Here is a 57,671-nt window from a genome sequence, read left to right on the forward strand (position 1 = left end):
TTGCTTAACGCCCATTTCATTTAAGCTATCTTGTAATACGCCGCCCATACTTTGTTGCACTAATTGGCGGCCATCTTTCTCTACCTGATCAATAGCTTGATGGTGGAAGGTCAAACCATCACTGCGTTTTTCAATGATACGGCTCATCTGTTGTTTAAGCTGATCATTCAGGGTAGTTAGGCGGTTACGCACATTACTGTTGCTGCCAAGCTCCTTAACAATCACTTTGTCTAAGGAGACGCGTGCTTTTTCCAAACGCTGTTGTGCACCTTGATCTATCCAAGGTAAGTCTTTACGCAACGCTGTTTGATAGCGGAATGCCTGCTGGCGCTGCGCATCGGTCAGCGTCAATGTTTTGCCGTTACGAATAACATCGCCGTCAGGTGAAATCTGCAAATTGCCGCTGGCCCCAACAATTTGCACGGATTGCGGGCTGATAATCACATCATCCTGTGGCTTTACGTTGCACTGGTATTCAGCCTGCACTTGTCCAGCCGTTAGCATTAATATTGCCAAACCTGCCGTTCGTAATGCTTTCATTTTATGTAACATAAGACTCCCGATAAACGGTTTAAAAAATGGAGCGGCCAATCCGCTGTGCCAGTAACTCTAAGGCAGCCGTTCCGGCAAGAGAGTTCCCTGCGTTGTCTAATTCAGGTGACCAAACAGCAATGCACAGCTCATCGGGTACGATGGCAATAATGCCGCCACCCACTCCGGACTTGCCTGGCATACCGACGCGAAAAGCAAATTCACCTGCTCCATCATACATGCCACTGGTAATCATCAGTGCATTGATTTGCCGTGCCTGCATCGGCGTAATTAATGGGTCTTGTCCACTGATACTACGGCCCTGATTCGCCAGATAGACAAAACAGCGAGCCAGCTCAGTACAGCTCATCCGCATAGCGCAATAGTGGAAATAGGTCTGAAGCACCGTCAATACATCGTTATCGAAATTACCAAAAGACTTCATCAGGTAAGCAATGGCAGCATTACGATCTGAATGTTCAAACTCGGAGCGGGCGACGCGGGGATCATAGCTAATACTATCGTCGCTGACCAACTGGCGCACCACCTCTAGCATCCGTTGTTTCGGCGCACTCAGTCGACTTTGCAACATATCGCACACCACCAGCGCGCCTGGATTGATAAATGGATTACGCGGTTTACCCTTTTCCAATTCTAATTGGACCAATGAATTAAAGGGCTGGCCAGAGGGCTCTTTGCCGACTCGCCGCCATACATCTTGTTCACCGTAACGCGATAACGCCAGCGTTAGGCTTAATACTTTCGATATCGATTGAATTGAGAATCGCTCATTCGCGTCTCCGGCCTGAAATACTTTGCCGTCCAATGTACAGACAGCAATACCCAGTTTGTCCGCCGAGACTTCGGCCAATGCGGGAATATAATCGGCCACTTTCCCTTGGCCAATCAGAGGGCGAACCTGCTGTAATATATCCGCTAGCAACGCATTATCTAACACTGTTGCTACCTCCAGAACATTTGCCAACACGATGCTCCAATATAATCTCGATAACAGTTTCCGCTAATTACAGCCCATAAAAACAAAGGCGCCTGCTTTAGGCGCCCTTATCAATTATCTGCCGTTAAAACGGAAGATCAATCCCACCAGATATCAAACAGTTCACTGGTTTCTACATTTTTCAATTTACGCGCTTCCAGCCATTTTGTGACCAATGCACGATGATCATCGGTGCAATGGCCAATCTCTTGCAGGCAAATCAACCCTTCCCACTGCAAATAGCCGCTACCATCAAATGCCAAGCCGTTTGCTTCAATGACTTCATCGATAAAAGCATCGACAGTTTCATCAATGACATCGACACCCGTACCTTCAGGGAAGGTCCATTTCACGGAGAAACCTAATTCTTGGAACTCGTCGATATGCATTTTCTTACGTAAGCGACGACTACGATTCTTAGCCATTATTCTTTCCTCTCAAACATCAGATCCCAAACGCCATGTCCCAGACGTTGGCCACGTAATTCAAATTTTGTCAGCGGACGCGAGTCCGGCCGAGGTACATAATCATTTTGTTCTGAAAGGTTACGGAATTCGTTCACACCTGACATCACTTCCAGCATATGTTCCGCGTAATGTTGCCAGTCGGTGGCCATATGGAAGACACCACCCACTTTTAATTTGCTTCTGACCAGTTCAACAAAAGGTGTTTGAACGATACGACGTTTATTATGGCGCGCTTTGTGCCATGGGTCAGGGAAAAAGAGCTGAACCATATCCAGCGAAGCATCTGGGATCATGTTCTCCAGAACTTCAACGGCGTCATGACACATAACCCGTAGGTTACTTAGGCCCGCTTCATGCGCGGATCCTAGGCAAGCCCCCACGCCAGGAGAGTGAACTTCTATCCCCAAAAAATTCTGCTGTGGGTTGCTGGCTGCCATTGCCACTAACGAGGTGCCCATACCGAAGCCAATTTCCAACACCACTGGCGCTTCGCGGCCAAATAAGGCGTTTAAGTCAACCGGCGCGACCTGATATTCCACGCCCATCACCGGCCAGTAGCTATCCAGTGCCAGTTGTTGACCCTTGGTGAGGCGCCCCTGACGGCGGACAAAACTACGAATACGGCGCATCGGGCGGCCGTTTTCATCAAACTCCGGGGATATGACGTCATTTATCATGGTGCTTTCTGTCTGCTGGTTACTAATATGAATGCGCATTATGCAAAGATACGCCAGTTTATCAACTCTGGAGGCCATAAGCACAAAATTAAGCTGTAAATATCCTCTATATACTTAATTACGTCACGATTTCGGGTACACGAGCGCAGCTAACACCGCTGTTGCTTCAAGGTTGAAGGCCCTCAAAGTCATTGGAGCGACAGCAAGGCAGCCAGTGAGCAAATCCCGATGAGCTGACTCAAGTCAGTGATTCGGGTGCGCGAGTGCAGCTAACACCGCTGTCATTTCGGGTACGAAGGCCCCCAAAGTCATTGGAGCGACAGCAAGGCAGCCAGTGAGCAAATCCCGATGAGCTGACTCAAGTCAGTGATTCGGGCGCGCGAGTGCAGCTAACACCGCTGTCGTTTCAAGGACGAAGGGGGTTTACAGCGCATGAACTCTATGCTGCAATCCAGCCCTAAATTCTCAGCTAGATATTGATACCTGCTTATGATGCAAGCGCAACAATTCGCGCACGCGGTACTTGATTGGTACGAACGCTTTGGCCGCAAAACACTGCCATGGCAGTTGGATAAAACACCTTATCAAGTTTGGTTATCCGAGGTGATGTTGCAACAGACGCAGGTTGCGACTGTTATTCCCTATTTTCAACGCTTTATGCTGCGCTTCCCTGATATTCGTGCGCTGGCAGCAGCCCCGCTGGATGAAGTTCTGCATTTATGGACCGGGTTAGGTTATTACGCTCGCGCCAGAAATTTGCATAAGGCGGCCCAAGCCGTTGTCGAGCGACATCAAGGTGAATTCCCAACGACTTTTGACGAAATTCTCGCTTTGCCGGGTATTGGGCGTTCGACTGCGGGTGCAATATTGTCACTCGCACTAGGCCAGCATTTTCCTATTTTAGATGGTAACGTCAAACGTGTTCTGGCTCGTTGCTATGCTGTTGAAGGATGGCCCGGTAAAAAGGATGTCGAGGGGCGATTGTGGCAAATCAGTGAAGATGTTACCCCCGCAAAAGGCGTCGGTAAGTTTAACCAAGCCATGATGGATTTAGGGGCTATTGTTTGCACAAGATCCAAACCTAAATGCGAACTTTGCCCGTTGAATATGGGTTGCATGGCATATGCGAATCATAGCTGGTCACGCTACCCTGGGAAAAAACCCAAACAAACGATACCGGAAAAAACAGCCTATTTTCTGTTGATGCAGAATGATGCACAAGTCTGGCTCGAACAACGCCCACCTGTCGGTTTATGGGGAGGGTTGTTTTGCTTTCCACAATTTGCTGAACAAGAAGAACTTGAGCACTGGTTGCAGCAGCGTGGTGTTGCCACCAACGGTTTACAGCAACTCACTGCCTTTCGCCATACCTTCAGCCATTTCCATCTCGATATTGTTCCGATGTGGCTGAATGTGACGTCAGCCCGAGGATGCATGGATGATGGTGCGGGTCTCTGGTATAACTTAGCACAGCCACCTTCGGTAGGACTGGCTACCCCTGTTGAACGCTTACTGCATATGTTGGCAAAAACGGAGTTAGCAGGACAATAACAGGCAACACTGCCGCCTACCCAAACTGCTTTATTTGACGATAGTCATACACGAGGATTTAGCATGAGCAGAACGATTTTTTGTACATTTTTACAGAAGGATGCTGAGGGGCAAGATTTTCAGTTGTATCCAGGTGAAATAGGCAAACGTATTTATAACGAAATCTCAAAAGAAGCCTGGTCACAATGGATAGCCAAACAAACCATGCTCATCAATGAGAAAAAATTGAGCATGATGAATGTTGAAGATCGCAAACTGTTGGAGCAAGAGATGGTCAACTTCTTGTTCGAGGGGCAGGACGTTCATATTGAAGGTTATACTCCGCCGAGTAAATAACCATGGGGGGCCAAGCACTGGCCCCGCTGTTATCCCTGAAATCATTCGAGTGGCAGGTAAGCGGAACACAGCGAATCACCGAACGCTTATCTCTATAAGTGGCTGAGGTGAGCGAATACGGCCAATGGACGGGCGACTTGAAGTGTAACGGGGATATTCCTCATCAAGATATGGCTTTTAAGATGAAGAAAATTTTAGCTTTGCTGGTCATTGCACCATTGTTAGTTTCTTGTTCAGGCAATAAAAATCAAACAGACAACGACGCCTTTGTTAAAGATACTAACGGTTTTGATATTTTAATGGGGCAATTTGCCCACAACATCGAAAATATTTGGGGTTTAAAAGAAGTCTTAATCGCAGGTCCGAAAGATTATGTTAAATATACGGACCAATATCAAACCCGCAGCCATATCAACTTTGATGCCGGTACTATTACGGTTGAAACGATTGCGACGACGGATCCCGCCGCTCATTTGCGTCAAGCCATCATCACCACCTTATTGATGGGTGATGATCCTGGCTCTATCGATCTCTATTCTGATGCTAACGATATTCAGATCAGTAAAGAACCCTTCCTCTATGGGCAAGTACTGGATAACAATGGTGAACCGATACGCTGGGAATGGCGAGCGGCTCATTTTGCTGATTATTTACTGCAAACCAGAATGCAAAAACGCACCTCAGGCTTGCATGTTATCTGGTCAGTCACGTTGCAATTAGTGCCTAACCATTTGGATAAACGTGCTCATAAATATCTGCCACTGGTACGGCAATCTTCTGAACGATACGGTGTAGAAGAATCACTCATACTCGCGATTATGCAAACAGAGTCGAGCTTCAACCCCTATGCCGTTAGCCGCTCTGATGCATTAGGTCTGATGCAAGTGGTTCAGCATACAGCTGGGCGAGATGTGTTCAAGCTGAAAGGGAAAGGCGGCCAGCCAAGTCGTAGTTATCTCTTTGACCCTGCAAATAATATTGATGCTGGGACAGCCTATCTGTCGATTTTGCAAAATACCTATCTAGGTGGTATTCAAAATACAACCTCACGGCGTTATGCCGTTATCACCTCTTATAATGGTGGTGCGGGGAGCGTATTACGGGTGTTCCACAGTGATAAAAATCAGGCGGTAAACATTATCAACAGTATGGCGCCAGGTGATGTATTCCAAACACTCACCACCAAACATCCATCGAGTGAATCTCGCCGGTACCTGGTGAAAGTAAACAGTGCGCAAAAGAACTATCGACGTAATTAGCGTTGATTCGTTCTTGTCCGAGTAAGAAAACTAAAATGGCACAGTACTCTGTGCCATTTTTTATTACTGAGTAATGACGTAACCAAAGATTCGCCGCCACTCTACATCACCTTTTTCGATATAAACGCCCTGCAATTCTGGGGAAAAGCCCGGCAGTAAATTAATCCCTTCTTCGAGAGCCAAGAAGTAACGCTGTACCGCCCCACCCCATACTTCCCCCGGAACGACACACAGCACGCCCGGCGGATAAGGTAGTGCCCCTTCCGCAGCAATGCGCCCTTCTGCTTCAGCGATTGGAATTAGCTCGATATTATCGCGGATAAACTGGATATTGGCATCTTGCGGGTTCATGACAACCTGCGGGAAGCTGGCTTTACGGAACATATCCTTTTGTAGCTGCTTAACATCAAAACTGACGTACAAATCATGCATCTCTTGGCATAGCTGGCGCAAAGTATAGCCGCGATAGCGCTCTTCATTTTTGCGATATATCGTCGGTAAAACATCACACAGTAATGCATCTTGCTCAATATAACGTTCAAATTCTGCCAACATCCCGACCAAATGGGCCATTTTTGCGGGGTTTTCTGCGGGTGTTAACAAAAATAGGATCGAATTCAGATCGCATTTTTCCGGCACAATGCCATTTTCACGTAAGAACGTCGCTAATATCGCGGCAGGCACACCAAACTCAGTATATTGGCCCGTGCTGGCATCAATTCCTGGCGTCGTCAGTAATAACTTACAAGGATCCACCAAGTACTGATCTTGGTTATATCCTTCAAACCCATGCCAACGTTCGTTAGGGACAAAGTTAAAGAAACGAGTGTCATTGGCAATAATCTCAGTGTCGTAATCTTGCCAATTCTTACCATCGACCATCAGTGGAATAAAAGGCCGCAGCATTGAGCAGCGTTCTAATAGTGATTTGCGGGTTTCAATGCCCAGCTTAACGCAATCCATCCACATACGGCGGCCGCTGTCACCAGCGTGTATTTTGGCATTCACATCCAGTGCGGCGAATAATGGGTAAAACGGGCTGGTCGATGCATGTAACATAAACGCATTATTAAAACGCTTATGATTGCAGTGACGTTTTTGCCCTTTAATGTGGTTATCTTTTTTATGCACCTGAGAGGTCTGGGAAAAGCCTGCCTGCTGCTTGTGCACCGATTGAGTCACAATAATCCCAGGGTCATTTTCCGTTAATTCCAGTAATAATGGCGAGAAATCTTTCATCATTGGAATAAATTGTTCGTAACCTACCCACGCAGAATCAAATAAAATGTAATCACATAAATGACCAATACTATCAATCACCTGCCTTGCGTTATAGACCGTGCCGTCATATGTGCCTAACTGAATAATGGCGAGTCTAAATGGCCGAACGTCTTCCGCACGCTCGGGTGCAACTTCCCGTAATTGCTGGCGTAAATAACGCTCATCAAAACAGTGGGCATCAATGCCACCAATAAAACCAAATGGATTACGAGCTGTTTCCAAATAGACCGGTGTCGCCCCCGCTTGAATCAATGCACCATGATGATTGGATTTATGATTATTGCGGTCAAACAAGACCAAGTCGCCACGGGTCAATAAAGCATTCGTGACCACTTTGTTTGCTGCTGAGGTCCCATTCAGCACGAAATAGGTTTTATCGGCATTAAAGACTTTGGCTGCATATTTTTGGGCGTCTTTTGCCGCGCCTTCATGGATAAGTAAGTCACCCAATTTGACATCGGCATTGCACATATCTGAACGAAAGATCGTCTCACCATAGAATTCAAAAAATTGACGCCCTGCGGGATGTTTCCGGAAAAACTCGCCCCCCTGATGCCCTGGGCACGCAAAGGTTGAGTTTTTCATTTCAACGTATTTTTTTAACGTCGAGAAAAAAGGCGGAAGTAGGTTTTTTTGATATTCGCTCGCAGCCGCTTCTATTTGTGCGTTATAGAACCCTTTATTGGCTTCCCCAAGCGTGATCACTCCCTTAATCAGCGGCAAGTAATCCGCCGAAACCGTCTGTTCTGACATCACAGCAATAAAAGTAGGAATAGCAAAACCAAGCTCATGCAGTGCTGACAAGATACCGGCGTTCGCGTCTTCTACCGACATCACTACGGCGGCAACATCCGTAAAATCAGTTTGATTGAGGTATACCACTCCACGCTGAGTTTCTAGATAAGAAGCAAGACGGGCACTTGTTGCTATTTTTAATAATGTCATATCACTTACTCTCAAACGGTCAGGTATGAGGCTGCCATGTGGCCTATACATGACATCGCATGGTGGTGGTCACTGATGCAATGCCGGCAAATTGACGTTTTTACGCGCACAGTTCCCTAACGGAAATGTCAGCTTGAATGATAGGTGAACTGATTTCAGCACCAACCAATAAACATCATTAAAATCAGAGAGTTTTCTCTATTTTTAATCATGCCTAACAGTGGGCAACAGATGGCCTTACCGCATGGACGGAATAAGACGCTTAACAGAAGGAAGAGAGAAAAAATGACGTTTGAGACGGTCAATATGCATTGGGGGGGTTAATAGTGCCATGATCGCCTCCTGTGTGATTGATTGAAATGCTGCGGGCTATAAGCATGAATACTAATGCTAAAATTTGCGCAATAGTTGCATGTTTTATCCATTGATTCAACCCTTGAAGCTCAATAAAAATGCATATTTAGTGAATATCTAAGCTATTGTTATTTAATAGGCTTAAAAATAAAAATCGATAAATCAATTAGATAAAACATTTTCTCGCAGGATTAAAAGTGAGTTAATTGATACCTTTCTAACAACTTTTGCGTGAAAATAGAGCAACCGATCGCCTTTACATCAGAAACTCATTGACGAGTTGGTGCCAATACGGTTTAATGCGCCCCGTTGCCCGGATAGCTCAGTCGGTAGAGCAGGGGATTGAAAATCCCCGTGTCCTTGGTTCGATTCCGAGTCCGGGCACCATTTTTAAAGAAACCAGCTTAATAGCTGGTTTTTTGCTTTCTAGCATTTGGACTCTTCATCAAACAAGGTTCGATTATTCGCCCTGCAAGCAGGTCTCACCCCTTCGGGGCCGTCGCAAGCGACGTTCAACACCGCTGCGCGGGTTGTCCGAGTCCGGGCACCATTTTTAAAGAAACCAGCTTAATAGCTGGTTTTTTGCTTTCTGGCATTTGGACTCTTCATCAAACAAGGTTCGATTATTCGCTCTGCAAGCTCGCCGACACCCACGTGTTTCCATTCATTGGCTCGCGAGATATCACTTCACTGAAAACTCCCGATCTTTTGGTTCCTGTTAAAGCGACTGAAGCAAAAGAGATTTACGAAATTGCCTCCCGCCTGCAACAATGTATCTCCGCCATTATGCGGTATGCGGCACAGTCAGGTATTAAATGAGCCACCAAAAACGTAACGGTGTTCGGGCAGCGTACATTCACAAAGCCGAGTTTCTGGATGAGCGTAGGCTCATGCTGCACTGGTGGGCTAACTTTCTAGAGGCAAACAGGGAGGAGGCAGTGAGTCCATTTGACTTTGCAAAACTTAAGTCAGGATAGTTGTCGAACCAAAAGTTATCAGGAAGGGTCAGTACTTCAAACTTCGTGGGTCACGATGCTACTAAACCATATGGATAGGCCCTAAAAGGAAATGAATATGGCTATTAAAGAAATTATTGAAGTACCAGATGACAGACTTCGAGTCACCTACCAAGCCGTTAAAAACGTTGAAGCCATACAAGACTTAATTGATGACATGTTGGATACCTTGTATTCAACCGACAATGGTATTGGGCTAGCAGCCGCACAAATTGGCCGTAATGAAGCGGTTGCCATCATCGATTTGTCCGAAACACGGGATCAACCTCTGATCATGATTAACCCTTGCATTATCGAACAGGAAGGGAGTATCGACAGTGAAGAGGGATGTTTATCGGTGCCAGGAATTTACGCCCAAATAAAGCGTTATCAAAAAGTCAAAATTCACGCTCTAGACCGTAAAGGCGAAGCCTTCACCATTGAAGATAGTGGTTACCCTGCCATCGTTATGCAACATGAAATCGATCATCTGCATGGTAAGATATTTATTGACTACTTATCACCATTGAAACGAAAAATGGCAATAAAGAAAATTAAAAAAATTCAGAAATCAAAAATCTCAGCGGCCTGAGAGTAATCATGATGACACAAGAATTATGCTTCATCGTAAGCGTTAAGTGAGTGCCGTATTGACGATTGTTTACCGCGGGAACTATGTCCCACGGCAGGATCCCCCATGTCCCAGTGCAATGGCAACCCATTATTTTATCTGGCTTTTGCTGATTCAGAAACTGTCTAACCTGCCAAAGTAAACGCGGCGCACGTCGTCAGAGTTTTTTGTACACGGCAAGCCCGCCAGCAAGCAACAGCATGAAGGCCGCACAAAAACGATTGATGTTACGCAGACCTGCTGCAGTCAACAATCGAGCAGCCTGCAAACCACCGAGGGCGTAGCACAACATGATAACGATATCAATCGTCGCCGTGACCAGCGCGAAGGCCACATATTGCCTCAACTGAGGTTCGTCAATGATAATAAATTGGGGAAGGAAAGCTGAAAAGAAGAGAACCCCCTTAGGGTTGGACAGGGCAACAAGCAGACTACGCATGAAAGCCTGTGAGCCAGAGAGCTGAGGGGCCCTTTTTGTCCCGCTAAGCGATAGCCCGGAGGGTGACCGCCAGAGTTGAAGCGCCAGCCAAAAAAGATAGCCAACCCCAATCCATTTGACCACAGAAAAGAGTATCTCAGAGGCGGCCAGCAATGACCCAAGCCCGACAGCAACCAAACCGATAAGAAGCAGGTCAGAAAAAATGGCCCCAGCAATACCCAACCCGATAACACTGCTGTTTTTCGTCAAACCATTTGTCAGGGCCAATAACATCGTCGGCCCCGGGATCACCGTGATCACTAGCGACGCCATAGCGTACATCATCAAGGTACTCAACACTTCCTCCCCATAAACTCATCCTTTCTCATTTGTGAGACAAAGAGTGAGAGTAACGTATTCACCCATATAACCACAGTCATTATATGGAATACTGCCATGACGATTTTTCATACAATGGACTGCGGACAAATTGAAATATCCCGTTCACAAAGGGTCTTTTGCCATCAGTGTGTTGTTTCTTTCACAGGGAAAAGTTGGGGTGGATCTTTAATACTGCTACGTTCACCAATGAAATGAACGGAGGATTATTCATTATTTAGGCGATGGAGATCGCCATATATCGCATCACGTATTTCTCTGGGAAATTCCCCTGACATTCCCTCGATCGCCGTATTAGTGAAGACGACAACGGCAAGGTCATGCAATGGATCAAAGAACCAGTTGTGGCCATAGACACCGCCCCATTGAATGGTACCCTTGCCCTGTGGCGTATTGCCAAGTTTTGGATCAGCAAGCACCGACCATCCGTAGCCAAAACCCCAGCCGGGTCCCTGTGTCTGCGCCTGCAGCCCAACGTGGTCATTCATCATCAGCGCAACAGTTTCGGGTGCCAGAATTCGAGACTGGCTGCTAGGCCTCAAGCTCAGCAAAAATTTCATGAAGTCTGGTGCCGAGCCCAACATCCCAGCCCCACCGGACGGATAGGCCTCAACATCCCACACCCTGTCGGGGTTAAAACGGATCTGACCGTCTCCAAAAGAGACGTCCGTTTGCTGTTCCATTCGGACAGGCCCCCCTATTCCGTCCTGATAGGGCGTAACCAAACGAGTAACATCTGTAACACTGAATCCTGTATCTGCCATGCCGAGTGGGGCTGTAACTTGCTGTCGTATGATCTCAGGCAGATCGAGGCCTGTCGCGGCGCTCACCACACCGCCCAGTACGTCCAACGCCACCGAATAGCGCCACCCCGCCCCCGGCGCATAAACCAACGGTACACCAGCTATACGATGCAGATTATTCTCCAGCGTGATGCCGGAATCCAGCCCATCAGAGATGCCTGCCCGACGATAGGGACCCGTTACCGGTTCCAAAAAACCGTAGCTGAGACCTGCTGTATGTGTAAGCAACTGGTGGTTCGTGATCGTCACTCTACGGCCATCCAGCAGGCTGGGTTGAAAATCCGGCAACCACTGAGTCACAGGGGCCCGCAACTCTAGGAGCCCCTGTTCAACTAGGCGCAACGCGGCAGCAGACACCATAGGCTTGGTCACCGACGACAAGCGGAAAATGGCATCTTCACACATTGGCCGTTCCTGCTCGCGGTCTGCAAAACCTGCAGCACGCCGATAGACGACTTCCCCCTTATGCGCAACGAGAACAACGGTACCGACGATGCGCCGGTCTTCAATGGCGCTGTCGATAGCCATATCTAGCGCAGCAAATGTCAACAACTGCGCGTGTGCAAGCGGGGCCATAATCGCAAGAAAAACCGCAACAAAAAGCGGATTTGGCATGTTTCTCATCCTATCGAAATAGAGGCTAATGGTAACTGGTCAGCAGTGGCGACATTCTGTACAATAACAACAATGACCATTCCACAAATCTATATTAGCTAGGATTTATTTTCAATAGTGACCACTGTGATAAATAAGAAATGCCAGCCACGCCGCCGCGGGCGACCTCCGAGTTTCGACCGGAAAACCGTGCTTAACCAAGCCATGCTGACATTCTGGAAGCTGGGCTACGAAGGCGCGTCTATCACCGATCTCACCGTCGCAATGGGTATCACGCCACAGAGCCTGTATACTGCTTTCGGCTCGAAATCGGTGCTGTATCACGAAGCTCTTAACCACTACCAGCAAACCATAGGCGCCTTCTCGACATACGTTCTGGAAGAGGAAACCTCCGCTTTAACTGGGTTCGAACAGATGCTTAAGATATCGGCTGCCGAGTTCTGCAAATCTGGACGACCACGCGGCTGCATGGTCTCGATGGCCACCCTAGCCTGCGCGGCCGAGAATCAGGACGAAGTCAAATACGTCGCGCAACTACGCAAGACCGCAGTGGCAACATTCAGATCCCGGATTGATCGCGCTATCGACGCAGGCGAATTCAAACCTGATACTGATAGCGAGGCTTTGGCACAGTATCTGGGCTGCATCATCCAAGGCATGTCCATTCAGGCACGGGATGGGGCAACAAAACAGGAACTGATGGCCATTGTGGATATGGCTATCCAGACACTTAAACACGCCGTTGGAAACACGACTGACAAAACACATTGAACAGAAAGGCAGGTCTATGAGCCCCCTCGCGGTCCAGTGGACTGACCCGCGAACAATATGCGATCTTTACGGTACTCCTTTCAAATCACTGCGACGGTGGCCATAGGATGCAGCAAAGGGAGAACAGCGCGCAAAAACGTCAGAGGTTATTCCGAGTAGTATTGCGACAGCATCGATGAGTATCGGATGTGCTGAGCGGTTGGCGCTCCTAACGACAACCGCTGACTAGATCAGATGGCGACAACATTACCGTTTTCATCTAGCTTATATAGCTGATCTTTTTCAATCCCGTTTTCCCCCTCATAAACCACTGTGACACGGGCTCGAATACCATCGTGCCAAGCAATAGCAGCAACACCCTGCTCATTGAGGGTAAAATAACGCGGATTTTTTGCCGCGAAAATAATCACACCGTTTCCACCATCGGCGTAAATAGCGCTATCAGTCCCCCCCGAGAAAAGCACGTTGTTGTGACCACGATCGGTAATTTGGCTTTCATCCCCTGCCGCGATTAAAATCGAGTCCGTTACATAAGCGGCGGTGGTAATAGCACCATTAGTTCCCGCAGTACTGGCAATCGCTTGGCTTAATGTCAGTTGCTCGGCATTAGTGAAGTTATATTCAAGCAGGATAGAAGAAGAGTAACCGAGTGAGGAGGTCCGTGATGCGTCGCCCCCCTGGATATGCGAATTCTCGCCCGTTGTGGCGATTCTCCCTCCAGAGTTGGGAAAATCCACGTCGCCAGTAGCAGAAACAACATCGTCATAGACCATTACGTTATTGCCACAATGAACGATATGAACCGGGGTGGATTTGCCAACGATGTTTTGGTTCTCTTGAGAAAAAGCAACCCCACCATACAGGGTGCCTGCGATCATGGTGGTGCCTTCGATAGGTGAATTAACACTAGACATAGTATTTCCCTTTTGCTGTTGGTGATTTTGGCATTCTTACTGCGTGGCTATTGGTCGAGTTGAATGATAAAGCCGTCGCTATGGCTGACAAAAGCATCAGTGGGAATTTCAGAGCTTAAACAAACGATTGTTACTGCCGAAAAGGCCGCCATTAATGCAGTCACCAAATCGAACTTTCATCGCGAGTTTCTCCGTATTAGCGGTATGACCCCGACTGATTACTGCCGGACTGCGGTTGAAAATCTAGAACCTGATTGAGGAAGGTACTGATATCCCAGACGAGTTACCGATGAATAGCGGCCCGGCTACGGGTGCCTCCATCCCGGCAGACAATCTCTTCGCCCGGCTCTTTTTCCTCGATGAATGTTTGATGGGTCTACCAACCACCACCGCCACCACCACCGGCCCCTCCACCTGACGAACCTCTGCCAGAAGATCCTGAGCCACTCGAACTGGAGCTATAACTTGAACTGGAGCTTGAGCGGCTGACTGGACTGGGTGCCGACATCGATGATGTTCGGCACGATTGACCGAAATTATTTATCTTATACCAATCAACATCATCGAAAACTTCAGACATAACGTTATGGTTAATAAGATATTGCGTAAAGGTATTCGCCCAAGTTTTACCGACATCTAATGCCAAAGCATAGGGCAGCATACTTTCAAAATGAGCCACCAACTTGTCCGGTGGATAAAGTGTTTCATAACGGTGCTCTTCCGCAGCACTGAGATACCTCTTCAGCCCGTTGACTATCGCCAAGCTATTCAGCCCTTTTTGGCTATAGCGTGGGACTTTGATAGCAAACAGCAAACATAGCAGCGCACAACCCAATAGTGCCCCTGGGTATCCTGCTGGGATCACCTGTGACGAATGTAGCGAGAATAGAGCAAAGCCGCACATAAGAGTGATAGGTGTGCCCACCAGCAGTGCAAAAAAGATAGCGAAGCCATTCCAGCGATTTAAAGCGGCTCTTGGATTAAACAAAAATCTTAGTGGGAAAGAGAGCAATATGACGCCAAGCCAAAGAAATAGCAGGATAAATATTGTCACTATTGCCATTCCAACATCGAAAAACACGCCACAAAGTACCGGTGTCAGCAGTGTAATGAACAAACCTAACCAAAGGGTTTTCCCCCTGTTGCAAAACAGGGCGGCCTGTTGCTTCACACAACGATTCTCCAGTTCCCTGCGCGCATTTTGCATCGGTTTCTGGTGAGCTTTACTGAGATTAATTTTTCCATTCTTACCGGGAAACAGCAAACTCAGTATTTTTCTATCATCGACAGTCAATGATTGAGAGGCATTTTCGGGCAGACGAGTGAGACATTGCTCTACCACCGAAGTACGGTTGAATAATCCGCGCGGCTTGGTTTGACTCACTTTTTGCGTAATTGCCATTCCTCGTTTGGCAATTAAATCCAACAGATCGCTAGTAAAACCAGCATCATCATAATTACGCTGATTAACATAGCGGGCATAACCTGGCGAGAATCCCTTAGGAATTGCGTACAACGGCACCACTGTCGGCATCTTTAATTGAGGAGTGATAACATTTTTCCGCCACCAAGAAAGATAATAGAAAGCGAGCAATAACAATGGGATCCACAATACGCAGGTTTGCATCGTTGGCAGGAGCATATGACGCCATGGAGAAACTGCTTGTGGTGCTGGGGCCGCGGCCAGTATGTCTCGTGGCCAGGTATAGGCAACGGTAAGCCCTTCTCCTTTGCCCATTGGTTGTATCGTCTCGACACTGCCATCGGCCAGAACCCGAGCATTATCCCCTTTCCAACCCACGGGTCCGGTATACACATCGATTGATTTCAAGCGACTATCTTTACCGGTAGAGGTCAGAAATTTTGCTTGCTCAGGTAACTGCAAGCTAAAACGTATTTTATCAATTGGGTAATCCCACCCATTACCCGTGACATTCCAATACAATTCATCCCAATTAGGAAAGCGACTGAAATGGTTACGGACTTTATATTGAATTTTATAGTGATAGATACCGGGCGAGAGAAGATGGTCAGCACTGCCAATCTGTAATTTAAGCCGCTTACTATTTTTATCGACGATGAAAGGCTCAGAGACGCCGTCGCGTAGCACCTGCTTTATCTGATAGTCAACATTGAAAATCTTCTCATCAGGCCGTTGCCAACTCAGTGGTAACGTCCGGAAAATTCCGCGTTTAATTTGCTCCCCAGTTGATAAAACCTGAATATTTTCATCAACCAGCATTGTGCCATCTTCAGCAAAATAAACTTGTGAATCAAACAGTAAAATATGCTCACCCACACTCGGTGCCACCCACGGATCTTGAGGAAAATCAGGTTCAACCTCGTGCCCCCCTGCGGGTGCCACACTGACTTCACTCACCGAGATATTTTGTGTTTCAGCGAGTGATAAGGGGCTCCCCAGTATCAGAAGTAACCACCAACCTCGACGAATCACTGCAAGCAACGTTGCCATAACCTCACTCCATCCGTGGTAACTTAGCATCCTCAGGATCCTCTAGCTCAAAGAATGCACCTGCCTTAAAACCAAACAGTTTTGCTATCAATAAGCTGGGGAAGGACTCCACTGAAATAGTTAAATCTCGTACAGTTCCGTTGTAATAGCGGCGAGCCATCTGCAACTGCTCTTCAATATCCGCAAGTGATTGCTGCAAAGAAAGGAAGTTTTCATTGGCTTTCAGCTCTGGATAAGCTTCTGCCAAAGCAAAGACGCGGCCCAGAATGCCTGAATACGCGCGTTCATTTTGAGCTATTTGGCTGGTACTGCCTTGCATATGGCTACGTTGACGGGAGATCTCTTCCAACAATTCTTTTTCATGCTGCGCATAGCGCTCAACAAGACTTAGCAGGTTGGGGGCCAAATCGTGGCGACGTTTTAATTGTACTGCAATCCCGCTCCAGGCTTCATCTTTATAGCGGCGCAGAGCAATAAAACGGTTGTAAGTGATAATAGCCCAGATAACAACTAAGCTCACCAGAGCTAAACCAAGATAAATTTCCATTTCAAATTGTCTCTCCATAGCGAAATAGGGATAAAAAATACCTTTTTATTTATATGGATATTATCGCACTCTGTTACTTCGGTAAATTAGATAGGGTATACTCGACATTGCACACCAGACTGCCACTCTGGCGATACAGGTAAAACAGTTTGCCTGGTTTGATTCTGAGTTCGGGCACCCTATTTAAAGAAACCAGCTTAAAAGCTGGTTTTTTGCTTTCTGGCGTGGGCTCTTCATCTTAATCCATCGGTGGGTATTCACCGCTTTGCGGCTGTGATGGCAAATTGGATTGTGGAGCGGCTCTGTCGCATTATCTCTTCAGAGGTAACTAAACTTGAAATGTGTCGTTGCCGTATAATCACCGGGTTGCAATGCGTGGTCTGCTATTTTCTCAATACGGGCAAGAAATGGGATTGTATTACCGCCAATCGTTAATGGGAGCCAATCTGAGGCGCTGTTAATAGCAAGCATATTATTACCATAGTAAATGCCTAAAGCCACACCTTTAGCCCCTGAGCTGCTGTCCAGAGCTAGGCGACCTGGAAGTCGCGTTTCTTCCGTACCTAAAAACTGAACGGATACATTCTGGAATGTATCCGTGTTGCACTCTGACAGGTTTAGATTGAATGAATGCCAACGCCCATATTGTTGGGTTTGCAATTCTCGAGTTGATGTCTCGCCCATCTCAACGATAATGTTTTTATCGTCACCCAGAATGTTGCAAGCGGCACTTACCACTTGGACGTGGAACGTGACTGCCGTATCCGAGATTATCGTACCTTCCGCCCGTCCATTCCCTGACGCCAAAACAGCGATACAGAACGCAGATAAACGCACTAAGTAGGAAAAATCTATTTTCATTTTGTGTCTCTTCATAAAACGTAGTGGTAAATGCGTGCAGTGGGTTAGTTGTAGTTAAAGCGCAAAATGATATTTTTCTCAGTATCACCAAGTACCGCCGGGCCTGAAGCATATAAACGTGCCGTATAAACTCGTTCAACAATACCGCTCAAAGGGGTCAGTTGATCGATAAAAGGGGCAAACTCATTAAAGTTCACACTGTTTGCAAAATCATCTTCTATTTTTAACGTTGAACCATTGCCCATATCCATTCCATCAAGGCCGAGCAGCGTATTTCCTGATGCTGCGGCATCGAAATTAATATTTAAATCAAATCCTCTATCGCAATCATCTCCACCGTCCGTTGAAGCGTTAACGTGAAATGTTGACTCAGCCACAACGCCCGCACTGGCATCGTTCCAAGACTTTACTGGGCCAAATTCGACATAATTGTTGTGTGAAACCGTAATGATCGCTGAGCACTGCATCACCTCAATATTATGTAAACCCGAAAGCGTTAAACCATAGTTACTATTCGGTATGCTGTTAACTCCACCCACGCCATCAATCTGAAACACTCTTAGTGAGTCAACACCTACGATACCCCCAGTAATATCGCCCGTCTTTTCCAGATAAAGTTGTACCGTGATGTTCAGCAAGGTGGGTTTTGCGGGAGGGGCGATGCCACTTGGCCCTGGATTGACCCAGGAACCCGTACTAACACGTGAAGCGGTTGTACCACCATTAGCTATAACGCCTAAATCGAGGCCGTTATAAATAATCCCGATCCCGATACCTTCCCCAATAACACCGCCTGCTGGGTTAGGGTAAAAATAAGACATTTCACCGCTAGATTCGACGCTTTTATAAGCCCAGCAGGCTAGAGTACGGGTGAAGCTTTTGGAGGTCCACAACCGACTCCCCACCGGCAAAGTAGTGGGTATTTTTAGCGCGCCGATATCTTCATAATCATTCACTGTGCCAGTCACCGTACCCAGATGGCATTCCAGAGCCAGGGCATCGAACGACAACAGGCTACCAAGTAACAGGCCAGCGCCAGAAATAATGGCTCGTAGCCCCTCCGTGGGTAGAAAAAGCATAGGGCATTCCTTTATTTTTTGACTGAAACGAACATAGATAGCCTCAGAAAAAAACTGAAACTACAGGGTATCCATACCTGCATCACAAAAGGGAGGGCTGGCAGAGATTTTGTGTGCAAGTAAAAGGTAACTCCGTGTGACCACCGAAATCATTAACGTAATACAGATAAAATTTATCCGTCCTGCCGTTAGTTACATCCACATTGATATTCCCCTGCGGGGGGACCATGAAAGCGTTGCCCTCTAACAGGCGTACCGGATTTGGGGTCGTATTCTTGGCTTGGCGCAAAATATTGCTCACCGTGACGTAATAAGGCGTTGGGTTTTCAATCCTGAATTGTTTGCCGGACTTTATAATTTTCAACCTGTGCTGCCAAACTTCACCCTTCGCGGGTGTAATAGGTTGTGGTCGGTAAAAGACTTTAATTTCAGACTGAATGGCAATTTGTAATACATTGGCTTTATCCGGTTTCGGTGGGATTTCCCGCACATTTAAATAAAACAGTGACTCTCTGTCCTGTGGTAAATGTGCCAATTGCCCTGTTTTTACCAAACTGATCAAACTGTGCCCTTTGGGTTCAATACGCTGCAGCGCTGGAAGTGCCATCAAGGGCATTGATATTTTATTGCGGTTTTCATCCGTTAACCAAGATTGCGCAAGGAACGGGCTTTCAGCATTTTGATTCGATAACATCACCGTTATAGATTGTTCATTGTCATTAAAAATGACGCGGGTACGATCGAGGTTGATAGCGCTGTTGGCATCAGCTAATACCAACAGGCTGCCAACCAATAAACTCACAGGGAGTAATGGTAAAGGGATCTTCATATTTATTCTCCAGGTACTGCGTGATGCTGCACTTGTTTTATTTACAAGGTAATAATAATTGTTCTAAATAACCGACAGAGGCAGGTAGTGTGACTTGACACTGTGGCTTTCCGTCCCAGATAACAGATAATGTTTCGTTGCCAGAAATGCCGGTGATGTAGGCCACTCCTTGATCAGCAACCATCGCCACATCATGACCTTGACTATTTCTTACACGAGCGGAAAAAGGGGGTGATTGGCCGTTTTCAAGGGTAATGGTCGCGAGAACTTTTTCCCCACTGACCACGTTGAACTTTCTATAACCAATAGCCCCCTCCGTCAGCGTCCCCTGCAATACAGTGGTGGTTGCCTCGAAATTTTTGGGCAGTTTTTGGAGGTCTATCCGCGTAGAAACATCATAATAGCTGCTTGTATTGGCAATAACGGCCAACCCTGACTGATTGGTAATGACGCGACTTTGGGAAAAAGATACGCCAGGCTGCCCATCAGTATCGACCATGATACGGGTTCCACCGTAACGTCCTGGTGGATGAGCGGCCACGCCGTGCTCCGTGGCTGTTATTCCACCGCGTAATGAGCCACTCAAGAATGTGTAACGACTTTGTTGCCAAGCCATACTGATACTGGCATCCGTGGTAGATGCTTGATGATTGTAATTGCCGCTGAGATAGCTGTTTTCTTCGCTGTTATAGCGAGTGGCCAAGCTCCAATTAGCGTCAGGCCCACGATTATTCGAGTAAGTGAGCGTTTGATTAACATTATTGTTGAAGCTGCTTGCGCTGTAGCTCACTCGTTCTCTATCTCGCAGTGGAATAGAGAGACCCAAATAAACGCTGTCATCAGTACGCTGGTTATACGTTGTCTTATAGGCGGAAAGGTTAGCGGTAACGCCTCTGATTTCCCCGAGATCAAAATATTTGTTTAAAGAGAGCCCGTAGCGATCCTGTTTAGCCACATTCCAAAATGTGCTGTGGGTATAGGTCAGGTGAGTAGACATCCCGCTCAGCAGCGTGTTGTTTCCCTGCGAGGCAAAGTTTTTGGACACCGTTATGGTATAGCGCTCTTTTTCATTTTGTTGGGAATAGTCGTGATTCAGCGCCGACAGAAACTGAGGCATGCTCATAAATGTCTTTTCAGAAAAACGGTACCCTGCAAAATTGACCTGGCTATCAATACTTTCAAAGAGTTTGGACCAGTTGAGAGAAAAAGAATGTCCCAGCAGTGTTGATGACTCTTGTGGCAACGAGGCACGAGACTGTGTGACATCAGCGGACAAGGCTCCGAGTAAATAAAGGTTTTTTCCTACCCCTGTCGCCCAGGACTGATAACTTTCGGACAGTAACGACCCCCCATAGACTGACCATGAGTCACTGAGCCCCCAAGAAGCCTCGGCAGAAGAAAATACCGGTCCCTGAAAATGATGATCGGTATTCGATGGACGCCCGACTGACAGTTTGTACTGGACATGCCCAGGGCGTGTCAGGAAGGGAAGATTAGCCGCTTCCGTTTGAAAACGTGAAACGGAACCATCTTCTTCGGTGACGGCGACATCCAGAGTGCCGCTAATCCCACTTCTGAGATCCTGGATCGCGAAGGGGCCAGCCGGCACAGTCGTTTCACGTATCACGCGCCCGTTTTGGGTTATGGTTACTCTGGCATTCGATTGTGCAATGCCCCGCACTTCCGGTGCATAGCCCCGTAAGGAAGGAGGTAACATATTGTCATTATTTTCTAACGTAATCCCTGTAAAACGATAGCTATCAAACAGGTTACTGCCGGAAAACATTTCGCCCAATCGCAGGTCTGCAGACATCATCGGCAGTGGACGATAGGCATAGTATTGCTCCCAAGAGAACTGGTCCCGCTGAGTTGAACGGGATTGTTGCCGATAATACCGATAATCGGCACGATAACGCCAAGCACCGAGATTAAAGCCCGTCGTGCCATTGCTACTAAGGTAACGTTCTGATCCCATGTTATTGGCATTATGTCGTACCGTACCGACCAAGTTATAGTCCAGAAGGATACCCTTGATCCCCGAATCCCATTGTTCAGGCGGGGTCCAATTTTCATCGCTATAGCGCAGCCAAGCTTGAGGAACCGTAATATCCAAATTCCCCATACCGATACGGTTAGAAATCTTCACGCCAGGGATGAAGGTGATATCGGCACATTCATTGTTATTCCACAGAACAATTTGGCTGCTAGCTTCTTTTTTTAATGCCAATTTGTCGGCAATATCAGGCGTAATGCAGACTGTCGACTTGTTATTATCGGGTCCCGAAGGCAGAAATCGCACCTTACGTTGCTGAATTTCTCGCGTGTTGACCCTGATAGACAACAGATACTCGCCTGGGGAAACATAATCAGGATCAGTAAAGTGACTTAGGTCAATTTGTTGGCGTTCATTTACATCCAGAACATTAATATTAAATTCTGTTGCATACAGCGTTGAAACACCCAGCGGAAAATAAGAAACGCTGAAATACAATAAGATCCACTTTTTTCTGCTGAACAGTAATTTCAACATAATAATGGCACCAAAATTTAAATTATGTACACATAATATTATTGATAGGGAATGGCGAAATTTATAAATCAATAAAAAACTCTAATAAATCACCTAAATCTTTCATCATAAAAAATGAGTTCATTCTTCTCTCCATAATTATTTCAGGGGCGTCCGTGCCATTAGGTTCCTGTTTATATTTTATATATAGGAAATAACAAAATTGGCGGTAGTTGAAAACTCACCGACATTGATAGCAGTGGCACTTGGGAGTTTTTCTACATAGGTAGTGAAAGTGAAGTTATTATCCCCATTTGCCAGTACTGATTGATCGACAGCAGGTGTTTCGCCATCAAACTTAATTTTACTGCCTGCATATTCAACAGCAATGCCCGCACCGGTCGCGCCCCCGTTCAAAGCCAATCGATCATTCGTACCGGTAGCGGTACCACCGTTGAAAACAATCGTTGTCGTCGTGCTAACATCAAAGGTGCAATTCTTTAGTGTGATATCGAATGTTCGAATATTTGACGTTTCGCCACTTTCAAGAACGGCCTTGCTGATTTCACCGAACTCCACCGTTTGTTGTAAATCGTTTTGAGAAACAGAACATGGGGTCTCAAGAATTCTTCCGTTAAAAGTGACAGTACCATTATGTGTACCATAATCAGCAGCATTAGTATTAAGAGCAAAAGCCATAGTGATGGCCGATGCCAGTATAATTTTTGATAGTTTCATAATTTATTCCGTATCTGTTTTAATTTAAACATGTGCTTCTTAAACACACTTAACAAGGCTCTCTTTGCAAAGCCTAATATCGCTCAATTAGAATTTCGTCCATGAATAAAACCTCCATTCCGAATATAAAAACATTGACTTATGACAGGCTTTATCCATGCCGCCCATTATCCCGAAATACAGAAACTATTCAATACAAACGTCTGGCTAACTAATGTTTTTCGATATAACACTTCAATCATTCAAATTTAATTAGACCAATGAACTTTGTAATTTGTAATTTGCGACCATTATGATTTTCATTGTTCGTAAATTTAGAGTAATCCACCGAACGTTAATCGGATAATTCTCATGATGAATTGCGCAAACGGGATAACATGAAAAACGGAACGGTTTTAAGATGAGATATCTGCATTAATTTATTGTTATAAAATCACTTTATAGATATTCAACTTTGGTTGTTCGAGCACCAAAAGATGGTGTGTGAATATAAGCCAATCCGAAAGCCACTCTCCTTGGCTTCGAGTTCGCTGGCTGCATCTACCATTACCACGCATCCTGAATATACTGAAAATCAGCCTTATCGGAAATTACGGCGACGACGACGTAGAACCCCATTATCACTGGTGTGACAGGGGTGGCTAATATTCATTCTTATTACCCTAATTTAATTGAAATTCCGTTACTTCAAGATCCTGTTTACATATGAAATTATCATGATTGATTTTTTAATATGCGATCACTTTTTTTGTCAAACCAGTTTTTATTAAGAACAGGATTGAAAAATAGAATTTTTTAGAGGCAGTTCTATATCACACAAAAATAAAAAAATATAATACGCCAATTTGACCGAAAAACCTGAAGCATTAATTTAAAAACCAATTCATATGCGACCTAAAATACCAATAAAAAATTACATCCGCGACTATTTGTATCGTAAAATTATTTACAGATGGTGTTAAAGGCTGAATAAAATAATTTATTCGGAATTTTAGATCGTGTATAGTCTCAACTCTGGCTGCTTTGATTGTGTTGCTGGTTTATGATTTTAGCTTAACTTCATCATTGTTTCGTGACAAAAATGACTCTACATGAGGGGGCATTTAATTAGTTAATGGGAATAATCCAGTACAGGCTATTTTGATGGCAGAGTTGACACCCCTATTTTTAGCTTCTCAGCCTCGCCTAAGAAATAATAAGGTTATTACAATGGGGCGTTATTTTGCGTCAGAGATGTAGATGCAATCAAGATAGTCTTAGCACCCTTCTCTCATATTATCGCAGGCCAGCTAAAAAATAATTGCCGCTCTTTCACTCAAATCACTTGATTTTAATGTGACAGAATTTTCGTTCCTCTTTTCTAGATTGTGATTGACATGAAAAATAATGCCAGAGAATTACAGATGCTAATTCAACTACAGAAGCTATGTTTGGCCCGTATGGAGGCAACAGGCATACTACACGCCCCTCCTCCTGAACAGTGGCCAAAGACACGAGAACTGGCTGATTTGTGTGATGAAAATATTTATGCCGCTCGTATCTTGTTGTTAAAACTACAGAAAGAGGGGGTTGTTCATTGTACACCTCGCTCTATCGATAATTCTCTTCGGTGGTTTATTAGTTTCAAGTAGACGTTAATTTCTATTGCAACAGGCCCTTATTATTTCTTAGCATGGAAATAATACATTTTTTTATCGATAATCTTAGTACGTAAGCTCTGCCGAAGTGGTGCTCAACGAGTCCTTATCCTAACGCTCTTTTTTCTCATAAAGGCCAGTAAAACAAAAAATCGTTATACATTTTCAATGGTGATAAAGCGTATGAAAATCAATATTGCTCAGGCTTTAGTCATGTTGTTGGAAAGTTGTCGAGTAAGGCTGCGTTTGGGGTGTCAGGCGGTTTTATTGTACCAATATGGCAAGCTCTTGAAGCTTCAACAACGATAGATACTTACCATTGTCGCCACGAATCCGGCGGTGTTTTTTCAGCGTCCGAATTTAGCCTATGTGAAGATGTCCCAGCCGTGGCATTTGCGACCGCAGGGCCAGGTATTACGAATGCTCTCACAGGATTGAAAGCCGCGAATATTGATGGTTCAACTTTAGAAACGGGCTCATTTAATTACGCAAAATCAGCGGAGTACGACAATAGCGAGAATGTCCTCGTGATTAAAGACATGCCTAAGATAGTGTCACAGTATCAGGAGCATTTCGCTTCCCGATGGGCAATATCTGAACCCTTCAAGTTAAAAAAGCGGGCTAGTCGCTCTCCACGATAATGGCCTTTTCACCCGCTTCTCGCTCATAGGCGCTTTGATTACCTTCATAAGCGCCCCATCACTTCATTACACTCAACACAAAAATGAATTAATAATAGTTGATCAAAAATACAACTTTGCCATCTGCCCTACCCGGCATGGCGCTCGCTTTTGTTTGAATAAAACGCGCTACCAGCGGAACTCGTATCGTAGAACTCCCGTCTTTTGGTAACGTCACCCTTTGTTCTGCCGAAAAGTTAAAGGGTGTCGGCGTTTGGCTGCTACTTCCCGAAGCAATCTGTATACCCACGCCCGATGCCGCACCAGATACCGACGAATCGATAGCCATAATCCCATTCGCGGCATCGATCACTTCTGTTGTGGGCGTCAAACGTACACCAATGCTGTTATTTATGGAGGAGGAAATCGTACCCGCTCCCGTATCAAAGTTCATCATCTGTGTGGTATTAGTCTGATTATAAAAACCGTGGAACGTGGGGCAATTAATCAGCGAAATTGAGGCATCAATCCAAGGCGTGCTCGAATTTATCCCACGAAAATTGTCACGTATATCATAGGATCCCAAGTTGACATTAACATCGGGAGTCGTACAGGTCTGCGTCGAGATGGTCAGATTCCCTTGGAACGTGACGCGGTTTAATGCAATGGGTAACCCTAAAAGTGATGGACGAGAGCTCGTGGGAGAATTCACCATATTATCGCTAGCTACTGGTAGACTTGCTGCCGAAAGAGAATAATTACCTGGCGTCAATGAGCCTATTTTAATCAATGAGATATAGCGCGAGGCTTGTTCGAAAACAACCCCCCCGCTATCTTCAGAAACCACATCTTCATCACGATACCCGAAGTTGGTAAGCGTCGCTGGCGCATGATTGTTGTAACGTGATATGGCCACCCCAATCCCAGGGATGTTGGTTTGATAGATTGCCCCAGCAAAAGGCCCTGAATTCCACCCGCTGAGAGGAAGTGGTGCTTGTTCAATCCCGACCGCCCAGTTGAATACAATACCCGGTGCATTACACGCCACTTGTACAGATGGCGCATTCCTCCATACGCCTTGATAGATAATCGTTCCTAACGGCATATCAGCACCTGCAGAGATCACCGGCGGACTTAACGGCACAGTCAGTGATGTCGAACTTGAACCTGATGCGTATCCACAGGATATTTCCGCCCAACCATTGTGACTAACCGCAGCCAACAGCACGCCCCCCAGCAAAACCACTATCTTATTGATCGAGAACTTCATTGGTCATTCCCCATTTTTTACTCACGTTGTATGGCTGTCGCCCTGTGCTCTTCAACTTAGTTCTGAGGCACACATGTCGAGGTAAAACGCATCATTTCACTGACTTTACCGTTAGCAGTTTGCGGCGGCAGAATATAGTTGAGGTAACATTGTTGGCCTGTGTCCTCACCCCAACTGACTTGCAAGCGACCCCGTTCTTCGCTGACCCGCGCATAAATCTGCCCACCCTGACCGACAGAACCCACCACCTGATTTTTCGCGTCTAAAACTTGTGCTCCAAAAGGCACCGGTTCGCCATCTGACTGAGTGGCATTCACTAATATTGGGTACCCTTTGGTGCTTTTATATTTCACCATCACCACCGCACCAGCATTCGGGGCCACTTTCTGACTTGTCGACTCCAGCTCTACGTCATAAGAGGTGCCTTTCGGATCGATGGTAATCTCATTCATCTGGTACGCCGTCAGATACGGCACCACGGCATAGCCCCGTGAATCAATTTTCACGCCGGAGTAGCCGGATACTTCCGCGCCTTCAGCCCCTTTGGCTTCCACCACCGCAAATGTTTCGCTACTGTACGGCGTTAATGTCACACCACCGGGATGAGCGATCATGCTGCCGGAAAGCCCGATAGAGCCACTTTGATAACTGCTGCTACCGCCATAAGAGGCCATCGTGGTGGCTTTAGAACCGCGGTACTGACCGTTGACACTGCCACTGGCTCCCGAACCACCGTTGCTGTTCATGGCGGTAGCCCCATAACTGAATTGGCTTTGCTCGCCGGCACTGCCTGAGACCGACGCTTGTTCGCCCCAGTCTCCCTGACCGTTGCGGTTCATTTCCAGTCGCATTTGCGGCACGTTAGCCTGGTCATTCCGCCCTAATGGGAAGCTCATACTGAGCAGATAAGTATTCTGCATCTCGCCAAATCCGGAGCGACTACGGTTAATGCTGACGCCATAGGTCATGCTTTTATAATTATTGCTGTAACCCATCTGATACTGCTGGTCACTGCCGTCCTTATTCCAGTAATCCTGCAAAGAACCACTGATATACATCTGACCCCAACCGTCCGGTAATCCCTGATTGGCCGTCACGGTTAAGCGATTTTTCGCGCGATAGATACGGCTGGCATCATAGCCCTGCCGTTCAGCATCAAGGGTTTGCATCGCCGTGGAAAAATCCAGATAGCCCTGAGTCGAAAAGCGGTGTGCCGCCACACTCAAATTACTGTTGGTTTCAGCAATCACTTTGCTGTAACTGACCTGATAGCTCTGGCCACTTTCATTGCCGCCCCGCAGACGAGTATTGGCCTGCGTCACGTCAACCGCCACCGCCCCAATCGGGGTACTGAATGCCGTCCCGACCTGTACAGCCGCGTAATCTTCACTGGCCTGCACACCGGTATAACCGGTAATGCTGTTGTTCAGACCACGCTGATAGGTTCCCTGATAAAGACCAGGGGTAAAGGAGAGTGAATCGTTACGCACTTTACCCACTGTCAGGCTGTAGCGCTGCGAACCAGGCCGCAGTAACTGCGCCACTGCCGCAAAGGGTACCTGAAAATTCTGTGTGCTACCGTCAGCTTCACGTACCGTCACATCCAAATTACCGCCGTAACCGGTAGGATAGAGGTCATCAATGATAAATTCGCCGGGAGAAACGGTGGTTTCATACAGCACCTGACCGCTTTGGCGCACGGTAACCAATGCATTGGTGCGCGCAATCCCGCGGACTTCTGGTGCATAGCCACGCAATGATTCAGGCAACATGCGGTCGTCGGTACTGAATTGCGCGCCGGTAAACGGCACAGTATCGAACAACTGCCCAGTCGTGTTGGATTGCCCCAACAACACGCGCCCCTTGGCTGCCGGAATATCTCGCTGCACATAACTGTTAATACTGGTGTATTTGCTATCACCCTGTTCTTGCCAGTTATACGAGCCGTTATGACGGAAATACCATGAACCGAGGTTTAATCCGGTGTTAATCCCAGCAAAAGCTGAGTTAAATGTCTGTCCATTGGATGAGCTGCTGTAGCCATTGAGTGAATAGCCCAACATCCCTGACGTCACTCCGCTGTCCCACAAAGCCGGATTCACTGTGCCACGGGCTGTCCGAAGCAACAGCGCTTGTGGAATAGCGATATCCAGTCGTTGTTCCCCACTGTCAAAGGTCACCTGAGCATTAGGGAGCAATGACGCCAAATCGACACAGCCCGCTTCTTTTTTTAGCGGGGCCAATGATTCAGACGGTAAAGCTTCAGTCTTGAGATTAAGACTGGCAATGACCGATGAAGATAAGCAGGCATGGACACTTTTATCATCACGGGCCTTAAATTCCACATTCTCATTGCCAATCAGGGTATTGTTTAAATAAATATCAGCGCGATAATTACCGGGTAGCACGCTGCCCCCTTTCGAGAAGCGGCTTAAATCAATACCGGAGCCACCGTACTCGGTATTGAGAAAGATACCGTCAAACTCAGCAGACTGGGGAGAACTAGTTTGAAGGACGTTGGTTTCCCCGTCACTATCGCTATGCTCAACAGCAAAAATAGTCGGTGATAAAAAAGCAGTAATAAGCGCAGCCGCCACGGGCGTTAAACGACCACTACGGGAAAATGTCATTGCCGGGTGTTTCATTATTCAATTATTCCGTAGTGTACAGACGTATTCCGCCCCCACGAAATAGATGTGGTCATTAGCGAATGCTCTGTATGGCTGTTATCTGTTATATATAAATTAAGGCTTAATGGGCTGACTCAATTTATTGAGTGCGCCATAATCATTAACAAATTCAAAATCAACGCTATTTCCGGCTGTATTACCCGGTAATAAAAAGGTCAATGAATTATTAGGACTAATCATTTGTCCTTCAACCGGCGCGGTTTTACTGCCGGTAATACCTACTGTGACCAATGAAATATGAAACTGGGTCGGATTAGTCGCTTTGAGTCCTCCGGGGACTTTGGTCCAGACCAAAGATTTTGCGGCATCATTGGGATTACCCACTAACCCCGTGGGACGGAAGAATAATTTAATGCGGGAGCGGAATGCCATCTGTAAATAATTCTGGTTACTACCCGCATCTGCTTTAGCCGGTATTTCCAACACATTCAGCCAGAAAACAGATTCTTTATCTTTTGGTAAAGTATCACCGGTATAACTGATACGCAGTGTCTGACTTTTATTCGGCTCAACCCGATTGATTGGTGGCGTCAGTACAAAAGGCACTTTTAACGTTTCAGGACGGGCATTGACATCACCATTGTCAATCCAGCTTTGTAATACGACTGGCCCAGTGCCGGTGTTATTAACCTTGACCGTCACTTCTTTTTGTTTCTCCGGATAAATCACCCGCGTTCCGGTAATAACTACACTGGCCTGAACAGAGTATCCAGTCAATAAAATCAAGAGTAAGGTTGAGAAGGCAGTGAAAAAAAGACGGTTAATGCTGTTCATAACAACCTCGACACTTAATCAAAGAGTGCATATCTTAATTCTAGCGCTTGCCATCAAAAAGGGCAGATATCTGCCCTTATATATTTCTACGTGGCTCGTTAATACTTATTTGTACTGGATAGAATAAACCACGTTGCTGACTACAGTACCGGGAGTGGTTGCGCCATCAGCATAATATTGAACCGCATACGGCAATGAAGCAGAGCCTGTAGAAGCATCAATATACGTGGTGCTGGTCGTCTGATTGCTGTTGCCTGCTTTAATTGGTGTCATGGCGTTAGAAGCATCCAGAAGCTCTAAGCTAACCAGACCCGCAGTACCGCTCACGTTCTTCAGGTGGCCAGTAACCACATCGACACTCGGACCCGCTTCAAAGAAAGCAGAAACTGTTTTCAGCGTGCCAGTACAATTGCTCAGCGCCATGCTAAAACCGGTGTTGCCAGCAACCTGATTAGCAGAAGTCAATTGGCTGGTACCCACAGTTGGCAGTACAACTGTTGCATCTGCACCCTGGCCGTCGACAGAAACATCACAAGTAGAAGCGGTCAGTTCACCGTTAAAAGTAATGGTACCGGTAGAAGCGGCTTGAGCAGCGTTAACACCAGCGAATGCAGCAACGATTGAGGCAATAATAGCTAACTTTTTCATTTAAATTTCCAATTAGTAATAGATGTATGAGTTAAATAACTCAGTACTGATGTTTGTTCATTCGATTGTGGTAATGCCACAAGAATCCATTAGATATTTATCGCTGCTGGGCAATAAGAACAGTTAATGAGTTCTTTCAAAAACCCAGTAAATTTAGAAAATAAATATATGTATTGGGTAGCGAAATGACATCTTAAATATCTTTTATAGTAGGAGTAAAGCGAGGCTTTAATATTCACAATTTCCGTACTGTATATAAACCACCTTGGAATCCCTGAAACATCCTATTCACTGTACTCGCTGGCTATGAATTGAAGTATACACGATCAATTCATCTGGTAAATACCGATATTACAGATCAATGACCTGCAATCAATATTAATTCAAAGGATATTATTCTAAATTAGTCCTGCCAGAAGGTTTTTTAGATCGTACGAACACAAAAAGGTAATCGTAAATATTGGTTTAGATCATTTTGGTAGCTTATTATGTTTTAAATTTAAAACTTAAATTAATCCTTTTCCATATAACAACAAGAATAATCTTATTATTCCGACGATTAACACTACAAATTAAAATAAAACTCCTACTCAAATGTAGGAATTGGATCATTATTTGATCTTTTTTTAAAAAAATCCGCCTATATTTTTTATACTTATTTTCTATCAAAGACAAACTAACACAATGATTATTAATAAGTTAATTAACACCACAGTGTCAGAATTCATCTTAGGAAACTTTTGAATGTAAAGAACCGAGCACAAGCCATCCTGAATAGATAACTTCCCCTCTTACGCAGCCAATATAACTTTATAAGTTATTGTTTGCGGGGTAAAACACCATAAATTACATAATAATCATTTTTAAGCGCTAGAGTATTATCCTTAATTTATTAAAAACCCCACTTATTGATAATGATTATTATTAATAAATGGAGGCGATGATTATTATTAACAAATGAGCATCGAATAGTATAAATAAGGATAACAAAAAGACAGAATGTAAAATACGGGATTTATCTTGATACCTTTTCACTTAATATACGTTAAATCTCATTCCGTGATATGGGCTTTCGGCTGAGATTAATCATGACCCTGAGGGTATACCGAGACCACTTATCAAACAGAATACATCCTACGCATGGCCTATATTAGGCAGGCTACTATCCGCTGAGCGTAATGAACGAACTAGTTGCAAATATTGATTCGATTGTAGTGCTATAAAATTATCATACCTGCTCATACCATGGCGTTATTTTTCGCTGCAATACGCGCAGCCCCAACTCTAATCCTGCGGCAACGAAAGCAATCACGATGATACCTGCGATGACTACGTCTGTAGCGAGGAACTCACTAGCCGACTGCACCATAAAACCCAGACCTCGGGTCGCAGCTATCAGCTCCGCTGCAACCAGAGTCGACCAACCAACGCCCAAACCAATACGAATCCCCGTAAGGATTGCAGGTAGCGCATTGGGGAGTACCACGAAGCGTAACACTTGCCAGCGTGTTGCCCCTAGGGCTTGAGCTGCACGGACTTTCACCTGTTCAATACTGCGTACGCCAACCACTGTTGCAAGTGTAACCGGGGCAAAAATAGCCAAATAAATCAATAGAATCTTCGAAGTTTCCCCAATACCGAACCAAATCACTATTAATGGCAAATATGCCAATGGGGGGATAGGACGATAGATTTCAATCAATGGATCCAGTATCGCCCGTAAACGGTTATTGATGCCCATAGCAATCCCGACAGGAATACCAATGCTTACCGCAGCCAATAATGCGACCAGAATACGCCCTAAGCTGGCGGATAAATGCTGCCATAATGTGGCATTCATAAAACCTTGCGGGCTGGTAATAACCATCAACTGATGTAGCACCTGCTGCGGAGAAGGCAGAAAAAGGGGATTGATTAACTCGCACGCGGTGACTACCCACCAAATAATCAAAACCACTAATAATGTGGCACCGCTCAGTAATAGATTAAGGGAAATGTACCTGTATTTCTTCCGTTCCCCATGTGCAGCGACTCTATTTTTCAGGCCATAATCCCGTTTCATAATAACCCCTCGCGCTGTTCAAAAAATTTTCCGAGAACATATTCACGTGTACTAATAAATTTTGGATCAGACTTGATGGCGCGGCAGGCTTCGCCACTCGCGTAACGACGACCAAAATCAAGTGATAAGCTCTCCACTACCTGACCCGGTCCAGGGGAAAGTAATAGAAGTTTGCTAGCCAGAAAAATAGCCTCTTCAATATCGTGGGTTATCAGCAATATTTGTTTCCCTGTGTCACACCAAATATTGAGTAGTAACTCTTGCATCTGTTCGCGGGTGAATGCATCGAGCGCACCAAAAGGTTCATCCAGCAACAGCATTCGTGGGTTTGCAGCCAAAGCGCGGGCAATACCAACACGCTGACGCATTCCTCCGGAAAGTTGCCAAATGTGGTAGTTTTCAAAATCAGCCAACCCCACCTGCATTAATATTTGTCGTGATATTGTGTCGCGTTGTATTTTATTTATCCCTGCCAGTTGCAGTCCAAACCCTACGTTATTCAGGACATTACGCCAAGGTAGCAAACCTTCTGATTGGAAAACTACGCATCGTTCAGCGCCTGGAGATCTAACCCGCGCGCCATCAAGAGTAATATCCCCCGCAGAAGGGGTAATAAAACCAGCAACCAAGTTTAATAGCGTTGTTTTCCCACAGCCAGATGGCCCCAATATCACTACCAGTTCCCCATGACTAATTTGCAATGACACGTCATCAAGCACTTTCAGCCCGTTATATTCCGCACTAATGTGGCTAACATTCAACATACTGCGTCCTTAATTACTTCTGCATGACCTGAGCTTGTTGTACAAAGCGGTTGGTTACAAAGGCGCTGTAATCGTGCTCAACCTGAGATATTTTTCCCTCTTTTTGCAGAAACTTAGCGGTGTCTTGGATATTTTTTTCGACCGGTTTACCCAACTGTACAATCTGCTCTGCCAATGGGAGGTAGCGACTTCCTTTGACCAACCCCGGTACTTGGTCTTCACTTGCCCCACTTAATCGGGCTAGAGTGCTGATGTTGATTTTATTCTCAAGCCACGCATCCGGAGCCGTTAAATAGGCTTTCTGTGCAGCTAATGTACTCCTGACAAAAGCGGTTACCACGTCAGGATGACTCTGTGCAAAATCCTTACGCACGACCCAAACATCCAGTGTTGGGGCCCCCCAAAGTCCAACTTGCTCAGAGTCGGTCAACACTTTGCCAGTCTTAGCGAGTTCATTGACCACTGGAGCCCAGACGTAAGCTCCATCAATATCGCCTCGCTGCCATGCCGCCGCTATCGCAGCTGGCTGCATATTCAGGATATGAACATCTTGTTGCTCAATATCCCAATGTTGAAGGGCAGATAATAAACTGTAATGCGGAGTAGAAATGAACGGCACGGCGATTCGTTTTCCGATGAGATCTTGGGGCGTATTGATTGATTTTTTTACCACCAATGCTTCGGATGAACCTAACTGCGAGGCAATAAGAAACACTTCAATGGGCAGCTTTTGGCTTGCACCAACAGCCAGCGGACTGGAACCAAGATTACCAATCTGTACATCGCCGGAGGCAAGTGCACGTAACACACCCGAACCACTATCGAACTTGCGCCAATCCACTGTAGCGCCCGACATTTTGGCAAAGCTGTTTTCCGCCTGTGCAACCTTTGCTGGCTCGGCTTCAGTCTGATATGCGACGATCACATTGACTGCTTGAAGATCAGTTGTTGTCAGTGCTAAAACAAATATGGCTGAATATACAGATATAAAAAAATTACGTGTCATTAACGCCTACCCTAAATAAATTTCTTATTAAAAATCCAATGTTAGAAATATAATTTTTACGCTTGATTACCTATTATTAGGTTTACATCACCTATTCACTTAAATACTCGCATGACAAAACTCATGAGAAAAAAGCCATGCTCACCAACTAGAATAATGAAATCTAATTCATAACACTCACCTCCCCACTGTCAAGGCACATAATTACTTGATCTCCAGATTGTATTCTTTGGGTTGATAAACCTGTACCGACAATACAAGGAATACCATATTCTCTTGCAATAATAGCCGCATGGCTTAACACCCCGCCTTCATCGGTTACAATTCCGACTGACTTGACAATAACGTCCAAGGAATTAAATTGAGTCATAGACGTTATAATTATTTTTCCTGGCGTCATCACCGCCAGTCTCGCTTCTTTCAGACTCAGCGCATCATTACAACGCAAAATAACAGCCTCACCCTTTATTTTATTCTCACTACCACGACAAGCGACACTCCCGCTTAATTTTTCTTGTTTGTCAGTATATAACTTATGATATTCATCAACCGCCGAGTCACCAAACTTCACGCGACTGGAACCATTTGAAAATATAAAAATCATTTTTTCATTTCGGGAGATCTTTTCTTTCAGAGATAATTTCTTTTTATCATTAATCAAACTTAAAATCTCATTAATTAAGTAATATTGATTTATATCCTTCACCTTCTCCCCTGTTAATTTACTTACCGCCATGAAGAATGGCATCAAGATATAGTCAAAACTTGCCCAACACTGTTTTATCTCATTTCTGAATTTTTTAATTAGCCTGTATGTTTTAAAATGATTAGCTGGCAATTTATCAATACAGTCTGGTGGAGTATGAACCTCTACAGGATTCTCGAGCTGATGGTGGTGACTATTTTTGTCAATCCTATCTAATAAAGAATCGCAGGCATCATTATAGGTATAATGGTTTATCATCAACCATGGATATTTATCGAGATGACTCTTTATACTCGTTGTATCGATCATAGATTCTTCATTACATAGCGCTCGAAAGTCACGAGATTCATCAATTAAAGCCTCATGAGAAAGCCATTGATCAATCAGCTCAATCTCCTGATTATTAAGATAGTAATTGATATCCTCTCCGAACAATGCCGTAAACTCATTCCCAGTGGAACGGTAGTGACTTGTTAATTCACCATACAAATCCATAGTTTTCTGGAAGAAATCAGATAGCTTAGAGCAATTCATTTTTTCAAAATTTAAATTAGAAGTTTGTTCTTTAAAATTAGAAAATGAAATCAACAAACCTTCAAGCATCGATTCTTGAATAGATATATTTTTCTCTTCAAAAAAGAAATCCCCTATCATTACTTGGTTTTTTACATCATTATCAGATAGATAAGCGTATGTCATTCCCTTTTCCACATACATAAAAAAGTCATATAAGCCATTCCAAATAATGTCACTTCTATTACTTATTGCTAAATTTCGCGCATCTGTTCGCCAGCAAGGCTCACAATCTGACCACCATGGGTGGTATACCTTTTCATTCGTGGCCTCCATCATCGAATCTTTCGTTCCCAAGGCCGTTATGGGCCTAGATTGAAATATATAGGTCACACCATCACATACCCCCCATTCTAAATCCAAACCATTAATGACCATGATTTTTTCAATCTGAGAGATTAGAACTGCAAGATTCTTTAAGATATTTACGCTTATTTTTGCAACACCCGGTTGTGTCAAATATCTTTCTATAATTCTGTGTTCATTTTTATCAATAATATATCTATCTGGTGTATCTCTGCCTGAAACTAGATTTTCACAGGTGCCTTTTACTACTTCTATAATGATTTTATCTTTATGACCAGAGACAGGATCAGCAGAAAAAATAACACCTGAAACATCAGGTACTATTAACTCTTGAACAATGACGGACATACGCTGAATAGCATTAGTCTTTTTGTTATTTAGATAATAGATTGCATTCTCATTAAATATTGAAGCCCAGCACGATTTTACCTTCATAGGTAAATCGTCTAAAGTTTCACAGACATAACTGTCGTACAAACCTGCTGAAGACTCACTTTCGCCATCTTCAGATACAGCACTGGATCTGACTATAAATCCATTTCTCCCATCCAAAGAGTGAGCATGCTCTAGGATGTCCTCCAATAAGTCATCGTGAATATCACCCTTCATTATTTTATTTTTTATATCAAGTAAACCCGCTACACTGACCTGTCCTTTCATTGCAGCTAATGTTGCCATCTCATCCAAATGATTTGATTTTATGAATGATAAATACTCATCCGCAGTAATAACAAATCCATTGGGAACCTTAATTCCATTTAATCTAAGTATCCCAAGTGATTTTGCTTTTGGGCCAACCTTATCTACTTCCAAAAAGCCCGCCGATGACAGTGAATACACACCACTAACTGATTTATTTTTTGTATTGGAGAAATAACTCATCGCTAGATATAGTCCTTTATTATTAATGTTTTTATATTTTCGGGGCCTAGCTATTAATCGTGGTCGGCACAGAAAAAGTTAGAAATAAGATTTCAATAGACCTTTTCGGCGAATATCACTGGTTGCACAGTGGATACCACCGCCAAAAACGTAGTGATCTTTAAAATCTACAGGGATAGGCTGAATACCAATTTTTCGAAAAAAATCAATCGTTGGCTGTTCAGATGCCTCAACAATCACCCTTTGGGAATCGAGCATCAAAATGTTCATAGAAAGCCAAGCACTCGACATATGAAATTCTGCTTTAGCTATGCCTCTAGGCGGATAAAAAATTTCCCAACCTCCACGTTGAAACATGTCAAGAATCTCTGGAGAGAGGCAGGGACGGTCAGGGCAGGAAAGAACTTTTCCTTCACCAATAGGCACCCAAGTCGCATCCATATGCACTGGGCCTGGATCATGAAATTTCACTCGGTGAATACGATATTCAGGAGCAAGATGACGTTCCACCCATTGGATCCCGAGTTCATTCGTCACTTGGCTACGTTGTGCGAGTATATCCCGCCCAAAACGCGTGAAATCTGCAGCATCAAAGCAAGGTTCTGCCTCAGTGGTAATAAAACGACCGACTAAAGGGCCAACAGTAGCAGGAACTCCTGATTCACCACGAAACCAAGACATATCTTCTTCAGGATAATCCCAATCGTAAAGCGCATCAGGCATTCCTGACTTAGGGGCAGCCGTCCATTTCGCACCTTTCTTCCAATATTCCATGACTAACGGACGATAGCGAAGATACTCAAAATAGCGGCAACGTTGCGACATCGGTGCTTCAATAATTTGATCACCCACGACAAGAAGAACATCGCGAACATCTGCATTACAAAATCCAGATGCAGTGAAATACGGTGTTTTTGCTTCCATTGAGCCAAAATCAATTGGACCTGGACGGCGAACCGTGACCCCTTCCCTTTCTAAAACACATTGCAGGTTATCCAGTGCAGTAGCCGCTTTTCGCACCATCTCTGCAGGATAGGGTTTTCCGGCATTTTTTTGATAAAAACCCCAATATTCCTTTCTGATAAACGCTTTCATCTCATGAGTTAACGCTGGGATAGAAACCCCTTCAATGCTACCTACGATAACCTCTTCCAATGGGTCCCATTCGTTATAACTGCATACAGGAGAGGATTGTGAAATTTCTTCCATCGGGTAGTTCCTTAGTGAAGTAAGTCGGCTTATTACTATAAAAATTCGTAATGTCTAATATTAAAATGCATAACGTCGAAATAGTGCTGAATATTTAGGCATTGCCGTTTTTGGGACTAATCAAATAAGATATGATCCAACTTAAATTAATGAAGTAGTTAATGGCAATAGGGGAAATAAAGAGGAATGGTGATATTAACAATTCACATATCTGTATAAAAAAACGTGCCAGACCTAGGTGTTAGCGGTTCTTTTAAAAACACAAAAAACATGCCATGTAATAAAATGAAATTGACTACGTATTTTTTTACTTTCCCAAACTAACAAGTAATAAATTACGCATGAAAATTCATTTTCCTTCAAAGGAAATGGAATCAATACCACTACACGGTCATATTTCTTACTAAGATTTTATTGTGGTTGACTATTTAAGCGTGGTTTGGTGTCGTTGCCTTAGCTGTTGAAACACCGTAATGCAAACACCAAATCCATATTAACTGCTATTTTCCGTTGAAGTACGGTTATTTGGAATTCATTTAACCGGATAAACAACTACATCCATGTATCCACTAGATGGATGATATGGATATGATAAATTAGGTGCCGTTCTTAGTTTTTTCGAAAAGCAATTATTTTCAAAATTCGACCGTCCAAACGAAGAGTATATTGGATTGCCAAACAGGTTATTAATTTCATTACGAACATCATTACACCTTGTATTAGTTAGCAACTTACCCCCATAGTGAAAAATAAAACTCACACTAGTCAATTGATTGATTTCGGCAACTTTCTTAACAGCCTGAATATCATTAACAAATTCATTTAAAGAATTACCTTTTACATTATAAACAATGTCCTTTAATTTAACCCTACCTGTTTTATGGACACCTTTAACAATTAACAACTCAGGCTTACAAACAACAAGTATCTCATTGTGACAATCAGGATCCATCATTTGGATAAAACGCTTGAAATATTCTAATTTATTATATGGACTACCTAAAGCAACATTACCTACTCCTTGACCATTAAGGATTCTATCAACTAGTTCATAGGAATTTATTATTCTCCCCGTTGGTTGCTCTTCAAATTTACCGGCATGATTAGGAAAATAAACATCAGATAAATGTGTTCCGATAATATTTTGATAAGGAACATCAAGAACAAGATGTGTTGGGAAAGCCCCTACCCCTTTCCCTTTAGAATAAGAGAGTAAAGAACAAGACATAATATCCCATGAAGATATTACATCTTCAAACCTTTCCCCTAAAAAACGAGATGCACACCTTCTATTACCTAAGCCACCCGTGGATGAAATAGTATGGATAATTTGAAATTCATTATTCATCAAACCTTGTTGCCACGATAATAATTTATTTTTCTTCTTATTCATATCCGTATTTACACTCCATATTTTAACATTAAAGAACCTAGTTTATTTCTACTATATAAGAATTTTATTTTTATAAAATAAATAGAAAAATGAGTAGGTAATATAAGGAAAAGACTACATCTTTATACGATATTTCTAATACCGTATTCATATCGATACGCATTTTCTTTACTTCAGCAACTTTTGTTCCATCAGTCCTAGTGCAGAACCTTTAGTAGCACTAGCTGTTCAGACAGCACCAGTCGTAACTCGCCATTTGTGTAGCCGATGCAATGCCTCATCAAGTACCTCGTCGGATTGTACCAGTGCAATGCGTACCCGACCCGCGCCACCCGTTCCGAAACCGCTACCGGGAGCCAGCAATACACCAGTTGCCTCAAGTAATGTTTCAACAAAGTGCAAATCATCACCTGCAAAACCAGGTGGTAGCGGTGCCCATAGAAAGAAAGTGCCTTGCGAGGGAGGAATGTTCCAGCCTAAAGATTTCGCACCAGCAATAAATCGACGCATACGCGCGGCATAAATTATACTGTTGCGTGCCGCGATGGTTTCCAGTTCGTCGAGTATCTCTGCCGCCACGCACTGTAGCGGTAGGAAAGTTCCAAAGTCGGTATTAAACTTTGCGCTACGAATCTTTTCTACTAGCTCAGGCGCGCCGACGGCGAACCCAATGCGCCAACCTGCAATACCGCATGATTTGCTCAAACTATGCAGCTCCAGTACACGTGATAATGCCCCCTGCCCCAGCAACGCTGAACCACCCAGAGTGCCATTACACCGAAACTCAAAGTTAATCTCGGCATAGGCCCGATCAATCACCACCCAAAGCGCATGGCGCTGAGCAAAATCCAGTACCTCTTGCAGCTTACTTGGCGATAGTTCCCTACCTGTCGGATTACTTGGCGAGCAGATCACCAGTACTCGAGCTCCCGCTAATTGTTCATCTCGGATAGACTCCAGCTTTGGTTGCCCCAATTCATCACAGGCGAATAACTCCACACGAGCACCTATCAGCCGGGCACAACTTTGGTAGACGGTATAGGAAGGGTCTGGCATAAGCACCGCCTCGCCAGGGGAGAGGCAAGCTAACAGACTGTGAAATATGCCCTCTTTGGAGCCGAGTAGATCAACAACATGGCGTTCAGGATCAAGCAAAACAGGTGCACTGGGCGGTAAAAATCTACGCTGATAATAGGCAGCGAAGCGTTCGCGTAAATGACGATTGATGTCAGGACGGAACTCGCCATAACCATGTAGATCTTCACGACCAACAAAGTGTTGCAGTCGCTGGCGCCAGCGCGGCTCAGGTGCTAAATCTGGATTACCAATGGATAAATCCAGCAGGGAGGAGCCAGCGAAATTAGGCATATTTGGATGAGGGTAGTAGCGCTCGACCATTTTCTTAAGCAAGGTAAAAACGTCATTCGATGTATGGTCGGTCATCTGATTCATGGTTGCAGATCTCAGTTCAGCGGATTGGTTTTTCAAACTTCACCACGGTGAGTTCACTTGGCTGTAGACGCAAGCGGGCTTGAAAATGGTGAAACTGTGTAGCGATGAGTGCTACGGCTTCGTCCCACTCGTGATCCGCACGCTGTTGCATCGGATAAAGTAAGAAGCCGGTAGTGACAGCGTCAGGATCATTGTCAATACGGTAGTCTGGAACAACACTGAAAAGCGGCAGGTCATAACCTGCATTGACACGCGCCCAACACTCTTGCATGAAACTCATGGCAAGGTCTTGATAGGAAGATGCCAAGGAGATTAAGTCTGCTCCAAAGGGCGCTTCAAAAACCAGTTCCCAGCCCATACTCGATTTGTTCAACACCTGAAACAAACCTTGGCGTTCAAGAGCGTTAGCAAGCGAATTGCGAGCATCATGTAAGGTAGTGAGATAGTCAGCATAACCGTTGCGGCCTAATTGGCGAAGATTGACCCAAGCGGACAAAATTCCTTGGCTCTGTCTGGAGTTTTCAAAAGTGTAACGATAGGCTCGAAACTGGCCGAACTGAAAATCCTTGTCACTGTAACGGTAGGTTCCGTCTCCCAGTTCATCCATAAAGCGACGGTCTCGGGCGACAAAAAAGCTGCTCGCGTAGGGACACAAACCGTTTTTATGGAAATCAACGCCGAGAGAATCGAAACCGTCGATGCCGCGTAGCAGTTGCAGTACTCTAGCGATCCGTTCTCTACTGCGCAGATCAGGGACTCGTTGGCGCAGTTCCGCACTATCTGCATTGAGCAAGGTCAGATATAACCAGCCGATAACACTGTCCAGATGTAGGTAGGGACGTTCTTTCAATTGATGTTCATTGGCGAACGCTTCGGCGATGGCGCGTACTTGGTGGGTATCTTCACAATTAAAGTTGATGGTGGTTCCACCACAACACACGATTGCCGCAACCCGGCGTCCGAGAGCATGCTGCTCATTGAGTATGTCCCGCAATGTGTCGGCCTGCATGCGCCCATTACTGTTACTGGGTACACGCAGGCAGTTGTCTGAACCGAGTCCGAGCAGGCTGGCGGCATGTTCGACGCAGTAATGCGATCCTTCACTGCACAGAACGACCAAATCACGGGGCAAACCTGTACGTAACGATCCGGGAGCGATTCGGCTCAATGCCGACTTGAGGGCATACATGATAGTGGACTTGCCACCACTGCAGGCTATACCCATAGCTTGCGGCCAGCCAGCCCACCCCCCGATGCGCCGCGCCACCTTTTGCTCTATGAGTAATGCTTCTCCACCGAATGTATCCATCAAGCTGTTGGTGTTGTAGGCAGTGGCTAGCCATGCGGCCGCCGTAGCTTCCATACTCGGCTTGGGCACCATGTTAAACAGGGAATATCGTGACTGTGGACGGATTGCCCCCTGGAAATAGGCCGCAACGTCGTCAAACAGTTCAAGATCGTCTACAGGTGCATTGCTTTGGTCACGCTCAAGCTCATCAAAGTAGGAGAAGGCTCGCGATGGGTACTTTGGACCAAGATTGGCGAGGGCTGCTGGGGCGAAAGCCAGATCCGGCAGTTTAAGCTGGTTGGCACGAGCACTTCTCTGCACGTAGGCATCCAACTCCATCGTATAATCGACAAGGGCTTGTAGACTCTCTGGCTGGGCAGATGAAATAGACAATGGTTCAAGATATTTCCGCATTCTAATGGCTTTTCCTATTAGTTAGATGTTTCAATAAAGCGCTAACCTGTCCGTTGCGTTGCCATCGAACTGAGACGCAAGGTTAATCCTGCCAAATAAAAGCCGACCAGATTGTTGTTACCTCATAACGAAACCAGCAGATTCTGCGGAGGGTATTTGCAATTATTTTCATTGTTTTTGGCACATCTTATTATCTGAATTTTTGTTCATTCTATTTAAGATGGGCTATACAAGTACGCTATTATTTTCAAATATCCTCGGCGCAGAGCGTCGATAAAAAGGTATTAACATCTCAATAGTTTTCTGTCATTGAAATCGTACAGCTACAAGTCGTTATCCAACCCTACATTTTAAAAAAACTTAAGTTTTCCAATCAGTTTTCGGCACAATTATACGGATGAAAATATGAGAGGATAGTTGCACTAAGGTGCAATAACGGATTGTACTTTAAGGGAGTGAATGTAGAAGGTTAGTTATTGGGGCTAATTGCAAGAAATAGCCATCCTCGAAAACCCATGACTACTCATCAGTTTTCGAGGACAAATAAAATACAAATAATTTAAGTGGAAACATTTTGCCACCGAAAGCAGCCATTGACACTCACGCTGATAGAATCTGACACCAACGAGTTATACCAATATCAGTGATATACTCACTGAGTTATGCCGTTGGCTAAACATTCAAATTGATATTAAAAACCATCATTTAAACTCATAGATAATATGCACGAATAAAGCTATTCATTTTTTTGATCGGCTTGCATGACCAAGTAATAATTAAAAAACTCTGATATAACCTTATCAGCAGAATAAAATAAGCCCTCATCTCTCCACTTTCGGCTAAAATACTCAATAGCTGCGACACGAAAATCACTTTGCTTTAGGTCTTCAAGATATTTTATGACTGTATTATGGCTTAGACCTTTTAACTCAGCATTATAGACCCTCAACATAATAGCTATCGATTGGAAGAACGGGTCAGTCAATTTTTTTTCTAAAACCATAGCATCTTGAAATTTTCCCTCACGGCAGAGTGACTCCGCGTGAAACAAAATATCAAGTGTACTATCCAAATTATTTAAAGTTGTCTTAATTGGAGTTGGTTCTATACCGCATTCATATGGGCTTCTAGGTTTCTTAATCCGTAATAGATCACGAGAAGTATCATAGTGCCTGCTATAGATATGGAATGTCCCCACATACCAAGATAAGGTTCCCATCTGGTAACCTAATGTTGTCGCGACAATTTCGTGGAGAACGCTCCACTCAAAGAAGTTAATACCACTGAATCCCCAAATTGCATCATTTGCTCGAATAGTGACATGCAAATATAATATATTATCTCTCTGTATAAATTGCAGCCAATTATTGCATGGCACATCTTTTGTATCTGAATAATCACTCATAGGATCAAATAAAGACATCACTGCGCGTTTAGTATTCGGATCCTCTCGCAACCTGCTAACGATACAAGAAACCTGATCAACCTTACCCATCCAATTTCTCAGACGCGGCCCGTAAGCGGCACGCCATGTCTTGTTATCATCAGAAAAGTCTATTGATCGCGGCAGGTAATGCTGTAGAAACTCAAGATCTCCTCTGCCAGCAAGTACCCAGATAGTTTCTGCAACTTGGGCAAATACATTATTTTTACGTCCGGGTAAGACAAGAAAACGTTCCTGAGGATTAGCAATTTTCGTTAATGTTGATAATACCTCTTTTTGTGTCTGGCCCCTTGCGACCATTTCAGTGCCTACGCTGTCAATACTCCTAAGAACATCGAGCAGTGCATGAGTGATATTCCTATTCATTTTAATTTATCCAAGCCATTTCTATTTAATCACACTCACTCTAAAAGCGTGAGTTATTTTTTTTTAACAATATAACTTAATGCCAATGATATTGGCAATCGACCAAAAAAAGTAGATTTAATATACTAGAAATTAATACAGCTGTAAAAATTCATGCGTTCACCTTAGACATACGGATACATTCAACGAATTCGATAAAAATTCCCATTAAAAAAATGAAATATACTACGCTATATTTTTAACTTACTTTTAAAATAAGTAAAAGCGCCATATCCTTGCTGTTATAAACATCATCTGCTTGAGTCTGAGAACCACGGACATAGATAAGATAGTGATCTTTCAACGTAGCATGGGATGCTGAACACTCTCTACCATTGAGGGAAATCTATATTCTCAGTGATTAGATTACTAGAACAAAGCCAAAACATCCTACAAACAAAACACATTTGACCTACATACTATTGGCAGACGATATTTTATTATAAAAAATAATCACTTTAAAATTATTATGTAAAATAACTCTTCATAAGGTTATCGATATTCTAATACCAATACTAACTCCTTGGTGTCGGTAAATATGGCATTCCATTTTCAAATTTTTGAAATACTTCTAATAAAAGGTAGCGTTATGAAAATGAATATTCATTCCTCCTGTCTGTTCGCCATGTTGTTCCCTATGATCCTGATTTCCTCCGTCCAAGCTGAAACACCTTTCAAACCCGAACGAATCAGTGTTGAAAAAGAGCTTCGGGCGGGACCAAATCTGTTTGTTATAGATCAAAGCTGGAGTGGCACGAGTAACATTACTGTTCTTTCTGCGGATGATTTGAAAACAAAAGGCAGCATCTCCACTGGCCTCCTAGCACAATTCCTTCTATCAAAGGACAACAAGCAACTCTATACCGCCTCAGTTTACCCAAAACGTATCGTCTGGGGGCCAACAGAAGCAGTCATCCAGCAATTCGATGTAAAAACACTGTCGCTGACTAAAGAGATGCAAACGTCGCCGAAAATGGCGCAAGTATCAGCCAATATCAATAACTTCAGGCTGTCCGCTAACGAAAAATACGCCTTTGTGCAAAATGCTACCCCTGCTGCTTCTGTCAATGTTATCGATATCGCCAGCGGCAATACACTGTTGGAAATTCCAACGCCAGGATGCTGGGGCATTTATCCATCTGCTGATGATAATCGCTTTAGCTCGTTATGCGGCGATGGCACGGTTGCCAGCTATCAAATCGCGACCGATCAGAAAAATTATAACATTATCAAAAGTGACAATATTTTTGACGCCGATAAAGACGCTTTGTTTATCAGCTCACAACGAGATGGCGATACGCTGATGTTCACCTCTTTCAACGGCAACATGTATTTGCTGAATGACAAAGAGGCAAAAGTGACACTGACCGATAAGTTCAGTTACACCAAAGGGATCAAAAGCCATTGGGTACCCACTGGCTTTGAAATTCTTGCCTTCAATAAACCCAATAATCTGATGTTCGTCACCATGCACCCAAATGGCAAGGAAGGCAGCCATAAAGATGGGGCAAAAGAGATCTGGGGAATTGATATGGTCAGCCACAAGGTTGTGACCCGCGTGAAAACGGCCAATACGATCTCACTGGCCGTTTCACAAACGAAAAATCCAGTGCTATTCGCCCTGAGCGGAGGAGACGGTAGTACAAGCGGCACAGTGCTGAAATATACCTTCAAAGGCCCACAATTTACAGGTAAGCCTGCTGGAAAGGCCACCAGATTGGGTCTGTTTAACCAATTGCTGATGGTGGATTATTAGTATGATTTCCCAATTTATGGCCCCATGTCATTTCATGTTGATGACATTCATGGCTCTGTTGTTTATTCAAGCTGCCTTGCATAAAGGAAGCGATATTCACCGTTTTTCAGGTTATGTGGCTAATTATCACCGCTTTCTACAACCCTTCAGTATGGTGATTGCTTATCTGCTGCTCACGCTGGAAATTATGGCGACTGTGCTGGCGATAGTTCCTGCAACATCCGTGTTTGGACAGGGTTTATTCCTCCTGATTTTGGCGCTGTACACTCTTGCAATAACCCTTAGCGTTATCTGGGGCAAAAGTACGATTGACTGCGGTTGCGGTGGTCCTTCAGTTAAGGTATCGCCGCAAACCGTAGCACGTAACCTCTGTCTACTAATGCTGTGTGTACTGATGATTACGCTACCAGCAGAATCTATCAGCCGCCCCATGCTGATCGCCGCTATTTTCGCCGGTTTCACTCTATGGATGGGATATATCCTCGCTGAACAGCTAATGCGTAATAGCGATCTGATAAATCGTTTCAGATATTCGCTTCATACTCAGGAGCAACGATGAATACAGTTATTTTATTTGTCCTTGGAACTCTGTCCCTTTTAGTTCTGTTATTAATTGTCGCTTTTATTGCGCTATCACGTCAGGTAGGTGTTCTTTTTGAGCGTATTACGCCTGTGGGTGCAATGATAAATAATAATGGCCCAAGGACTGGAGAAATAACATCAACCTACCAGTTACTTTCACTCAATAGCGGTGAGGTAACCATTGGTGGTAAGAAAAATAAGCATCAACTGGTGCTTTTTATTGCTCCTACCTGCCCAATTTGCAAAGTGTTATATCCCGTCATTAATAGCATCAAAAAATCCGAATCGAAATGGCTTGATATTGTACTGGCCAGCGATGGTGATGAGCAGGAGCATCGTACATTTATCGAGCAACAGCAGTTGGGAGATATTCCCTATGTGCTATCAGCGGAACTGGGCATGGCTTGGCACGTTGCCAAATTGCCGTTCTCAGTATTGCTGGATGAACAGGGAAAGATTATTTCAAAAGGGTTGATCAATAGTCGGGAGCAGTTGGAGAGCCTATTCAACGCCAAAGAAACTGGCTTCGCTTCCTTACAGGACTATGCGCAAAAAGGCGCTGTTAACATCAATAATTAATAACATTGGAAAACTACGATGAAACTATTCTCACAAATTTTAAGTTTACTGGACAGACTGTCTGAAAGAAGTGTTCGCCATTCCGCACGCCAGATTGGTCGTCGCCACTTTCTGACTAAAACCGGTGCCTTTCTTGTCGGCGCGGGTGTATTACCGCTGTTGCCTTTCGATCGTTCATCAGGCACAGCCTTTGCCGCCGATAAACCAGCAGACATCAATGAATGCAGCTACTGGCGCTACTGCGCACTGGACGGTAATCTTTGTTCCTCTTCTGGCGGCAGCATGACGACATGTCCGGTTGGTTCTGAAACGTCAAAAACATCTTGGGTCGGGACTTGCCATAACCCACACGACAACAAAAACTACTTGGTTTCCTATAACGATTGTTGCGGTAAGACAACGGTAGCGAACTCTGTAACCTGTTTCGGCAACCAAGGGGAGCGCCCCGGTTACCGCATGGGATTACATAACGACATCAACTGGTGTATGGCTAATACCAATAAAGGCTATCACTGTACGGTCGCAACGTTGGTCGGACTGGCTAATGAGTAAAAAAATGCTGCGCTCGACGGTAGTCTGTTTTCTTGTCGCAACATGCTATGCCTTTCCAGCCACTGCGCTTGATGGGTATGACAAGTTCGTCGCCAACTGTTCAGGGTGTCATGGTGAAAATGCTGAAGGTATCGAGGGCATGGCTCCACCGCTCTATAACCCAGAGCTATGGGCCAAGCTGGGAGACAAGCGCAATGACTATATTGCTGGTGTGATCACCGGTGGTTTAAGCGGCACACTAAACAACAGTGACAACAGATTTGATGGCATGGTAATGCCACCACAAGACTTTATTGACACAGCAGATTTGGTCGCGATCACTCACTATATTCTCAATGAGCTAAATCACGTCACTGGTGGGCCAGATGCTGCGTTGTTCGATAAGCTGAAAAGCGCCCCACATTCCCACAAGGATTTGCAGAAATTGCGTAATGGTAACTGACAGATGGCGATCAGATTATTCAATACAAATGCATTGCGAATCGCTTTTACGCTGGTGTTATTCATCAGCCCGCTATGCCATACCAAAGGTAATACACCTGAACAGAATTACATCCTGAAGTGCTCAGGTTGTCATGATCTGGATGGTTCAGGCTCGGTGCAGGGGGGGATACCTCCTCTGCCGGGCTATTTAGGTGCATTTGTCAACGATGCAGATGGTCGCCTGTATTTAATGCACGTCCCTGGTATTGTCGCCTCTGGGCTCGATGATCAGCAAATCGCACAGCTGATGAATTTTCTCAATCAAAAATGGGGTGATGCGCAGCAGGGCACGCCTTTTACTGAAGCTGAAGTTAAGCAATTACGCGCCATACCTATGACCGATGTGGTCAAGTTGCGCCGCCAAATAGTACAACGCTTCCTCAGAGAAGGTATTGCGACTGGGGATTACCCTTGGCCCTGATGCAACCCAATATAGATAGGTACGGTCATGGAAAGGCGTCAATTTTTTAAATATTCTCTGTCGTCACTGGTACTCGGAAGCTTGTTTCATCAGGCGAAAGCTGTAGAGACTCCGCATATTCATGTGCCAAATGTTGATCTATTGCCAGAAAATGCCTTGGTATCCGGTCAACCCTTTAAGCCATTGGCGAAACTGACTAATGAATCAACCAACAAAGGTGAATTCGTCGCGGAACTGACCGCCGAAGAATGCGCGGTACAACTCACGCACAACACCGCCCCCACCACATGCTACACCTACAATCAACAGGTACCTGGCCCGCTGATAGAGCTGGAGGCCGGCATGAAAGTCCGCATCACCTTTATCAACAATCTCAAGGTACCCAGTACCATTCACTGGCATGGGCTGCCGGTGCCGCCCGATCAGGACGGAGGCCCAGATGATCCGGTCGCACCAGGTACCACAAAAGTCTATACGTTCCAATTGCCTGATTCGATCTCAGGTACCTATTGGTATCACCCGCATCCGCTTGAGGGAGCTGCAGAACAAGTCGCAAAAGGCCTAGTCGGACCGATCGTTATTCGTGATCCGCAGGAATCTTTAGGCCATTTACCAGAAGTTCATTGGGTAATCAGCGACCTGCGGCTGGATAGCTCCGGGAAGGTACCGCCACATAATTACGCCGACTGGGTCGATGGTCGCGAAGGCGAGCATGTGTTGCTGAATGGCCAACATAAACCGCACATGACACTAACCAGCCAACAGCGAGTTCGTATCTGGAATATGTGCAGCGCACGTTATCTTAATCTCTCGTTACCGGGTTGCCAGTTGATACAAATTGGCTCAGATGGTGGACTGATAGAAAAAGCGTTGCCACCCCAACATGACATATTGCTGTCACCTGCTGAACGTATGGAGGTGCTGATAACCGGCGAAAGCGGCGAATATGCCATCAACCTACTGCCCTACAACCGCCATCCAATGATGAGTAAACCACCGGAAATTGCACAACTCATCGCTAAGGTCAATTTCAAAAATGAGGCTGCACCTATCGCTGCAAATACTACGCTGCGGGTCATTGAGCCATTGCAAGAAGGCACTAATGTACTGCGTGTCATCATGAGTGAAAAAATGGCAGATATTATGAAAAACAAGGGGGGCATTCCGCCACGAGCGTTTCTTATCAACGGCAAAGACTTTGATCTTAAACGCATGGACCTGCACAGCCAGGTAGGGAAAGTGGATCATTGGCAGATTATTAATGCTACAACGATGGATCACCCATTCCATATTCATGGTGGACAGTTTCAGGTCGTGCAGCGAGCTTATCGCGGCCAGAAAACCGCGCCAGAGTGCCTCGCCTGGAAAGATACAATTAATGTACGTCCCGGTGAAACCGTGCATGTGTTGATGATACAAGATAAGCCAGGAATGCGTATGTTCCACTGTCACATCATTGAACACGAAGAACTTGGCATGATGGGGAATTTAATGGTGATATAAGCTAAACAGAGATAGTAACAAGCACGGCTGGAGGGGATACATTTCACATGCATGCGCCATACTGATTAAATCATTTTTCCTACATAATAACTTCAATTGGACTACATTATTTATTTTCCTAGGATGATAAAGTTGTAGTCAATAATAGTAAAAAATATGAAACATTAATATTGACGTTTATACACAACATATTTAATTAAGTTAAATTCATGGCTTATTTTTAGTAAAACCCGTAGCTAGCTTAAATAAAAACACTTAATTATTTTTGTATATTACATTTTTCCATTTCAACGAAACACCAGCCTTCATTTACTCTTAATGGGGGTGCTGATTTACATTCCCCTTTGCTGTTTGAGTTGTTAATTAAAAGTGAGTGAGTTCTTAATTTAAGGCGATATATGATTTTATTTTTAAATGAAATTACAGAAGATTTACATCCTCACATTGGCAAAAAAGCTAGAGGATTAGCTATTTTATATCAACAGTATCGCTATTATATACCCTCAAGTTTTGTTATTACTAATGGCATTGACCTAACCTCTGAAAGGGCAAAGAAAAGTATCCTGGCAGCATTTGACTTATTTCAAGTTGATTCAGTTGCTGTTCGTTCGAGTCCAGTAGTGGAAGATGAAAAGATACATTCATTGCCAGGAAAATTTATAACAGTCTTAGATACGCCAAGAGATAAGTTATTATCAACAATCCAATCAGTGCTAACTAGCAGTCCTGTAGGCTACCCTGTAAATATGATAGTTCAACCCATGGTGTATGGGATTTTTTCTGGTGTTTGCTATAGCTGGGATCCACTTAAGAATAATGGGCAGTTACTTGTAGAAATGGTTGCTGGAATGGGGCATGAAAAACTTGAAAATCAGTTGTCACCTATTTCTATTAATCTCAATAGATCTGATGAGGATTTTAAAGATCAAATACATAAAATAGATAATAAATTAAGTTTTAGCAAAATAAAAAATAAAGAATTGATTACAACTTTATTGAAAGAATTACATAGAAACTCACTTGAATTGGAAGTCATTTTCGGCTCTCCAGTTAATATCGAATGGGCATGGAGTCAAGATAAGTTATTTATTTTAAAATGCCAATCAATGAGCTCCGTAAAAGAAGAAATATCAAACGGTATTAGTACTGAAAAAAAAGAAAGTAAATTAAAACGGGTTGTTAATAGTAAGTTAGATAAGAACACCAAAGGGAATTTCAATTACAACTGGTCAGCCAAGGACCCTTTATGGATGATGGAATATGATTTCAATGTAAAATCGTCCGCGAAAAATGTAGCAGACTACCCTTATTTTTTAAATAATACAGACAAGTTTCTCAAAAGGAATAATAACACCTATAAATTTTTTACACGGCGTAATAACTTGAATGGTATGTCCATCCGTAAAATTGAAAAAATGATGGACTATGCAGAACATTGTTATAGTCAGCAGCGCGATTACTTTGACTATTTAGCGGGTTGTGATTTTGATAATATGAAGCCTAAAGTATTACTTAATCATTTTGAACAAGCTTTGAATTTTTATGCCAATCATATCGCACTCTACTCTGCTACAGAATCGGAAGTTTTAGACTTCGTTTGCCATCCATTATTAGAGAAGATATCTCATGATGAGTTGTTACTATTGTTTAAACCAAATGAACAAGATCTTCTCGTTCAGGAACAAAATGATTGGCAACAATTAATAACAGAACCCTTATCAACAGAGAAAATTTTAACACACATCAGAATGTACCCATTTTTGACTTTCAGATATCATTCTATTGAACAACTAATTATCAGCTTTAGTGAGTTATATAAGCAACACCAAGGCATGAATAATGTATCTCCTCTGGTTGCTAACATTAATGAAAAAGAGTGTTATAAAACAAAACTTTTATCGCAATATCCAGAATTTAAAAATAGAATCTCATTGATAAATAGAATGTCAACAAATAGAATTAAAATGAGAAATGGTTGGGTAGGCATTAACTATTTCCTAAATCCTTTTTTTTACAGTCTCGCTAAAAAGCATAATGAACATATTGAAGATATCATTAAATCCTATAGAATCAATGATATTAAGAATTTGATTATGCATGGCGACAAATTAAATCCATATATCAAAATGCAACGTTGCGATGCAATGGTTTGGCTGAGTATTAATGGGTTAGTTAGCATATCTCAAGGTATTGCGGCCAAGAAGATAATCTATCGTCTTGAAAGAATGACACAAATTTCGACTGAACTTTCTGGCGTTGTGGCGAGCAAAGGGAACGCGAGAGGGAAGGCAGTTATTATTCATTGTAATGATGTTAAAAACTATCAGCTAATAAATGAAAGATTCCAGTCGGGAGATATTTTAGTCTCTGATATGATTCAACCAGAGATGTATGACCTTATTAAACGTAGTGCTGCAGTGATTACCAATGAAGGAGGGCTACTCTCCCATGCAGCAATCATTTGCCGTGAGAGTAATATTCCTTGCATGGTGCAAGTATCAGAAGCAACAAGATTAATAAACGACGGGCAGATAGTAGAACTGACTGATGGTGAACTAAAGATAGTCTCCGGTTGGTAATAGCGGTATTGAATATCACTTATGCCAGCCTGGCGAAAGAGATCTACATAAACAAACCAAAGACACGGGCTTTTTCAAAACTCGTGTCGAATTTAATCTAAACTACGTTGATTATTATTCAATATAAATAAGACCTGCCATATAGAACTTTACTCTCCCCCCTTGAATATCAATAATTAAGCATTACTCTCTTCTATTTTTTATAATAACTTCGGGTGCGGTTGGCGTAGTTCATCCAGCTCATCCAGAGATAACGTCGGCCAGAGAAACCCCTGCAAACCTAATACTGGCCAGTGTTGAACTTGCCGTTGCACTTCTGTAGTTGCAACACCTTCAATGATTAAGCCAAAACAGTGTTCCTGTATTAAGTTGAGTAGCGCTGGCATAAATATACGGCCACTCTCTCCAGCCATAAACACATCGAAAATATCATGATCCAGTTTGACAACCTCAAACAAACCAGAAAACAGCATAGAAAAATTAGCCCCACCACTACCAAAATCATCCAACCATAAAGGTGAACACTGCGACAATGCCATTAGCAAGGGATCATCACTCACTTTCCCTCCCAGCAGAAGGAAACATTCATTTATTTCTAACCGAACCCAAGGTGCCAAGATTTTTAGCAACCGATACGCAGGTGGGTTGGACAGAATATCTTGGGCCTGCATCCGATCGATATTGATACTGGCAACAATATGGTGCTCAGCCAACCAAGGCAGACAACCATGCAATATCGCCAATTGGTGTGCTGTCACCCGACGTTTAGTTGCGGTGTGAGCGTGGCGGAAGAAATGTGCCGGCTGTAGTATCTGCTGAATATTATTTTGCTGATAAAAACGAGATAACAGTTCAACAGCCAATAATCGACCTTCTAAATCGTATATTGGCTGAAACACACTGTGAACGATGTAAGTAACCTGATTAAATTTTACAACTAGCGGAGGGGGGTTAACAAGCTGTAGTGTCATTGTTCCAATACCTTATTCCATAGAAGGAGTTATGGGGGCTATAACTCATATTTACTGCCACTTCTGGCGAATATTTTCTATGTCAAAAAAATAGCGCTCAGCTTACCGACTATTGCAATATCCACCCAGATTTATCAAAGCAGTTAAAGTTTTGCCACTGTTATAACAACGATACAAGCTAGCAGGGCATCGTCATAATTGTCTGTAGGTAAAGGTTAATTTTGGGGTAGGGAGTTTCTCGTTATAGTTATTGCACCCAATATCGGTAACGCAGAGGATTCAACCAGCGAAAAATCAGGAACCGCAAGCTCTAGCTCCCTCCTCACAAACCACGCGCAGAGAGATAAAGTCACATGTATCATTATTTTCGCGTGAAAAAATGGAAATTTCCTACATAAAAGGGTAACTATCCCGACATAGATACCTAACTATTCTTGCTATTATATTCCCATAACATCAATGCTACGTAATTATTCCTAAACGCCGTACATTGATAGTGTGTTGCAATATACTCACTAGTAAAAAATAATGGTTAACAAAAACAAGCCAGCACATTGAATAAGCAATGTCGCTGTTAATGTAGAGTACAAACCATGCTCATCAATGTCGAATAAGGTTTAGATAATGAATAATAAGCTATTAAGTTTAATATTACTCAGTAGTATTACATCCACATTTGTACAGGCAACAGAATCTCAAGTATTCACAGTTAAAGGTAAGATTAAGCCTGTTGCCTGTAAAATAGCAGTTAATAATAATAACATAGAGTTACCTGCAATTACTGCGAATGCATTCAAAGCGCAGGAGAGTAAAATAGCCAGCGATATTGAATATAACTTCTCAGTTGACTGTGAAGCAGACAATGCTATCAGCATTACATTTTCTGATGGCAAAGCAGGAACTGCTTTTGGTAACGATAATTATCGTTTTGGCTTAGGTCATGTGACTGGGAAAGATAACAAAGAGACACCCGTTGGCAATTGGCGGATAAAGTTAGCTGAATTAATTGCAGAGACATCGAGTGGCACTGTTGGTAATGAAAAGCTCTCACGTATTCATCGTAATGCAAGCATCAAAGGCAATTGGGTAGGTCTGGGTAAAGATGACTACATTCTCGTGAATCACGAAGTCTCTATGAATCAAGGCACCGTGTTGAATGTTAATCAGCACATACAAACAATTAAAAAACTCAATGGAAAGTTAATTGGTGAAATTTATGGCGCTCCCCGTGTTAATTTGCCCTTATCAGAACAAATGCCAATTACAGGGAATATAGTATTAAGCATCAACTATTTATAGTTTATTGGTTGCTATCACTATTTCATTACTTTTAGAGTATTATTTTATGAAACTTAATTTATTGGTTATTGCATTACTCCCCGCACTGGTTACTTCGCAAGTATTTGCCGGCCCTGAAAGTTTTGGCCCACAACAGGCAAACATCAATGTTACAGGTACAGTCATGCCAGCGACCTGTCAGGTTATGATGGAAACTAAAGATCATGCTATTGATGATGTCGCACATGGTGCGTTAACCAACACAGAAATAAATCTAACCTCTGGCAAAACTCTGGATTACCCATTTTCTATTGTATGTGAAGATACCGCGCTGGTCGGTTTTACCTTAAAAGATAACCAAGAGGGAACAGCTTATAACGCGTCAAATAGACATGCTGGTCGCTTCGGTTTAGGAAAAATTGACAAAAAAACCTCCACGGGTACGGATTATAAAATTGGCGCCTGGGAAATGAAAATATCGGCATTGACGTTGGACGGCAAGTCTGAAGAGAATAGTTTACTTCAGTGGCGTCCTACTAACGTACCGGAGAGCCAAGCCTTTGAGTCTATGCATACAATATCTTTTAACCCCGACCATGATTACGCATTTATCCGCGCAGGCTCTGGCCAGCAACATCATATATTAGCATTTAAAAAAATGACAGGCACAATTAAAACCCAGATATTCCTTGCACCTAAATCACTAGAGCATGTTGCTGATGAAATTGATATTTCTGGAAGTGCCACTATCACGATTAAATATTATTAACTTAATGCACGACTACTAATTAAATTTTAATGCCATTTACTAAAAATGGCACTAATACTCTGTTAATTTATAATAAAGTTGAATTTTTATGCCTATTTATACTAAAACTACTGCTGCTATCTTCTTTTCATTAAATTCATTTCTGATCAGTAACTCAGTGCTAGCCACCGGTGTAATACCTGAAACCACGGTATTACTCGTAAAAGAATCCGAAGGTTCCGCAACGATGAATGTCACTAATTCAGATGCTGTGCCAACTATTCTTACCACCAGCATTGAAAGTATTCCCGAAGATAAAGAGCCATTACTTGTCACGACTAACCCGTTATCATTTGTTGATGCCGGCGGTAAACAGATGGTACGTTTTGTATTAACAAATAAGAAACCACTAACAGTACAACGCTTAGTTCGCGTTAATTTTGTTGGTGTGCCAGGCCGCAATAAAGGCGAAGCCAAGAAAAACAGCATTGGTATGAATGTGGGCCAAAATATCCCAGCAATCATCCACCCCGCTGGTTTGAAAGAAGAAAAAGCTCCATGGGAAAAACTTAGTTGGTCGATAAAAGGTGACCAACTGACGGTTTCCAACGACTCGCCCTATATTGTGCGCATGTCGCAAAAAATTGATTTACTACCTCAAGGTGGCCTGGCGTCATTACCAAAAACGTATATTTTGCCAGGAGAGAAATTCACACTGAATATAACGAGTAAAGAAAAATCACAAAGCTTAACCTATCAGAACCTACGGATTTATCCTGCGACCGTATATGGTTTCATGGTTAATCACTATGATGTGAAACTGTAAATATCAGGATTTTATTTACTAGACAATACCATGGAGGTTAATTGACATTATTAATAATTTATCATTTATTTGAAAATATAAAATAGGCCATTATTGAATAGTATGTCACTCCGCCACTTTGCAATAAATACCTTGCCGCTAGCTATAATGCTTTTTAGTGGAGCGTCGCAATCAAATAGCGATGGTTGGGAATTTGATACTAATGCACTCAAACAGATGGGGTATAACCCAACAGTGGCTGAATTCTATCAACATGGCTCACGTTTTCAGCCCGGTACTCACGAGGTATTGGTAAGTGTAAATGGCAGCAAGGCAATTAACGTTGAAATATTGTTTGGATCTGAAGGTGAAAGCTGTTTTACCACAGCAATATTAGAAAAACTGGCGATAAAAAACAGTAAGGATGGCGTGGTTGGTCAGTGCCCTAATTTAAAGAGCATCTATCCATCAGCCATTGTAAATGTTGATCCAGCAACCTATAAAATAGAAATTATCATACCACCAGAAGCCATGATTCATCAGGCAGACCAGAGTAAAGCCAACGCGCCAATGGGTGGCTGGGCCGGTGTCGTTAATTATTCAATAAATAGTATGCGCAGCACCAGCGGTTCCAATAATAGTAGTAACCAAAATACATCGGCTAATACAGAAGTGGGTTTTAATCTGGCGAACTGGATTGTCCGCAGTAACCAGAGTTATTCCCATAATAAAGGTCAGCAGCAATTTTCGATGTTATCAGCCTACGCACAACGCAGTTTCGCTTCGCAAGCAGCAGTGGTGCAGTTTGGGGATATTAGTCTGCGGGATTCAGTTTTTTCCGGGCCAGGGTTTATTGGCGCGCAGTGGTTCCCTGAAGCAGCATTATATCAA

47 protein-coding genes, 1 tRNA gene and 1 pseudogene (2 of these 49 only partly in view) are annotated in these 57,671 nt (G+C 43.9%); 20 read left to right on the forward strand and 29 right to left on the reverse strand.

Annotation, left to right across the window (positions count from 1 at the left end):
• From BN68_RS13375 to trmB, 4 genes are all read right to left on the reverse strand, one after another.
• Positions 1-552: the 5' portion of a YggN family protein gene (locus BN68_RS13375; protein ID WP_019211660.1), read on the reverse strand. 186 nt of this gene lie to the left of the window's left edge; the window shows 552 of its 738 coding nt (coding positions 1-552); it begins with the start codon at positions 550-552; its stop codon lies beyond the left edge, outside the window.
• A gap of 19 nt (positions 553-571) precedes the next feature.
• Entirely contained in the window at positions 572-1,519 is a 948-nt protein-coding gene (gene glsB / locus BN68_RS13380) for a glutaminase B (RefSeq protein ID WP_042806754.1), read from the reverse strand.
• 107 nt (positions 1,520-1,626) lie between these two features.
• A complete protein-coding gene (locus BN68_RS13385) occupies positions 1,627-1,953 on the reverse strand; it encodes a YggL family protein (protein ID WP_019211662.1) in 327 nt (108 codons plus the stop codon).
• A complete protein-coding gene (gene trmB, locus BN68_RS13390) occupies positions 1,953-2,672 on the reverse strand; it encodes a tRNA (guanosine(46)-N7)-methyltransferase TrmB (RefSeq protein WP_042806782.1) in 720 nt (239 codons plus the stop codon). Before trmB ends, BN68_RS13385 begins: the two co-directional genes overlap by 1 nt.
• A 489-nt stretch (positions 2,673-3,161) precedes the next feature.
• Between trmB and mutY the strand changes: the two genes are divergently transcribed.
• The 3 genes from mutY (at position 3,162) to mltC (ending at position 5,818) form a co-directional block, all read left to right on the forward strand.
• Complete coding sequence (mutY, locus tag BN68_RS13395; RefSeq protein WP_042806755.1) at positions 3,162-4,223, forward strand: A/G-specific adenine glycosylase; 1,062 nt, start codon at positions 3,162-3,164, stop codon at positions 4,221-4,223.
• A gap of 63 nt (positions 4,224-4,286) precedes the next feature.
• A complete protein-coding gene (locus BN68_RS13400) occupies positions 4,287-4,559 on the forward strand; it encodes an oxidative damage protection protein (RefSeq protein ID WP_019211664.1) in 273 nt (90 codons plus the stop codon).
• 182 nt (positions 4,560-4,741) lie between these two features.
• The gene (gene mltC / locus BN68_RS13405) at positions 4,742-5,818 is read left to right on the forward strand and encodes a membrane-bound lytic murein transglycosylase MltC (RefSeq protein WP_042806783.1); all 1,077 of its coding nucleotides are present in this window, start codon (positions 4,742-4,744) and stop codon (positions 5,816-5,818) included.
• Positions 5,819-5,881: 63 nt separating this feature from the next.
• On the opposite strand, the gene speF is transcribed toward mltC, so the two are convergent.
• The gene (gene speF, locus BN68_RS13410; RefSeq protein WP_019211666.1) at positions 5,882-8,044 is read right to left on the reverse strand and encodes an ornithine decarboxylase SpeF; all 2,163 of its coding nucleotides are present in this window, start codon (positions 8,042-8,044) and stop codon (positions 5,882-5,884) included.
• A gap of 665 nt (positions 8,045-8,709) precedes the next feature.
• Here speF and BN68_RS13415 point away from each other — a divergent pair.
• The 3 genes and pseudogenes from BN68_RS13415 to def all read left to right on the forward strand — a co-directional run bounded on the left by BN68_RS13415 (position 8,710) and on the right by def (position 9,985).
• Positions 8,710-8,785: transfer RNA gene (locus tag BN68_RS13415), tRNA-Phe, on the forward strand.
• A gap of 249 nt (positions 8,786-9,034) precedes the next feature.
• A pseudogene (locus BN68_RS24600) lies at positions 9,035-9,211 on the forward strand (phage integrase central domain-containing protein); the annotation flags it as partial.
• 261 nt (positions 9,212-9,472) lie between these two features.
• Positions 9,473-9,985, forward strand: coding sequence for a peptide deformylase (gene def / locus BN68_RS13420; protein ID WP_019211669.1), 513 nt, complete (start codon positions 9,473-9,475; stop codon positions 9,983-9,985).
• A 196-nt stretch (positions 9,986-10,181) separates the two neighbouring features.
• On the opposite strand, the gene BN68_RS13425 is transcribed toward def, so the two are convergent.
• A complete protein-coding gene (locus BN68_RS13425; RefSeq protein WP_231294037.1) occupies positions 10,182-10,802 on the reverse strand; it encodes a LysE family translocator in 621 nt (206 codons plus the stop codon).
• Positions 10,803-11,047: 245 nt separating this feature from the next.
• Complete coding sequence (locus BN68_RS13430; RefSeq protein WP_019211671.1) at positions 11,048-12,259, reverse strand: serine hydrolase domain-containing protein; 1,212 nt, start codon at positions 12,257-12,259, stop codon at positions 11,048-11,050.
• Between the two features lie 189 nt (positions 12,260-12,448).
• Here BN68_RS13430 and BN68_RS13435 point away from each other — a divergent pair, with 189 nt between their 5' ends.
• Complete coding sequence (locus BN68_RS13435; RefSeq protein ID WP_019211672.1) at positions 12,449-13,030, forward strand: TetR/AcrR family transcriptional regulator; 582 nt, start codon at positions 12,449-12,451, stop codon at positions 13,028-13,030.
• A gap of 230 nt (positions 13,031-13,260) precedes the next feature.
• Here BN68_RS13435 and BN68_RS13440 read toward each other — a convergent pair whose 3' ends face one another.
• The 8 genes from BN68_RS13440 to BN68_RS13480 all read right to left on the reverse strand — a co-directional run bounded on the left by BN68_RS13440 (position 13,261) and on the right by BN68_RS13480 (position 22,980).
• Positions 13,261-13,944 carry a hypothetical protein gene (locus BN68_RS13440; protein ID WP_019211673.1) on the reverse strand — a complete coding sequence of 228 codons (684 nt, stop codon included), beginning with the start codon at positions 13,942-13,944 and terminating at the stop codon, positions 13,261-13,263.
• 376 nt (positions 13,945-14,320) lie between these two features.
• A complete protein-coding gene (locus BN68_RS13450; protein ID WP_019211675.1) occupies positions 14,321-16,417 on the reverse strand; it encodes a DUF2207 domain-containing protein in 2,097 nt (698 codons plus the stop codon).
• A 4-nt stretch (positions 16,418-16,421) separates the two neighbouring features.
• On the reverse strand, positions 16,422-16,964 hold the full coding sequence (locus BN68_RS13455; protein ID WP_019211676.1) for a LemA family protein: 543 nt from the start codon (positions 16,962-16,964) through the stop codon (positions 16,422-16,424).
• A gap of 318 nt (positions 16,965-17,282) precedes the next feature.
• Positions 17,283-17,825: a fimbrial protein gene (locus BN68_RS13460; protein WP_019211677.1), complete on the reverse strand. Its 543-nt coding sequence runs from the start codon at positions 17,823-17,825 to the stop codon at positions 17,283-17,285.
• A gap of 44 nt (positions 17,826-17,869) precedes the next feature.
• On the reverse strand, positions 17,870-18,904 hold the full coding sequence (locus BN68_RS13465) for a hypothetical protein (RefSeq protein WP_019211678.1): 1,035 nt from the start codon (positions 18,902-18,904) through the stop codon (positions 17,870-17,872).
• Between the two features lie 82 nt (positions 18,905-18,986).
• Positions 18,987-19,733, reverse strand: coding sequence for a fimbrial biogenesis chaperone (locus BN68_RS13470; protein WP_019211679.1), 747 nt, complete (start codon positions 19,731-19,733; stop codon positions 18,987-18,989).
• 37 nt (positions 19,734-19,770) lie between these two features.
• Positions 19,771-22,263, reverse strand: coding sequence for a fimbria/pilus outer membrane usher protein (locus tag BN68_RS13475; RefSeq protein WP_019211680.1), 2,493 nt, complete (start codon positions 22,261-22,263; stop codon positions 19,771-19,773).
• A 180-nt stretch (positions 22,264-22,443) separates the two neighbouring features.
• Entirely contained in the window at positions 22,444-22,980 is a 537-nt protein-coding gene (locus tag BN68_RS13480; protein ID WP_019211681.1) for a fimbrial protein, read from the reverse strand.
• Positions 22,981-24,868: 1,888 nt separating this feature from the next.
• Here BN68_RS13480 and BN68_RS24505 point away from each other — a divergent pair.
• Complete coding sequence (locus tag BN68_RS24505; protein WP_019211683.1) at positions 24,869-25,258, forward strand: thiamine pyrophosphate-binding protein; 390 nt, start codon at positions 24,869-24,871, stop codon at positions 25,256-25,258.
• 88 nt (positions 25,259-25,346) lie between these two features.
• Here BN68_RS24505 and BN68_RS13495 read toward each other — a convergent pair whose 3' ends face one another.
• The 13 genes from BN68_RS13495 to BN68_RS22960 all read right to left on the reverse strand — a co-directional run bounded on the left by BN68_RS13495 (position 25,347) and on the right by BN68_RS22960 (position 44,484).
• Positions 25,347-26,507 carry a fimbrial protein gene (locus tag BN68_RS13495; RefSeq protein ID WP_019211684.1) on the reverse strand — a complete coding sequence of 387 codons (1,161 nt, stop codon included), beginning with the start codon at positions 26,505-26,507 and terminating at the stop codon, positions 25,347-25,349.
• 56 nt (positions 26,508-26,563) lie between these two features.
• Positions 26,564-29,152 (reverse strand): fimbria/pilus outer membrane usher protein, encoded by a 2,589-nt coding sequence (locus BN68_RS13500; RefSeq protein ID WP_019211685.1) that lies wholly within the window; start codon positions 29,150-29,152, stop codon positions 26,564-26,566.
• Positions 29,153-29,251: 99 nt separating this feature from the next.
• Positions 29,252-29,971 (reverse strand): fimbrial biogenesis chaperone, encoded by a 720-nt coding sequence (locus BN68_RS13505; protein ID WP_019211686.1) that lies wholly within the window; start codon positions 29,969-29,971, stop codon positions 29,252-29,254.
• Positions 29,972-30,076: 105 nt separating this feature from the next.
• Positions 30,077-30,619, reverse strand: a complete 543-nt coding sequence (locus BN68_RS13510; protein ID WP_019211687.1) for a fimbrial protein — start codon at positions 30,617-30,619, stop codon at positions 30,077-30,079.
• Between the two features lie 1,228 nt (positions 30,620-31,847).
• The gene (gene tauC, locus BN68_RS13515; protein ID WP_019211688.1) at positions 31,848-32,681 is read right to left on the reverse strand and encodes a taurine ABC transporter permease TauC; all 834 of its coding nucleotides are present in this window, start codon (positions 32,679-32,681) and stop codon (positions 31,848-31,850) included.
• Positions 32,678-33,445: a taurine ABC transporter ATP-binding subunit gene (gene tauB / locus BN68_RS13520; protein WP_019211689.1), complete on the reverse strand. Its 768-nt coding sequence runs from the start codon at positions 33,443-33,445 to the stop codon at positions 32,678-32,680. The genes tauC and tauB overlap by 4 nt, the downstream gene beginning before the upstream one ends.
• Positions 33,446-33,458: 13 nt before the next feature.
• Positions 33,459-34,451 (reverse strand): taurine ABC transporter substrate-binding protein, encoded by a 993-nt coding sequence (tauA, locus tag BN68_RS13525; RefSeq protein WP_019211690.1) that lies wholly within the window; start codon positions 34,449-34,451, stop codon positions 33,459-33,461.
• 163 nt (positions 34,452-34,614) lie between these two features.
• The gene (locus BN68_RS13530; RefSeq protein WP_019211691.1) at positions 34,615-36,918 is read right to left on the reverse strand and encodes a PEP/pyruvate-binding domain-containing protein; all 2,304 of its coding nucleotides are present in this window, start codon (positions 36,916-36,918) and stop codon (positions 34,615-34,617) included.
• Between the two features lie 78 nt (positions 36,919-36,996).
• The gene (locus BN68_RS13535; RefSeq protein WP_019211692.1) at positions 36,997-38,127 is read right to left on the reverse strand and encodes a NarL family transcriptional regulator; all 1,131 of its coding nucleotides are present in this window, start codon (positions 38,125-38,127) and stop codon (positions 36,997-36,999) included.
• Positions 38,128-38,659: 532 nt separating this feature from the next.
• On the reverse strand, positions 38,660-39,520 hold the full coding sequence (locus BN68_RS22955; RefSeq protein ID WP_019211693.1) for a hypothetical protein: 861 nt from the start codon (positions 39,518-39,520) through the stop codon (positions 38,660-38,662).
• A gap of 228 nt (positions 39,521-39,748) precedes the next feature.
• Positions 39,749-40,972: a pyridoxal phosphate-dependent aminotransferase gene (locus BN68_RS13545; RefSeq protein WP_019211694.1), complete on the reverse strand. Its 1,224-nt coding sequence runs from the start codon at positions 40,970-40,972 to the stop codon at positions 39,749-39,751.
• Positions 40,973-40,988: 16 nt separating this feature from the next.
• Positions 40,989-42,674 (reverse strand): pyridoxal phosphate-dependent decarboxylase family protein, encoded by a 1,686-nt coding sequence (locus BN68_RS13550; protein ID WP_019211695.1) that lies wholly within the window; start codon positions 42,672-42,674, stop codon positions 40,989-40,991.
• A 736-nt stretch (positions 42,675-43,410) separates the two neighbouring features.
• Positions 43,411-44,484 carry a thymidylate synthase gene (locus BN68_RS22960; protein WP_019211696.1) on the reverse strand — a complete coding sequence of 358 codons (1,074 nt, stop codon included), beginning with the start codon at positions 44,482-44,484 and terminating at the stop codon, positions 43,411-43,413.
• A 628-nt stretch (positions 44,485-45,112) separates the two neighbouring features.
• Between BN68_RS22960 and BN68_RS13560 the strand changes: the two genes are divergently transcribed.
• The 8 genes from BN68_RS13560 to BN68_RS13595 all read left to right on the forward strand — a co-directional run bounded on the left by BN68_RS13560 (position 45,113) and on the right by BN68_RS13595 (position 52,978).
• Entirely contained in the window at positions 45,113-46,279 is a 1,167-nt protein-coding gene (locus tag BN68_RS13560) for an amine dehydrogenase large subunit (RefSeq protein ID WP_019211697.1), read from the forward strand.
• Position 46,280: 1 nt separating this feature from the next.
• The gene (locus BN68_RS13565) at positions 46,281-46,838 is read left to right on the forward strand and encodes a MauE/DoxX family redox-associated membrane protein (RefSeq protein ID WP_019211698.1); all 558 of its coding nucleotides are present in this window, start codon (positions 46,281-46,283) and stop codon (positions 46,836-46,838) included.
• The gene (mauD, locus tag BN68_RS13570) at positions 46,835-47,440 is read left to right on the forward strand and encodes a methylamine dehydrogenase accessory protein MauD (RefSeq protein ID WP_019211699.1); all 606 of its coding nucleotides are present in this window, start codon (positions 46,835-46,837) and stop codon (positions 47,438-47,440) included. Before BN68_RS13565 ends, mauD begins: the two co-directional genes overlap by 4 nt.
• Positions 47,441-47,458: 18 nt before the next feature.
• The gene (locus BN68_RS13575) at positions 47,459-47,992 is read left to right on the forward strand and encodes a methylamine dehydrogenase light chain (protein WP_019211700.1); all 534 of its coding nucleotides are present in this window, start codon (positions 47,459-47,461) and stop codon (positions 47,990-47,992) included.
• Positions 47,985-48,434 (forward strand): c-type cytochrome, encoded by a 450-nt coding sequence (locus BN68_RS13580; protein ID WP_019211701.1) that lies wholly within the window; start codon positions 47,985-47,987, stop codon positions 48,432-48,434. Before BN68_RS13575 ends, BN68_RS13580 begins: the two co-directional genes overlap by 8 nt.
• 3 nt (positions 48,435-48,437) lie before the next feature.
• The gene (locus BN68_RS24150; protein WP_019211702.1) at positions 48,438-48,896 is read left to right on the forward strand and encodes a c-type cytochrome; all 459 of its coding nucleotides are present in this window, start codon (positions 48,438-48,440) and stop codon (positions 48,894-48,896) included.
• A gap of 27 nt (positions 48,897-48,923) precedes the next feature.
• Positions 48,924-50,399, forward strand: coding sequence for a multicopper oxidase family protein (locus BN68_RS13590; RefSeq protein WP_019211703.1), 1,476 nt, complete (start codon positions 48,924-48,926; stop codon positions 50,397-50,399).
• A gap of 398 nt (positions 50,400-50,797) precedes the next feature.
• Positions 50,798-52,978 (forward strand): PEP-utilizing enzyme, encoded by a 2,181-nt coding sequence (locus BN68_RS13595; protein ID WP_019211704.1) that lies wholly within the window; start codon positions 50,798-50,800, stop codon positions 52,976-52,978.
• A 200-nt stretch (positions 52,979-53,178) separates the two neighbouring features.
• On the opposite strand, the gene BN68_RS13600 is transcribed toward BN68_RS13595, so the two are convergent.
• Positions 53,179-53,949 (reverse strand): EAL domain-containing protein, encoded by a 771-nt coding sequence (locus BN68_RS13600; RefSeq protein ID WP_019211705.1) that lies wholly within the window; start codon positions 53,947-53,949, stop codon positions 53,179-53,181.
• Between the two features lie 624 nt (positions 53,950-54,573).
• Here BN68_RS13600 and BN68_RS13605 point away from each other — a divergent pair.
• The 4 genes from BN68_RS13605 to BN68_RS13620 all read left to right on the forward strand — a co-directional run.
• Positions 54,574-55,248: a hypothetical protein gene (locus tag BN68_RS13605; protein ID WP_019211706.1), complete on the forward strand. Its 675-nt coding sequence runs from the start codon at positions 54,574-54,576 to the stop codon at positions 55,246-55,248.
• Positions 55,249-55,294: 46 nt separating this feature from the next.
• Entirely contained in the window at positions 55,295-55,996 is a 702-nt protein-coding gene (locus tag BN68_RS13610; protein WP_019211707.1) for a DUF1120 domain-containing protein, read from the forward strand.
• 88 nt (positions 55,997-56,084) lie between these two features.
• Positions 56,085-56,801, forward strand: coding sequence for a fimbria/pilus chaperone family protein (locus BN68_RS13615; protein ID WP_019211708.1), 717 nt, complete (start codon positions 56,085-56,087; stop codon positions 56,799-56,801).
• A 147-nt stretch (positions 56,802-56,948) separates the two neighbouring features.
• On the forward strand, positions 56,949-57,671 hold the 5' portion of the coding sequence (locus tag BN68_RS13620) for a fimbria/pilus outer membrane usher protein (RefSeq protein ID WP_186375648.1). 1,650 nt of this gene lie beyond the right edge of the window; the window shows 723 of its 2,373 coding nt (coding positions 1-723); it begins with the start codon at positions 56,949-56,951; the stop codon falls past the right edge of the window.

It is taken from the genome of Yersinia massiliensis CCUG 53443 (assembly GCF_000312485.1).
Lineage (GTDB): Bacteria > Pseudomonadota > Gammaproteobacteria > Enterobacterales > Enterobacteriaceae > Yersinia > Yersinia massiliensis.

Coding starts and splice junctions, on each gene's coding strand:
- BN68_RS13385 (WP_019211662.1), bottom strand. CDS start 1,953: ATGGCTAAGAATCGTAGTCGTCGCTTACGTAAGAAAATGCATATCGAC.
- trmB (WP_042806782.1), bottom strand. CDS start 2,672: ATGATAAATGACGTCATATCCCCGGAGTTTGATGAAAACGGCCGCCCG.
- mutY (WP_042806755.1), top strand. CDS start 3,162: ATGATGCAAGCGCAACAATTCGCGCACGCGGTACTTGATTGGTACGAA.
- BN68_RS13400 (WP_019211664.1), top strand. CDS start 4,287: ATGAGCAGAACGATTTTTTGTACATTTTTACAGAAGGATGCTGAGGGG.
- mltC (WP_042806783.1), top strand. CDS start 4,742: ATGAAGAAAATTTTAGCTTTGCTGGTCATTGCACCATTGTTAGTTTCT.
- speF (WP_019211666.1), bottom strand. CDS start 8,044: ATGACATTATTAAAAATAGCAACAAGTGCCCGTCTTGCTTCTTATCTA.
- def (WP_019211669.1), top strand. CDS start 9,473: ATGGCTATTAAAGAAATTATTGAAGTACCAGATGACAGACTTCGAGTC.
- BN68_RS13430 (WP_019211671.1), bottom strand. CDS start 12,259: ATGCCAAATCCGCTTTTTGTTGCGGTTTTTCTTGCGATTATGGCCCCG.
- BN68_RS13440 (WP_019211673.1), bottom strand. CDS start 13,944: ATGTCTAGTGTTAATTCACCTATCGAAGGCACCACCATGATCGCAGGC.
- BN68_RS13450 (WP_019211675.1), bottom strand. CDS start 16,417: ATGGCAACGTTGCTTGCAGTGATTCGTCGAGGTTGGTGGTTACTTCTG.
- BN68_RS13455 (WP_019211676.1), bottom strand. CDS start 16,964: ATGGAAATTTATCTTGGTTTAGCTCTGGTGAGCTTAGTTGTTATCTGG.
- BN68_RS13460 (WP_019211677.1), bottom strand. CDS start 17,825: ATGAAAATAGATTTTTCCTACTTAGTGCGTTTATCTGCGTTCTGTATC.
- BN68_RS13465 (WP_019211678.1), bottom strand. CDS start 18,904: ATGCTTTTTCTACCCACGGAGGGGCTACGAGCCATTATTTCTGGCGCT.
- BN68_RS13470 (WP_019211679.1), bottom strand. CDS start 19,733: ATGAAGATCCCTTTACCATTACTCCCTGTGAGTTTATTGGTTGGCAGC.
- BN68_RS13475 (WP_019211680.1), bottom strand. CDS start 22,263: ATGTTGAAATTACTGTTCAGCAGAAAAAAGTGGATCTTATTGTATTTC.
- BN68_RS13480 (WP_019211681.1), bottom strand. CDS start 22,980: ATGAAACTATCAAAAATTATACTGGCATCGGCCATCACTATGGCTTTT.
- BN68_RS13495 (WP_019211684.1), bottom strand. CDS start 26,507: ATGAAGTTCTCGATCAATAAGATAGTGGTTTTGCTGGGGGGCGTGCTG.
- BN68_RS13500 (WP_019211685.1), bottom strand. CDS start 29,152: ATGAAACACCCGGCAATGACATTTTCCCGTAGTGGTCGTTTAACGCCC.
- BN68_RS13505 (WP_019211686.1), bottom strand. CDS start 29,971: ATGAACAGCATTAACCGTCTTTTTTTCACTGCCTTCTCAACCTTACTC.
- BN68_RS13510 (WP_019211687.1), bottom strand. CDS start 30,619: ATGAAAAAGTTAGCTATTATTGCCTCAATCGTTGCTGCATTCGCTGGT.
- tauC (WP_019211688.1), bottom strand. CDS start 32,681: ATGAAACGGGATTATGGCCTGAAAAATAGAGTCGCTGCACATGGGGAA.
- tauB (WP_019211689.1), bottom strand. CDS start 33,445: ATGTTGAATGTTAGCCACATTAGTGCGGAATATAACGGGCTGAAAGTG.
- tauA (WP_019211690.1), bottom strand. CDS start 34,451: ATGACACGTAATTTTTTTATATCTGTATATTCAGCCATATTTGTTTTA.
- BN68_RS13530 (WP_019211691.1), bottom strand. CDS start 36,918: ATGAGTTATTTCTCCAATACAAAAAATAAATCAGTTAGTGGTGTGTAT.
- BN68_RS13535 (WP_019211692.1), bottom strand. CDS start 38,127: ATGGAAGAAATTTCACAATCCTCTCCTGTATGCAGTTATAACGAATGG.
- BN68_RS22955 (WP_019211693.1), bottom strand. CDS start 39,520: ATGAATAAGAAGAAAAATAAATTATTATCGTGGCAACAAGGTTTGATG.
- BN68_RS13545 (WP_019211694.1), bottom strand. CDS start 40,972: ATGAATCAGATGACCGACCATACATCGAATGACGTTTTTACCTTGCTT.
- BN68_RS13550 (WP_019211695.1), bottom strand. CDS start 42,674: ATGCGGAAATATCTTGAACCATTGTCTATTTCATCTGCCCAGCCAGAG.
- BN68_RS22960 (WP_019211696.1), bottom strand. CDS start 44,484: ATGAATAGGAATATCACTCATGCACTGCTCGATGTTCTTAGGAGTATT.
- BN68_RS13560 (WP_019211697.1), top strand. CDS start 45,113: ATGAAAATGAATATTCATTCCTCCTGTCTGTTCGCCATGTTGTTCCCT.
- BN68_RS13565 (WP_019211698.1), top strand. CDS start 46,281: ATGATTTCCCAATTTATGGCCCCATGTCATTTCATGTTGATGACATTC.
- mauD (WP_019211699.1), top strand. CDS start 46,835: ATGAATACAGTTATTTTATTTGTCCTTGGAACTCTGTCCCTTTTAGTT.
- BN68_RS13575 (WP_019211700.1), top strand. CDS start 47,459: ATGAAACTATTCTCACAAATTTTAAGTTTACTGGACAGACTGTCTGAA.
- BN68_RS13580 (WP_019211701.1), top strand. CDS start 47,985: ATGAGTAAAAAAATGCTGCGCTCGACGGTAGTCTGTTTTCTTGTCGCA.
- BN68_RS24150 (WP_019211702.1), top strand. CDS start 48,438: ATGGCGATCAGATTATTCAATACAAATGCATTGCGAATCGCTTTTACG.
- BN68_RS13590 (WP_019211703.1), top strand. CDS start 48,924: ATGGAAAGGCGTCAATTTTTTAAATATTCTCTGTCGTCACTGGTACTC.
- BN68_RS13595 (WP_019211704.1), top strand. CDS start 50,798: ATGATTTTATTTTTAAATGAAATTACAGAAGATTTACATCCTCACATT.
- BN68_RS13600 (WP_019211705.1), bottom strand. CDS start 53,949: ATGACACTACAGCTTGTTAACCCCCCTCCGCTAGTTGTAAAATTTAAT.
- BN68_RS13605 (WP_019211706.1), top strand. CDS start 54,574: ATGAATAATAAGCTATTAAGTTTAATATTACTCAGTAGTATTACATCC.
- BN68_RS13610 (WP_019211707.1), top strand. CDS start 55,295: ATGAAACTTAATTTATTGGTTATTGCATTACTCCCCGCACTGGTTACT.
- BN68_RS13615 (WP_019211708.1), top strand. CDS start 56,085: ATGCCTATTTATACTAAAACTACTGCTGCTATCTTCTTTTCATTAAAT.